Source organism: Acidobacterium sp. S8 (assembly GCF_009765985.1).
GTDB lineage: Bacteria > Acidobacteriota > Terriglobia > Terriglobales > Acidobacteriaceae > Alloacidobacterium.
This window is the reverse complement of sequence record NZ_LMUM01000031.1, coordinates 1-55,941: the sequence shown is the minus strand read 5'-3', so window position 1 is coordinate 55,941 and position 55,941 is coordinate 1. Positions and strand designations below refer to the sequence as shown.

Sequence of the window (55,941 nt, the reverse complement as noted above, 5' to 3'; positions counted from 1 at the left end):
AACCAGAGCAACAACAAAAGCAAAAGCCCTGTGAAGGAAAAACAAAGAACTAACCCTTAACACCAGTGACCTGCTCATAGAAACGCGCTTCTCGTCACTTGGCCGAATAGTCGGCTTGTCGGACAAGTGACTGTGGGCCAGCATCTTATAGGATCACTTCTCCGGATAGCCGGTTTTACGGCCAACTGGAGAAGACGTAGACCGATCTGAATAGTTCGATGAGCGCATTGCCCTGTTGGCAACAGTTGATGTGTGTGGGACTGGACTTCAGGAGGTTTCGGTAGAGAGCACTGGGACTTTCCTTCTCCCAAAATCTCGACCGTCACCGGTCTGTTGCGTCATCAGTAGGTCTACGGCCTTGGAAAAACGGTTGACACCGGGTACGCCACGGGCATACATCCAACGACTCCTAAGTAGACAGATCTGTTATTGCTTTGAGGCACGGGATCGGCCGGATCGCTCAGAGACCGCCCTCTTCGGCAATCGTGGAACAACCTGGACGCCTGCCCAAAGCGTTGCGAGCGTTTGCTCGACCACGAGAGTCTGGTCGGGCCGGTCAGGCACAACCCCTTGGATGACCATGAGCGTGGCGAGGCCGAAGATCGTGTACCACCAGGTGTGGGCTACCACGATGTCATTCCTGCTTGGCAGTCCTTCGGCCTTGGCAACTTCGAAGAAGAGCTGTACGAAACGTTCGAACAAAGGCCTGCCAATGTCGTCGATATATTGTCCAGCGCGGATACCGTTACGGTTCTCCGGCCCGAAGAAGACGTTGCGGAACTGCTGTGGATGGGCAGTGCAGAACTGAATCAAGCCACGTGAAGTCGCAAAAAGGCGCTCTTTGGGTACAGGATGTTTAGCGGCAATCGCGTCGAAGTTCTGAATCAGCAGGCCGATCGTCTCGCGGCTCAGTTCGGCGAGAATATGCCATTTGTCGGGAAAATGCTGATAGATCACGGCGTGCGTATAGCCGATCTCTTTAGCGATCTCGCGAAGCGTCACGGCTTCGTAGCCGCGATCGGCAAACATTTTGCTGGCAGCCGCAAGGATTTCGCGCCGCAACCTCTCCTTGCGCTCTACCCGGCGACTTGGTGATGCGGATGTCACTTCAAAAGATTAGTCGTTTTTAACGATTTTTGCAACCGCTTGTTGATTTATGACCAGTGGTTTCAACACGTCACCTCTAATGGCACAGTTTGGTTATTATTCACGATATGAAACCACTGATTAATTTGTAACCAATGGTTACGACAAGTCTCTAATTGTCAGGTCGCGCATTTGGATGGGCGGCCAAAATACGAGGCAAAAGGAGAAACGAGCATGTATTTAGTCATGGGAATTACTGGAAATGTTGGGGGCGCCACCGCGCGGCATCTGCTGAAGCAAGGCAAACGAGTGCGAGCACTTGTGCGCAATCGCGAGAAAGCGGCGAAGTGGGCAGACCAAGGAGTGGAGTTGATGGATGGAGACTGGAACGATGCAACAGCCATAGCGGCGGCGCTCAAAGGTGTTGAGGGCGCGTTTGTTATGTTGCCGGCTGTATGGGCACCCTCGCCTGACTACAGAGAAGCGAAGGGTGTGATTGCGAACTATGTCGAGGCGTTGAGCAGGGTGGCGCCCCCGCGGGTAGTAGCGCTCTCGTCGATGGGCGCGAATAGGACAAGTGGCGTGGGAAATGTCACGGCCTTATCACTCTTGGAGCAAGGTCTTCGGAGCCTGCCGTCTCCGGTCGCATTTGTGCGCGCAGGCGGCTTTTTCGAAAACTTTCTTTTCGGCTTACAGGCCGCCCAGGGCGGAACGTTACCGGTCTTCTACAATCCTACAAACCGGAAATCGACAATGGTCGCGTCAGAAGACATCGGCGCAGAGGTGGCAACGCTTCTGACCGGGCCGGCGTGGTCAAGGCATCGCGTCATCGAGTTGGGTTCGATGGTAAGCGCAGATGAAGTGGCCGGACAGTTGGGTGAAGTCCTGAAACTCGACGTAAAAGCCTTTGCGGTCCCGCGCGCAGGGTGGGCGGAAGCATTCCAGCAGTTCGGCATCCCGAAGGGCCACACCGGATCTGCTGAAGAAATGTTTGAGGGCATTAGCGCGGGGTGGATGGACCTGGGAATCGCGGGTACGGAGCACATAGCGGGTACGACGTCTGCACGCGATGTGTTTGCGGCTGCACAAAACGCCGTCAGGGCGTAAGTCCGTGCATCTCTTGAGTTCACCTTTGAACTCAAGAGATGCACCGCGCACTTGGAGTTGCAGCAAATTTAAGGAGATGAAAACCATGTCTAAGGAGATGAAAATCATGAGTAGATCGTGGTGGATGCTCATCGTGACGATTGTGATCGGCCTTACCGCCTTTGTTGGTGGGCCACACATTTGGCCGATGGCACCTGACGTTCCCATGCCACCGGCGAACCTTTTGCCCGGATACATTGTGCTCTCGGCCATTGAGGCGCTCGCCTTTGGTTTTGCTGTGGCGTTCGCCTTATTCGGATGGCCAGCGATCCGCGGCTTGGGCCTCGGTGCGGCTTGGCTAAACAAATGGTTGTTCGTCACTCTCTGCTGGTTCATGGGCAACTGGTGGATGCACGACAGCCTGCACATGCACAATGGTATGAACATGCATCACTTGCTCTTCATTGAAGTAGGCTTCCATATAACGATGCTGATTTGCGGAGTGACAATGGCCCTGAGCTTTGTGCGTCTAGCTCCGCACTCGCGGCGGCAAAATGGACGCGAGCGAGCAGAAGCCCGTGCAGACGGCGGAGTAGAGGCAGATTGGCTCTGTTGACGCCTTGATGCGGTTAAGCCCGAATGAGCAGAAATCAGCTTAATCTGAAGTTGTTCTGCGGCCTCCCGCTGCTTCGCGCTGGCTAAACGCTCCTCTGTGGTAGTTGCTATCCAATGTTCAAACCCAAACGATTAACTAAAGAAGGAGGGAATTGGCGCTAGATTGCGGTAGCTTCATACTGCAATTGCAGTACTGGACGGATTTAAAATGCAACGATTTTGGGTACAGATTCGGGTACAGACATCAGTTTGGTCAAATTACGCTCAATTACGCTAAATGGCTGTTCAACAAAGACTTAGGGTCAAGCCAACTTACGCTTAATTTCCCTTATTTATCATAGATTTACGGTGTTCTTCAGAGACTTAAAATTCGCATCGAGCAATCGAGTGGGGGTTCGAGTCCCCCTCCGGCACCACTCCTTACACCTTAACTTACTTATATGAAATAACTTACGACGACCAAGACTCTGTCGCATAGCGACCTTGCTCTCGACGGTCGTGTTTCAGGTACAAAAATGGGTACAGTGAACATCCTCTCTACTTTGAGAGGTTTACAAAGAATCGCTGCCTCTCTTCGGTAGCATGGCTTCGTCTTGTTTCTCTTAATTACGTTAGATTACGATGTGCGCGACGGATAAACGGCCCGCTCGCCCTCAAGTCGGTGGGAATTGCGTCCAATCAATTCATCATTCCAATAAGGGCCACCTCAGCTTTGAAAGCTACAGTTTCTTGGTTCGGAGCCGCAGGGCATTAGCGATTACTGAGACGGAACTGAAGCTCATGGCGGCCGCCGCAATCATGGGGTTGAGCAGCCACCCAAATGCGGGATACAAAACACCGGCAGCAAGAGGCACGCCCAGAACGTTGTAGAAGAAGGCGAAGAACAGGTTCTCGCGGATGTTGCCCATAGTGCGCTTGCTCAACTGTCGTGCCTTCACTATCCCGCGCAGGTCGCCTCTGACCAGTGTGATACCTCCGGTCTCCATCGCCACATCGGTTCCGGTTCCCATGGCTATGCCGACCTGCGCCTGTGCCAGCGCTGGCGCGTCATTCACCCCATCCCCGGCCATCGCCACTACTGCCCCTTGCGATTGAAGTTTCTTTACGACCTCGGCTTTCTTCTCTGGTAGCACGTCAGCTTCAAAATCAATGCCCAGCTTTCGAGCTACCGCGTCGGCGGTCGTGTGATTGTCACCGGTAACCATCACAACCTTGATGCCTGCCTGCTTTAACTGCTGAATCGCCTGAAGCGCGAATGCTTTGATCGGATCGGCTACCCCAATAAGGCCGGCAAAGCGCCCATCGGAGGCCACGAACATGATCGTCTGGCCTTCCTTGCGAAGGCCCTCCGCCCGCTCCAGCAAGGGTTCAACGGACACGCCAAGGTCCTTCATCAGCGCAGCATTTCCCGTCCCAATCCGCTTGCCCTGCATGGTTCCGGTGACGCCTTTTCCCGTAATCGATTGGAATTCCGCGACCGTGACTAGCTCGATCTGCTTCTCCCTGGCTCCAGCCAGGATGGCTGCCGCCAGTGGATGCTCACTCGCTTTTTCAAGGCTAGCGACAGACTGGAGAAGGTTAGTTTCATCGAAACCTTCCGCCGGGATAACCGCAGTGAGGCTCGGCTTGCCTTCGGTAAGCGTTCCCGTCTTGTCCACGACAAGGGTGTCCACCTTTTCAAAGATCTCCAGAGCCTCAGCGTTTCGGATGAGGATTCCTTCACCTGCCCCACGACCGGTGCCCACCATGATGGACATCGGAGTGGCCAATCCCAGAGCGCACGGGCAGGCGATGATGAGTACCGCCACCGCATTCACCAGTGCGTGGGCATAGTGAGGCTGGGGGCCAAAGATTGCCCAGACAGCAAACGTGATCACAGACGCGGCCAGAACCGCAGGGACGAAGTACGTTGCAACCCTGTCCGTGAGCCGCTGAATCGGCGCGCGCGTCCTTTGCGCTTCGCTCACCATCTTCACGATCTGTGCGAGAAGAGTGTCGGCTCCCACCCTTTCCGCCTTCATTACGAAACTTCCGGTTCCATTGATGGTGCCGCCGACTACTTTTGCATCGACAGTCTTCTCGACTGGAATCGGTTCGCCGCTGACCATCGACTCGTCTACAGAGCTGCGGCCTTCGATCACCGACCCATCCGTGGGGACCTTCTCCCCGGGACGGACACGCAGGTGATCCCCCACCTGAATCTCGCTCAAAACGACATCGGCTTCTTTCCCGTCCTGTGAGATACGGCGTGCTGTCTTTGGGGCAAGCCCGAGGAGCGCTCTGATTGCGCTGCTCGTCTGGCTGCGGGCTTTCAACTCCAAGACCTGCCCCAGCAGTACCAGCGCGGTGATCGCCGCCGCCGCCTCAAAGTACAAGGCAAGATTGCCGGACATATCTCGGAAGGTCCGCGGAAAAATGCCTGGCGCGAAAACGGCGGCAATACTATAGAGATATGCGGCACCGGCACCCATTGCAATTAGGGTGAACATATTTGGGCTGCGATGAACGACTGAGGCCCAGCCGCGCTCGAAAAAAGGCCAGCCGGCCCATAGAACGACAGGTGTCGCAAGCGCGAACTCGACCCATCCGAGCCAACGCCCGGGCAGGAGACGTTCGAGCGGATGACCGGGCAGCATGGCAGAAACCATGACGGCGAGCAGGGGAGCTGTGAGAACAACGGCAACCCAGAAGCGTCTCGTCATGTTGGTTAGCTCAGGGTTCGCCGAGTCGACCGACACGTTGCGCGGCTCAAGCGCCATTCCGCAAATGGGACAACTGCCCCGCTGATCGCGTACGATCTCCGGATGCATAGGGCATGTGTATTCGGTACGGCCGGCAGTAGAAGCTGGATCGACGGGCTCAAGGGCCATGCCGCACTTCGGACTGGGTCCCGGCTTTTCCGCCCGCACCTCCGGGTGCATTGGGCAGGCGAATTTACCCGGTGGAATGGAGCGAGGGGCAACTTTTTCGGACATGAGAATCTCCTCGGCGCGCCACGGAAGCGGTTTGAGCCCTATTTTTGTTGGTCAGGCTAGGAAAAACTGTGCTCTTTTGTACATGTCTTTCTACCTGCCATGCTCAACGATGTCGAAGATCTTCTCAATCTCTTGACGCAGCCGTTTGGAACATCCACGATGGAAAGAGCTGGTCGACCGCGATCATTTTCAGCGCATCGAAATTGGATAGGAGAATTAGAATGCCTCAGAGCAGACATGAACGAGCTGCAGAACTCCATAATCTTGCTGCGCACGCTCACAGCGCCGCAGCCACAGCTCATGGCAAAGGAGACCATCTCACTGCTCACGAACTCTCCAAACAGGCCCTTGAGCACTCCAGGAATGCACATAAGCACAGCGAAGAGCTAATCGCCGAGACCGCGCGCTCCGAGAAGAAGTGATCTCGTGCTCGGACCTCAATAGGACGCCGATCTGAGGGAGATAATTATCTCTGCAGGTTGGACAATCGCAGCAGGCAACGATCACATACTCCTTCCCGGCTTGATCGTGCCCATTTTTCGGAATCCAGATAGGCGCCGGCGTATTCGGATGCTGGATAGCCGCGTGCTCCATCTGAGCCATGGCTCTCACCGTCTCCAACATAGTGCCCGGATTGCTTTCCTTTTCGTAGAAGACATCCGCTGCAACACCGAGTGGCACACTGTCGCCTGAGAACGCTCCGCTCATCGAGATCACCTGAATTGCGGGGAAGCGACGGCGGATTACGGAGAGGAATTCAAAGCCAGATATACCCGGCATGTTGAGGTCGGAGATAAGGATGTCGGGAACATCATTCCGCAGCTCAGCGAGGGCGGAGAAACCATCTTCGGCCGACCAGACACTATGTCCAAATGCGTAAAGATCAGAGACAACGAGGCTCGAAGCGACGCCTAGTCATCCCCGATAAGGAGCTTTACTTTTGCATTGGGCATCATGTGCCTTTCCCAGGCATCAAAGCACCCCCTGAAGCAAGTATCCCATCCCACCAACGTCGATTCTGTTCACTTTTGCTTGTACTAAGCCCGTCCCGCAGCCCTTGGTTGAGCTTCCGGCAAGCCTACGATCGGCGGCTTTTCTGCATTCTGCTCGGGCAATTGATCGTGCAGGATCACATTGAGCAGTGACTTATGCACATGGATGCGACCGTTGTATTCGATAAAACCCATTTTGCGAAACCGGTTCATGAAAAAGCTGACTCGGGAGCGCGTGGTGCCGATCATCTCCGCCAGCGTCTCCTGCGTGATCTGCGGAATCATCGTTTCCGGTTCACCTGGTTTGCCAAACTCCGCCATCAAAAGGAGGATTCTCGCCAAACGCTTCTCGCTGGAATTGAAGAGTTGATCGACCAGATCAGCCTGGGTGCGCATACTCCGGGCTAGCAGGAACTTCAAAAAAAGATCGGAGAACGCGTGTTCCTCGTGCATTACACGGATCATCTCCGCTCGCTCGATCTTAAGACCTGTACATGCAGTGATTGCAGTAGCCGTCGCCATACGAAGTCCGACGGCTCCTGCAATGGATTCCTCACCGACGAAGTCTCCGGACGAGAGAAGCGTGATCGTAGCTTCTTTCCCTCTTTCCGAAACCACCGTGATTTTTGCACGGCCCTTCTGCAGATAGAAAACGGAGTCGGCGGGATTACCCTGCGAAAAGAAGACTTGCTTTGGCTTCAATTTAACGATCCTACGTCCCAGCCCTGTCTTCGCCAAGAAGTCAGCGGGGTCGAAGATACTGTTGTCGGTATTCATTTGAGTGCCTCTCTTCCGCATACGTTTACGGGTAACGATTGATCGTTCTGTATGAAGGCCCAGACCCGGTACACAAATGCATTGTGGCCCATATCTCAAAATTCGTGAGCCGGTTCCGAAACGAGAGGGAAATACGTCATCTCTAAGCGCATTTATACTCTTGCCTCAGGCATTATCGCCCTCGGGGGAACACTGTGTATGTTCTATTTTGCTCATTCCGGGACATCGCGTAGAAACCTGCTTCATCCTCCAGACACGAAGGATGGGGTGGCAGATTGTCAGCCCCAGTTTGCCCGATTCACGCTGCCTTGAGCGCTGCACTCTTGGACGCGATGCACTCCAGCAGGTCTTTCCACGACTTGAAGAACGACGCAGCCCCCTCGTCCTGGAGGTGCGAGCCCAAGAGCGTCGGTGTCGATTCCCGCCTTGGTGAATTTCTCCAGCGGATTCTCAATATGAGCAAGCAGGATTTCGCCGATAGCCCGTGATCGGCGAGGGCTTTCAACGTGGCCTCAGGCATGGTGTTCACGGTGAAGGGCGCGGCAAGGGCCGGATGTACAGCGTGTCGGGGGGCTTTGGGGTCCTTGGTCCCGGCGCTGGCAAAAATCAGGCGCTGGGCGCGTGCGACGGCGTTGAAGATGCGCTGCCAGCGAGCCGAGTCGAGCACCGAGCGATAACTCTCATAGACCTTTCCAGCGATGGCGATGCCAAGCTGGTTCCGCAGTTCTTCGGGAGCCGACGTCGGGATTCAGTCCGGCTGCGATCCAGAGTTGTATGTGCGAGCAAGACTGTCGGCAGAGAGATCTCAGACTCGCGCTCGCGATAACAGAGTTGGCGGCGCAACAAGGCGGCGAAATACGGAACAGTGAACGAACCGTCGAATCAGACTCAACCAACTTGCAAGGGTCGTTTCATGTCGGCTGCATTTCTACTCGTCCCTCATTGATGCCAGCGCGGACAATGGCAAGCAATTCGTCGGCTTTCAGGCTGGCCCCACCGACCAGAGCACCGTCCACGCCATTACGGCTAAGAAATGCGGCGGCGTTGTCCGGCTCGACGCTACCGCCGTACTGTATCGTGACTGCTTCAGCCGCCTCCTTGCCAAATAGCTTCGAGAATCTTCCTCGAAGGATGGCATGCGCATCCTCAGCCTGCTGCGGGGTGGCATGGTGGTCAGCATTGCCGATCGCCCACACCGGCTCGTAGGCGATGCTGATGCGAGGCAAGTCAGCGACCGGCACGTCGGCTAATCCCGAGTTGAGTTGCCGGTCGAGCATCGCTTCCGTCTGGTTGGCCTTACGTTGCTCCAGAGTCTCGCCGACGCACAAAATCACGTCGAGGCCGGAAGCCAGGGCAAACCGAACCTTTTGATTGATGAACGCATCCGATTCTCCCATCTTGTGCCGACGCTCGCTGTGTCCCAGGATGACGTACTTGCAGCCCACGTCGAGCAGCATCGTCGGGCTGACTTCGCCGGTGAATGCACCTTTCTTTTCGGGGTACATGTTCTGCGCCCCGAGCGTAATGCGGCTGCGCTTGAGGATCGCCCCGACTAGGGCCAGATAGGGGAAAGGCGGACAGAGAATGACGGATACCCCGTCCTCATTACCGACACCATCTACGACTCCCTGAGCCAACTGCGTGGCCTCCGCGGCGGTCGTATGCATCTTCCAGTTGCCGACAACAACCTTCCGGCGCTGGCCCGGTTTCATCGTGCACTCCCTGCGAGCTCTAACGATGAAACTACGAGCGGCGCATTTTCACTGTGATCCGCCTCAACTGTGGCGTTGTATTCGCCAAGGCGCGCAGCCCGGTTGCACCTGGCTCGATGGTAAAGGGCTTGCTGTGCCGCCTGCAGGTTGCTTTGGTCGCCATGCCATATCTCTAAGGCAGGTTCCTGGATGGCGCGCCCAAACGAAAACGCCAATGCCCAAGGCAGCCGCGACTTGACCCTGACGTTCATGGCATTCAGACGTGCAGAAGCAAGTTCGCCGGTTTGGCCGCCCGACAAGAATGCAATCCCTGGCACAGCAGCGGGCACGCCTCGCAGTAGATACCTCACCGTAGCGTCGGCTACTTCATCCACTGTCTCCTGCTTTGGGCATGTCGATCCTGGAAGCACCATGTTGGGCTTCAGGATCAATCCTTCCAGCTTTACGCGTTGCGAGTAGAGTTCTTTGAATACGGCTCTCAGCACTTTTTCCGTGACCTCGCCACATGTTTCGAGGGTGTGAGCGCCGTCCATGAGCACTTCTGGCTCGACTACGGGGACCAACCCGGCTTCCTGGCACAACGCCGCATAGCGGGCTAACGCGTGCGCGTTGGCCTCGATGCATCCTTCGCTCGGAATGCCGTCGCCGATGGCAAGCACCGCCCGCCACTTGGCGAAGAGTGCGCCCATCTGCGCATACTCCGCCAGACGTGCGCGCAGTCCATCTAGACCCTCGGTGATCTTCTCGCCAGGGAAGCCGGCCATCTCCTTCGCTCCGGTGTCGATCTTGATGCCGGGAATGATTCCCACGTCGACGAGCGCTTTCGCAAACGGGGTGCCATCGTCCTTCTGCTGCCGAATGGTTTCGTCATAGAGGATTGCGCCACTGATCGACTCGCCAAGGCCGGGAGTGCTTACGATCAGCTCGCGATATTTGCGGCGTGTCTCCGCAGTCTGCGGAATCCCCCACTTCGCAAATCGTTTGTTACAGGTTCCAGTGCTTTCATCGATCGCGATCAGTCCCTTGTCGTCGGCGACCATCCTCTTGGCGGTAGCTTCAAGAGAGTGTGTATTCACTTGGTGGCGTTCCATTTCCAGTTCCGTATCTCCGGCATGTCCTGGCCGTGAGCGTCGATGTAGTGTTTGTGTTCGATGAGCTTGTCCCGCATCTGCTGCTTCAGATACGCGCCCTTGGAGCCCAGATCCGGCACCCGGTCCACCACGTCCATAACCAGGTGGAAGCGGTCCAGGTCGTTCTGAACCCTCATGTCAAAGGGGGTCGTGATCGTGCCCTCTTCCTTATAACCCCGCACGTGCAGGTTGCGGTTGGTGCGGGCATAGGTCAGCCGATGGATCAGCCATGGATATCCATGAAATCCAAAGATGATGTGTTTGTCTTTTGTGAAAAGAGAGTCGTAATCCTTCTCGGTCAGTCCGTGCGGGTGTTCCGTGCTGGGTTGGAGCTTCATCAGATCGACGACATTGACCACACGGATCTTCAGCTCAGGCAGATGTGCGCGAAGGATGGAGACGGCGGCAAGAATCTCCAGGGTAGGCGTGTCTCCGCAACAGGCCATCACCACATCCGGATCACTGTCCTGATCGTTGCTGGCCCATTGCCAGATGCCGACGCCTTCCGTGCAATGCACGACCGCCTCATCCATCGTCAACCATTGGGGAAGCGCGTGCTTTCCTGCAACCACCACGTTGACGTAATTCCGGCTGCGTAGGCAGTGATCGAAGACGGACAACAGGCAGTTGGCGTCGGCGGGAAGGTAACAGCGCACGATATCGGCCTTCTTGTTGATGACGTGGTCGAGGAAGCCGGGATCCTGGTGCGTGAATCCGTTGTGGTCCTGCTGCCAGACATGGGAGGCGAGCAGATAGTTGAGCGATGAAATATCGCGCCGCCAAGGCAGTTCCCGGCATACCTTGAGCCACTTTGCATGCTGGCTGAACATCGAGTCGATAATGCGAATGAAGGCTTCATAGCTATTGAACAGCCCGTGGCGTCCGGTCAGCAGATATCCTTCCAGCCAACCCTCGCACTGGTTCTCGCTCAGCATGGAGTCGAGAACGCGGCCCGCAGGCGCGAGGAACTCGTCGTTGCAGGATTCGCGCGCGTCCCACTGACGATTGGTGACCTCGAAGACTGCTTGCAGGAGGTTCGAGACTGTTTCATCCGGACCGAAGACGCGGAAGTTATGCTTGTCCTGATTCAACTTAACAACATCGCGCAAGAACGAACCCAGCACGAGCGTGTCTTCAATCTGCACTGCACCTGGTGAAGTTACCTTGACCGCGTGGTCGTGGAAGTCCGGCATGTGCAGATCGTGAAGAAGAATGCCGCCGTTAGCGTGTGGATTAGCGCCCATCCGCCGAGTGCCAATTGGCGCCAGGTCGGCCAGTTCCTGGATGAGTCGTCCTTTTTCATCGAAGAGCTCTTCAGGCTTGTAGCTCTTCATCCAGTCCTCGAGGAGCTTGACGTGATCGGGATGCTGGGGATCGACCAGCAGCGGAACCTGGTGGGCTCGGAATGTCCCCTCGATCTGCAGGCCGTCGACAACCTTTGGTCCCGTCCAGCCTTTGGGCGATTTGAGGACGATCACGGGCCAGCGTGGGCGAGTCATGTCGTTGTTGCTGCGGGCCTCACTTTGGAAACGTTGGATGTCTTCGATGACCCTGTCGAGGGTGGCGGCCATAAGTTCGTGCATCTTCTCCGGCTCATCTCCCTCCACAAAGTAAGGCGTCCAGCCGCAGCCCCTTAGGAATTGATCCAGTTCCTCATGCTCGATGCGTGAGAGGACGGTTGGATTGCTGATCTTATAACCGTTCAGGTGCAGGATCGGCAGCACAGCTCCATCGGTCTTTGGATCGAGGAACTTGTTGGACTGCCACGAAGTCGCCAGGGACGCCGTTTCTGCCTCGCCGTCACCGATGACGCAGGCAACAATCAGGTCGGGATTGTCGAACGCTGCACCAAATGCGTGGCTCAACGAGTAACCCAGCTCACCGCCCTCGTGAATCGATCCAGGCGTCGTCGGCGCAACATGGCTGGATATCCCGCCAGGAAAGGAAAACTGCTTGAAGAGCTCTTTGAGCCCGGCTTCGTCTTGGGTGACGTTCGGATAAACTTCGCTCCAAGTGCCTTCGAGGTAGACGTTGCCCACAATCGCCGGGCCGCCATGGCCGGGGCCCGCGATGTAGAACATATTCAGGTCGTACTTCTTGATGGCCCGGTTCAGGTGAACATAGATGAAGTTCTGACCCGGCGTCGTGCCCCAGTGGGAGACCACCAGCGGCTTCACATGTCCGAGCTTCAACGGCTCCTTCAGCAGAGGATTTTCGTAGAGATAGATCTGGCCCACCGACACATAATTGGCAGCGCGCCAATAGGCATTCATTTTGCGAAGCGACTCCGGATCGAGCGTGCGGCTCTCCTTCATGGAATCTTCTTCGCCTAACGCTTCGGGTGTCTCGTGGGGCAGTTCCTCGGTGGTGAGCATGTCAGTCGGCATCATTTAATTCTCCTTTGTTTCTATGTGCGTGAAACAGTACGGTTGAATTTGTGTATCGCTAGCGTTCTGGATGCGTCTGCAACCCGAAGAGGCAGCTTGGCATATGTGAGCTCGGAATCGACATGAAGAATGCTTCGAATATCGAGGCGTTCCTCAATCTGAACGAGCATCGGCCTGTTGTCGATGAAGATGGCCTGCGCCGCCGATGTCTGGGCAATGTCGAGAGCAAGCCGAAAGATATCGAGGTCAGGCTTGCGCATGTGAACCAAACAGGAAGAGCTGAATTCACCTCGCGCGATTCATCGCTAACCACAACGATTTGAGGGCGTACCGAACCTAACGCGCAAGGCGAATTTCAGTACTTAACGGCTCAATCCTAAACAGCAAAAGATTTGAGTTCTGTGCACAATTGACCAGCTTTGTCGTCCTATCTGGCCGATGGTAGCGTCCGGGAATGCAGTATCCCTGACAGGCCAGCTTCGGTCGTTCCAACTACAGTTCGGCATCTTGCAGCCATTGCAGACTTCCAACTGACTCGCTCGGCTCATTGTGAGCAATAATGCACAGCATCTCTCACCCTGACGAAGGGATACTCCATACAACGTCCGTGGAGGAAAGGTTATCGGCGCGGGCCTACTTCTAAGGAACATGTTCAACCGGTGCGAACAGTTTAGTAGCAGCCCGAGACCCACACCTGGGTCGCAAAACAGAGCTTCGACCAGGATCAAACCTCCCCACGACAAGGGTGTGAGCGCCTCCATCAACGGACTCGAAGTCACTGAGTCAAGCAGACCAGGAGAGATTCATTATGAGCCCAGATCTCGAAACCCCTCAATCCAAGCATGAGTCTAAGCAGGATTCTCAGCCTGTGGCGAAGATCCTGTCGAAGCCTCCGGCAAAGAACGGGACGAAGTCCGATTCAGAAACTCAGGCTAAAGAAGATTTGGAGCCTGACGCAAAGTCCACGTCCAAGGACGACCTCAAGTCCATTCCAATGCCGGATCTGCAGAAGAAGCTGGAGTCAACACCGGACGGCCTCACCCAGGCCGAGGCTCAGAAGAGGCTGACACAATATGGGCCCAATGAAATTGCGGAAAAGAAAACCAATGAGTTTCTGAAGTTTCTCTCCTATTGCTGGGGCCCGATTCCGTGGATGATCGAAGCGGCAGTGATCCTCTCGGGAGTTGTGCGGCACTGGCTGGATTTTTTTATCATTCTTCTTCTGCTTTGTTCGAACGCGGTGGTCGCATTCTGGGAAGAACACCAGGCGGGCAACGCCATCGCAGCGCTGAAGGCCAAGCTGGCGATCAATGCCCGCGCCAAACGAGATGGAAAGTGGACTACTCCGAAGGCAAGTGAACTGGTGCCCGGCGACGTGATACGTCTGCGGCTGGGAGACATTGTCCCGGCGGATTCGCGCCTCCTGGCGGGCGATCCAGTGGAGGTTGACCAATCGGCATTGACGGGAGAATCTTTGCCCGTCACGTGCAAACCTGGCGGCGCGGTGTTTTCGGGATCTATCCTCCGTCAAGGCGAGATCGACGCGATGGTATACGCCACCGGTGCGAACACTTACTTTGGCAAGACCGCACAACTGGTGCAGGAAGCCCACACCGTCAGCCATTTTCAACGTGCCGTGCTGAAGATTGGCGACTACCTGATCATCCTCGCGGTGGCGCTGGTCGCGTTGATCCTCGTTGTAGCACTCTTCCGTGGCGATAAAGTCCTCACTACTTTGGAATTCTGCCTGGTGCTTCTGGTGGCCGCGATCCCTGTGGCCATGCCTACAGTATTGTCGGTAACCATGGCCGTGGGTGCGCGGCTGCTGGCGAAAAAAGAAGCGATTGTGACCCGGTTATCAGCCATTGAAGAACTGGCGGGAGTGGATGTGCTCTGCTCGGACAAGACCGGCACCCTGACCCAGAACAAGTTGACGCTGGGCGATCCGTTCAGCGTAAACAGCATTCCTGGCGACCAGCTGATTCTCTGGGCGGCACTCGCCTCTCGTGCGGAAGACAAAGACACCATCGACCTGGCCGTGATAGGCGGTATGAAAGACGATAAAGCGTTGAAAGGCTATCAGGTGCTGCATTTCCAGCCGTTCGACCCGGTGCATAAGCGCACCGAAGCCACCGTCAAGGGCGGGGACGGAAAACAATTCTTTGTGACGAAGGGGGCGCCGCAGGTCATTCTGGAAATGTCGACGAACAAGGATGAGGTGAAGTCCGCCGTCGAGAAAGCTGTTAATGAATTCGCGGGACGAGGTTTCCGTTCACTCGGCGTGGCCCGCGCCGATGAAGAAGGCAAGTGGCAGTTCGCCGGGGTGCTGCCGTTGTTCGATCCACCGCGCGAGCAGGCTAAAGCAACCATCGCCAGCGCACGGCAGATGGGCGTCAACGTCAAGATGGTTACCGGTGATCAGATCGCGATCGCTCGGGAGACTTCCCGGCAACTGGGGCTGGGCACGAACATCCTCGATGCCAGTGGATTGGGCGACACCAAACAGCAAGCGAGTACACAGACCGCTGAGTCCATCGAAAAAGCAGACGGGTTCGCCCAGGTCTTCCCGGAACATAAGTACTTCATCGTAGATGTGCTGCAGAAGCGCGACCACATCGTTGGGATGACCGGCGACGGAGTGAACGACGCACCGGCGCTCAAGAAGGCAGACTGCGGCATCGCGGTTTCCGGCGCGACGGACGCGGCGCGGGCTGCGGCCTCAATCGTGCTGCTCGCTTCCGGGCTCTCAGTGATCATCGACGCAGTCAAGGAGAGCCGGCGCATCTTTCAGCGGATGAACAGCTATGCCATGTACCGCATCGCCGAAACGCTGCGCGTGCTGCTCTTCATGACTCTCGCGATCCTGGTATTCAACTTCTATCCAGTCACAGCAGTGATGATCGTGATGCTGGCGCTGCTCAATGACGGGGCGATTCTGTCCATCGCCTATGACAACGTTCATTACAAGGACAAGCCCGAGGCTTGGAACATGCGCATGGTACTGGGGATCTCTACCGTGCTCGGCGTCATCGGCGTTATCGCCGCGTTCGGGCTCTTCTATCTTGGTGAGCGTGTCTTTCACCTCGACCGCGGGCACATCCAGACGCTGATGTACCTGAAGCTGTCGGTGGCAGGACATCTGACGATTTTCCTGACACGCACACGCGGCCCATTCTGGTCGATACGCCCGGCACGGATTCTGTGGATAGCCGTACTCGGTACGCAAACGGTGGCGACTCTGATTGCCGTGTATGGGCTGTTCATGACGCCCCTCGGCTGGAAGTGGGCAGGATTCGTCTGGGGCTACGCTCTGGTGTGGTTCCTTGTGAATGACCGAGTGAAACTGCTCGCCTATCGAATCTTTGACCCGGCGAAAGTCCCGCTATTGGCGAAGAAGACGCCAGTCGACCTTACGCCTCAGATCGCTGCACGAGCCTATGAACTCTACCAGGAGCGCGTCCAAGGCGAAAGCCAGCAGGATCACCACTGGCTGGAGGCAGAGCGCGAGACTCGCAGCGATCCGTCAGTGCCCCCGAAGGTCGCGTGAGAGCGCTTGCCGGATGCAGCCAATGACACGGAAGGAGAAAAAATGAAAATCGATGCGAAGGACTTCCGTGTTCCGTCCGGGAAAAAGGTCAAGCTCTCGAAGTGGCCGACGATTGTGAAGCCAGTGTACAAATCGAAGGAGAAGTATCAGGAACTTCTGGAAAAGCATGTTGAAGAGTTGAGTTCACTGCAGCACCTTCACTACGCTTCGAACCGCTATGCACTGCTGCTGATCTTTCAGGGTATGGACGGGGCTGGCAAGGACGGCGCGATCCGGCACGTCATGTCCGGGGTCAATCCTGAAGGCTGCGAGGTATTCAGCTTCAAGCAACCGAGCGCCGAGGAATTGGAACACGATTTTCTCTGGCGCTCGACCTGTCGGCTTCCCGAGCGGTGACGGATCGGCATCTTCAATCGTTCCTATTACGAGGAAGTGCTGGTGGTTCGCGTGCATCCGGAGATTCTCCGCAGCCAGGGACTTCCGGCGGAATTGCGCAACGAGAAAACCACCTGGCAGGAACGGTACGACTCCATCGTAGACATGGAGAGGCATCTCGATCGCAACGGCACGAAGATCGTCAAAATATTTCTTCACCTTTCGCAAGATGAGCAGCGAAAGCGATTCCTCGCCCGGATCGATGAGCCTGACAAGAACTGGAAATTCAGCCTCGCGGACATTCATGAGAGGAAATACTGGAAGCTTTACGTTGAAGCGTATGAGGCTTGCTTACAGGCGACAAGCACCCATCACACACCATGGTACGTTGTACCGGCCGACGATAAGGAGAACGCCCGCCTGATCGTTTCGGGAATCGTTCTTAACGCGCTCGAAGGCCTCAAAATGGCCTATCCAAAAACCACTGCGAAGCGCCGGGCGGAATTGCAGTTAATCCGCAAGCAGCTGGAGGAAAAATAACGTCTGACTTCCCCTCCCGGACTATCCTCAGCTTCATCAAGGGTGACCGAACCACGGTTCTAAATCTTCGTGAGAGTGTTACAGAGAGTTTCGACCTCTATAACGCGGGAGATCGGGCGGCAGGACAGACCATCAATTTCGCTACTTGCCACGAGGTTCGGCGCACGCAACTCGGAAACAACAACGTCTACGGTCGGGATGGTGAAACCAGTTGGTTCGACTGGAAGCATTGCACTGGCGACAAGGAGTTACTTCGGTTGTACAGCATATGATTCGGGTTCGTCTCGAGTTCGATCATGGAATCGAAGTTCGCCGGAAAAGCCTCGAAGACTATTTCACCAAGACTCGCATTGAATGGCATGGCGTTGAGCCTGGCAAACCCGACTGGAGCGACGACTCCCGCAGCATTGCAGAAGTCCGGCGAGCATTGATCGAAAGTACATTCAGCGTTATACCTTTGCTTCCGGCGGGTCGGCGGCTCCTCCCACCGGCAGGCAATCCGGCACGTCAAGGCGCGCGACGCCGATTCTGTTGTCGGCCATTCCATAATAAACATCGAAGCGGTTCGGTAAGCCCAGATCGTCACGGCAATCGATGCCGGTGGGAAACACAACGTTGGCGATCGTGCCGCTTCGTTCCTGCGACAGCTCCGGCTTCAACACCGGCTCCGCCGAGCGATAGAGAATCACTTGCGGATGCACCTTTGAGAGCACCATCACACCGGCCGAGTAGCAGAGTTGATGCTCTGCGCTACCCGGCTTCGCTAGGTCGCTGACACCGTGATAAACAATCAACCAGCCATGCCGGGTCAAGATGGGTGGTGTGCCACTGCCGATCTTCAGACGCTCCCAGGGCGACACCGGAGTTGCCAACCGGTGATGCGAAGTAAACTGGCCGAGCCGATCGGGTCCACCACTCTCCGATGCCATTGGGCAGTAAGAAATCCATATACTTTCCCGCTCAAGGTCCAACTTGCGCGACGTGGGGCGACACGCGGTTTCCTCCGGACGAGTACCGGGGAAACAGCGGCCGATGAAGGATTGCGAGCTCCGGTTTTCCGGATGGATTTGGAATTGCGACGGGAAAGAGGCTGGCATCTTTGTCATCTACGTCGTCCAATGAGATGTCGTGATAAGGAGCAAATGTCGCAAGCCCCAGACGCTGCCAGTGCAAGAGATCTTCCGACTCAGCTAAAGCGATACGCGGACCCTCTGGCGAATATGCAGTATAGGTCATGATGTAGCGCCTGAGCGGTTCGACAAAGGTGACACGAGGATCCTCGCACCCACCGCCGCCATCCGGCCTTCGCTCATACTCAGCTTCCGGCTCCAGTGCAATGCCAAACCTCTCGACGCTTGCCGGATCTCCGTCTGGATTAAACCGCACCCGCGCTACGCCGATGCGCGAGTAATTTCCCTTCGCGACCAGCCGCGGGAAAAGATAGAGTTGTCCGTCAGGTCCGCGAGCGGCGGCTGGATTGAGAACACCTTCGGCCTCTTGGGGATTACCCGGCTCCGGCTCCATGATCATGCCGAGTCGCTGTAACTTAAATTCGCTCATCTGATCCCAGGTGAAAGTCAGCCTGCTGATCGCCGCCTAAACAAGCGATGATTGCTTCGATCACCCGCTTCGTGTCCTCGGACCCCCGAACCGGTATAGAAATCACTCCTACCTGCTCCGCCGGGTAGTCGTTTCCTCCCGGAAACAAGGCGTCGCCAACATAGATCATCTCTTTCAGTGAAATGCCCAGAATGTCTCGCAGCTTTCGAATCCCGTAGGCCTTGTCGATCCCGGGCTTGGTGACATCGATGGAGGTTGCGCCGCCAAGCCGGACGGAGAAGCCGGGAATCAAAGGATCGAGAATTGCTTTGATCTTCTTCCGCTTCGCGAAATCCGGGTCCCACTTTATCTTTTCCGCCAATGGAGCCTGCTGACCCAATGCGGAGAGCGTAATCTGGCTTCCGCGGTCTTCAATGACTTCTCCCCAGACCTTTTCGACTTTGAAGCCCGCGACCTGGAATGCTTTATTCAGAGCATCGATAATTTTCTTCTTTTCGTCAGCCGTGAAATCCTCCGAATAGATCTTCTTCCAGTCTCCGGAGTATCGGAAGAACTTGGTCCCGCATGTCGGAAGGATGGATAGATTAGCCAGTCCTTTGTCATGAGGCAGATGAGAGAGTAGTTGTTTTTCAAACTGGGGCCAGTCGCCTCCTGAGATGACAGCCACTTTGGCGACGCTGAGAAGGTCGTGGAGAAGTGTCGACATTTCACTATCGAGAGACGATTTGCTTTTGGCGAGTGTACCGTCGAGATCGAAAACTATCAGCTTCTTCATTCCTGTCCATCTCCGAAATGTTGCCGGCTCAATTGGAAATCCCCGTCCTGCAAAGCGCGTCGTCTTAGTCGCTTGCGGAATGTGCGGGTATCGCGATCTCTAATAAATTGACTGCACTGCCAGGGCGAAATGTACATGCTCCAACAGCCGCCGGCAGGAGCCATACTTCACCTTTTCCGACTGTATAGGTATCGACGTGGTATTCGATCTGCCCTGTTCCCTCAGTGCATACCAGCACGCGCGGCACGCCTGTTGCACCGACGGTGAATGGCGATCTACCCCGCACACGCCATAACCAGAATGCGTCGCAGTCAAAGAGCGTCTCGCGTCCCACCGGCGTTGCCGACTCCGCTACAGGAGTTACCAGGCCAGCCCTACCATTTGCGAAATCGATGCAGGCAAGCGCCTGATCGACCTGGAGTGCCCGCGACTCGCCTGTCTTCGCGTCAATATGACCCCAGTCGTACAGGCGAAACGTCGTGTCACTGTTCTGCTGAACCTCGAACACAACAACGTCGTCGCCTAGAGAGTGAACCGTCCCTGCCGGGATGAATACCGCGTCTCCTGGCTTTGGGCTGATCGATACAAGCTGATTTGCCAGCGTTCCGTTCGTCACCGATTGCCGAAGGATTTCCGCAGTTGTGCGAGGCTTCAGGCCTGCATAGATTCGGCTTTCTTTTGCCGCCTCCAGCACGACCCACGCTTCGGTCTTCACGGTCTCGACCGCCGGTGATATACCTGCGTGCTTATATCCAGGGTGCACCTGGACTGAGAGCATCTGATGCGCATCGAGAAACTTCAGCAGCAAAGGGAATCGTTGGAAGCGCTGAGCCAGCCTTCCCATCAATTGCTCCTGTGACTGCTCCATCAGTTGACCGAGGGTCTGTCCCTGAAGCGGTCCATTGGCAACTTTGCTCGAGTGGTCCTGGCGGTCGCTGAGTATCCACGCTTCGCCTATGGGGTCATCGTTTGGCAGCGGCGCGGTGAGCAGAGCGGCCAAACGCCGTCCGCCCCAAAGCCGGTATTGATAGATCGGTTCGAATCGTAGCGGATACAAAATCATCTCGGTCATTGAACCTGTAGTCGCTCTTATCGTCGCCGTCTTGGTGGGAGCTGGCTCGGTTGTTGAGGCTTGCGCCGGCGCCCTCTTTCCGAGAAGTCTCTTGGAGAGCGAGAATCCGGATAGCCTTCGCTATTGACTGACGGGAACGGAGTGCGGGTGACTGCTAGGCACCAGCGACAAATCGACACTCGTCACATAAATGAACAAGGCCGCGCTGATGAAGAAGACGGCTACCCAGAAACGCCAATCACGGTGCGCGCGTTTCCAGTACGGACGATGGTCATGGTGGATGCCTTTTGGGTGCGGTCCCTGTTCGTGGTGAGTGTGAGTGCTCTTACTCATTCGCTCCCTGCATTCTCAATCCGATTCGGCAGACTTGAGCGTATTGCCAGATCATGCCGCCTCGGGGATAGGCGGGATTTGCAACGACTCGCCTACCGGAACTGGCTTAGAGCCATTGCTGGTTACGAGCTGGCTTTCCCTCTCTCTGATCGCACGCTCCTGGCCTAGTCCCATGGTCAGTGCCGTCAACCCGGCAAGCCCACCCAGTTGCATGGTTTCGACTGCGGAGCTGGGAACGATAACAATCGTGGAGTTTTGCTTTAAGCCTTCGTACAGCATGTTCATGGCTCTCAGATGTAACGCGACTGGATCGTTCGCATAGGTCTTGGCCGCTTCGCCAAATTTCTCTGCCACCTGACGTTCCGAGTCACCCAGAATCACGCGGGCTTGGCGCTCTCTCTCGGCTTGAGCCTGCATCGACATCGCATTCTCCAGGGCCGGGGGGATCAATACATCCTTGACTTCTACCGAAATGACGTTAATGCCCCACGGCTCAGTGCGCTCATCAATGATCGTCTGTAGCACACCACTGATCTTGTCCCGGCCTTCGAGCATGTCCGAAAGCATGGTCTTGCCGATCACATCACGAAGAGCCGTCTGCGAAGCCCAACTGATCGCGCTCTGGTAGTCCGCTACATCGAGCGCCGCCTTTTTGGGGTCTACGATTTTCCAAAACAGCACTGCGTCTACATCCACGGGTACCGTGTCTTTCGTCAGTGTCTTTTCCGCTTTGAACGAACTTGTGAGGACGCGAATGTCAATCCAGTAGGGAATGGTGTCGACGAGCGGAATAATCAAAAATAGTCCGGTCCCTCAAGAGCGTGGAACTTACCTAGACGCAGGACAACTGCCTTGCTCCATTGATCCGCAACCTGAATGGCCGAAGAGGCAACAAAGGCAAGAACGAATGCGCAAGCAACAATCCATATGCTTGCGAAGTTTGCTGACACTCTATACATGGCATAAGAGAGTGCTGCGCCAACGCCTAGAATTACGATGAATATCAATCCCTGAAACGATCTGTTCTTCGTCATTCACCTTGCCTCATTTCGATTTTTCTGGCTCGCCCGGTTACCCGGAATTTCTTCGCTTACGCCTTGGCGCCGGATCGGTTCGCGGCAGATCTCACATGACAACCGCTCATAGAGAAGAATGGCGGCCACGATATTTGAAGCCATACGTTGCCCTATCCGATGAGGGGCGTCTAGCCTGAGAATCGGGCCGGGTTCCCAGAGGCACCACACCATGGCATGAAAAGTATTCCACTGCGCTCGTCTTCATACTGATCAATTTTGGACACCCCGGGCTTTTGGTCGCATGGAGAGGTGTGTAGTTGAGAGACGCAAACGGAGTTATCTTGTGCAACGTTGCTCGGCTGTTAGATCGCCTGAGCTATTCTTACGATCGAGCCATATGATCTACATGCATCGGCCAATGTGAGATCTCCGGGCAGAAACGACGAAGACCGCCGCCATCCATTCGGATGCACTGGACCCGACCGACGCCAGTGTCCCGCGCCCGATTCGACGGAGAACTGATGGATACTCCAAGATTCTGAAGTGCTTTCCGGGATTTTGGTGAGTGCTTTGGATACGGGGAAAATGTACTCACCGACAATATCGAATACTGGACCCCAGGATCCTCGCATGTGGATTGAATATCCCGGGGTCTTACTACTTCGTAAAGATATTGTGGTCCCGATCGTAACGTTGTTCCGTTTTTCCAGCTTTCTCTGCAGCTTCTTCTGCGGCGCGGTTCAACCTTTTGTCCGCTGGAGTCTCGACGGATTTGGAGTTCTCGGGCATCGGTGCATCTGTTCTTTCCGCTTGAGTAGACATTGTTCATTTCTCCTATAAAAACCACTGCTTGTTTTATCCAGAAAGCTGCGTTGCGCACAGACTGAACTTGGTCTCGTTACATGCCGCTGGCTCTACCAGGATATGTATGGAGCTCTGAGATTCGCGAACTAGAGACGAGCTGGAAGGACTAGAAACAAAACCGTTGTCTTCCAGGGCTGATCTCACTACAAGTGGAGCCTACAGGCCGAACCGACGTATCTGCTGTTCAAAACTGACCAGATTGTTCGCCATATTTCTTCGATAGTGATGATCAGCCTGCGATGGTCGACATTATTCGACTTGTCAGAACACAGGCTTGTAGAGTGCGCGAACCGTGGATGCCGACAGAATTCCACCTCCTTTCTGGCATTTCCGACAAAAAACTCAGGGAATGATAGGTGGCGGCTTTCGGAGAGATATTGACAAGCTTCGCGCCTGCTTTGCACATCTCGCTGGATGACATCGTGCCTATGTGCCAGGCACGGCTTATCATAAGGTCCCTTGAACAATATATCGGTGCAGGTTACCTATGATGCCTTTCCGCAGAATCCTCTTTCCGGTCGATTTTTCTCCGGCAACCACGGCCATGGTTCCCTATGTAAGTGAGATGGCCCAGCGGTTCGGCGCCACCATAACTGTGTTGAATGCCTTCAATTTTGTACCCGGGTATATTTTGGCTCCTCGCTTCGATGACATGGGCGACTTTCAAAGTGTCGCGATACCTTACACCCCGGCACTCCATGAACTGCGCCAACAACGCGAAGCGCATCTACAGGAGTTTTCACGCACGCACTTCAAAGGTGTGGTCCAAACGACAAGAATTGAAGATGGCGAACCAGCCACAGTGATTGAATGGGTTGCGCAACATGAGAATACGGATCTGATCGTAATGCCCACAAGAGGTCTTGGAAGATTCCGTCGTCTTTTACTGGGATCGGTTACAACAAAGGTGCTTCACGATCTCGCCTGTCCTGTCCTGACCAGCGTACATGCGTCTGATTCTGCATTGGCCCGGCCCAGTGAATACCGTTCGATCATCTGTGCCATCGATCTCAACTCTGAGGCAGAAGCTCTTCTCAAGGTGGCTGCCTTTCTCGCCCAATCCTATGGAGCAAAACTGTGCTTGTTACACATCGAACCATCCAGCAACAAACATGACAGACAGCATTCGGCCCAATCAGTCAGCGACACCTATGATCAGGCGGTACGGTCTGGTGGCGGAGAAATGGTTGAGGACACCAGTGTGCGGGTCCTGGAGGGCGCCACACCAGAAGGCATACGGCGCGTGGCGATCGAAGAAGCGGCAGACTTGATTGTTGTGGGCCGTGGACGTGAAAGAGGCAACTTCTCTCGCGCCTGGTCTGATCTTTGTGCAATCATTCGCGAGTCACCTTGCCCCGTTCTCAGTGTGTGATGTATCCGCGGAATGTCCCTGATCGTAACCCCGAAGTTCGGCGTCGGCCTTTCTCGGCTGCGTTATCGAGGATTGGTCAACGAGCTGCCTGGCGGCATCGGCACCAGAGGCCACGCTTTCTTCGAATCTTTTGTAAGTTTTTCCGATCACACCCGTGAATCTCGGAGTAGGCAGCGGCAATACCGTCAGATCGGTCTTGCTTGATGCAGTAGGCTGCTGCTTATTCGACGACTGTTGGGCAAATCGAGACAGAACTATGAGCCATTGAGAACAGATTCTGTGCACGGTACGTGACATATTCATTGGATGAAGACGAAGAAAAGAAGTCGCTCGGAGCTGGCGAGGAAGATCATTTCCAATGTGAAAAAGGAGATGCAGAAACCGCGATTGACGGAGTCAGTCCGCAACGACCTGAGAGGCCAAGCTGCGCGGGCAGTCAAAGAGCATCCCGCTCGTTCCGAGAAAGTATAACGTCGTCTCGTTCCGTCGGTTCGACCGAGATGGCAACGATCCGTATGTGTTTATTTAGTGATGCCGCGTCCATTAACCAAGCGACCCTCACTGAGACCTCGACATCCAGCTCCGTGAGTTAGGTTATGCTTCTTCTTCACCTCTACCGGAAATCTGGTACCCCTTGAGATGTTGGCGCTCCAGTACCTGGGTTTCGCTGGAGGTCTGTCCGGTCACCGGATCTGTCGGCTGGACGATGGCATAGGGAATCAGACCGTGGCAATAGACACAACCTGTTTCGTAGATAGTATGGATGCCATTACCGAAGACCTGTGGGAAGGTCCTCAGGCACTCGGGACAGGCGATCATGACATATTCCTCTCCGGAAGGGTCATGCCCGTTCCGTGGAATCCAGATGGGCGCCAGCGTATTGGGCCGTTCGAAAGACGGCGGACGCTCCATCTCGGACATGGTTTTTACAATCTGCAACAAGGAACGCGCATCGGTACCTTTTTCGTAAAAAGCGTCGGCAGCTACACCGGGCGGTACGCCATCGCCGGAAAACGCGCCGCTCATGGCGACTACCTGGATCGCGGGAAACCGTCGTCGCACCACTGAGAGCAATTCGAAGCCCGACATCCCAGGCATATTGAGGTCCGATAGAAGGATCTCGGGAGTTTCCTGCCGGATCTCATTCAGTGCAGAGAATCCGTCTACCGCAGATCGCACACTATTTCCAGAGGCGATGAAGATTTGCGACAGTGACATTCGAATCGACGGCTCGTCATCAACGATGAGGAGCTTTACTTTTGTGTTGGGCATCATATGTCATTCTCCGTGCATCGTATCGCTAGCTCGGAGTTGCAGTATTCCACCCCGCGAATCTTCATACTGCTCAATTTTGCTCACATTGCCCGCCTGTTGATTGGCTGCTGTCAATTCAGCCCGATAGTTCTCGCGGAATGAGTACCCACCGGGACTTCGCAAACCGTATTCAGTCGTGCAGAATGACATTGAGCAGCGACTTGTGAACCTTGATGCCGCCGTTGTACTCAATAAATCCCATGCTGCGAAAGCGGTTCATGAAAAAGCTGACGCGGGATCGAGTAGTTCCGATCATCTCCGCCAGCGTTTCCTGCGTGATCTTCGGTATGAGTGTTTCTGGTTCTCCGGGCTTACCAAACTCGGCCATCAACAGAAGAATTCTTGCCAGACGCTTTTCACTGGAGTTGAAAAGCTGATCGACAAGATCAGCCTGGGTTCGCATGCTGCGTGCGAGCAGAAACTTTAAGAATAAGTCGGAGAATGCATGCTCTTCGTGCAGCGCGCGTAGCATCTCTTCCCGCTCTATCTTGAGAGCTGTACAGGCGGTAATCGCGGTGGCCGTCGCCAGCCGAAGACCGATCACTCCGGCAATCGACTCCTCGCCAACGAAGTCACCGACGGAGAGCAGCGCGATCGTCGCCTCTTTACCATTTTTCGAAACAACTGTAAGTTGTGCGCGGCCCTTTTGAAGATAGAAGACGGAGTCAGATGGATTGCCCTGCGAAAAGAAGGCCTGCTTTGGTTTTAGTTGAATAATCCTTCGTCCTAGCCCAGCTTTCGCCAGAAAGCCGAAGACATCGAAGGCTGTGTTTAGCTTTGTCATCTGAAATGGCCCTCCCGAATGCGGTCTTGGCGAGGAGAATCCAGAATTGCTACGCGACCGCAACCGATCTGAGTAAATCGGGGAATCTTCAAAAGAGATTATAAATTCAGTGATGGAGGTCCTTGCACGGGCGTTTCGATCCTTGGGCTAACATTCTGATTGCTCGCACGTTACTTTCCACATCCTGATGTCGATTCGCGTCGCATAGCACTGGGATCGACTCCGTTATTTCGCGGGAGTGAAAGCGTGATCGAATCATACTTCTGCATCAGATCCAGTTTCTTCCGAGCAAACCACACTTTAATTGTTTGCGTAAGTCGCATATAGGCAAGCAGCGTCATTATCAGGATCGGCCAGTACAAGTGAGGCAAATGGACGAGACCCAAAGAAGAAGCCAGCGGGGAATACGGCAGTTTGCTCCTTGGGAGCAGCGGCTTCGAGATCACGGTCGCCATCGAAAGCGTCGCCACATAAGTTCTCGATTCGGCCTTGGACGCATCGGCATTTAGTCGGATCGCGACTATTATCCGCGACATCTTGCTCTTTAACTGAAGGGAGCTTGAGGAACAGTTGCCATATCCTTTTCTAGTACCCGGATTTCTTTTCTTTCAGCCTTAGTTGCCGACGTTGTGGTTTTTTTCTCCTGGCAGGGGACAGGAACACATAACACTGGGCAGTGGACTCCGGATATCACCTGGAGGACAGTGCTGGTCTGCATATCTTCCTCCGACAGCGTCGTCGCAGGGCTGCCCAGAACCACAAGATCGACTTGATGTTTGAGGACAAAGTCCACAATGACCGGCCCAGCTTCGCCAGTAGTCACTACGTGTTCGACGGGAACCGTGTGCGACTCGTTCATGGGCGCGAGAAAGCGCAGCCGTTCCAGGTGATGGCGACGCTCAGCGTCACTCTGGGCCGCCGCAGAATGTAGAACTGTCAGCTGCACATGTGCGATGCGGTGTGCCGCGGTCAACGCAGAAAGGGAGCAAGCGGAGAAATCCGTCGCCAATAGAACGGTTCTCCATTTTCCCGCCCAGGGCATCAGAGGTTCGACGTCGGGAGTGACCGTTAGGACGGGACAATTAGCCTTCGTCAGGAGTTGACGTGCGACCGCTCCGAGAGCCGCGCGGCCAACTTCCGTCTTGCCTCGCGTTCCGAGAACCAGAAGATCCCCGCCATCGTCACGGATCGTCTGCAAAATAAGGTCACAGATGTCGCCTGTTTCGACGACGGAGTGAACAGGGATCCCGTCCGCTCGCAGTTGCTCTTCAACCCGATTCAGCTCTTTGAGAGCCGCTTGATCGGCGGAGAGAGAGCTGGGCACTCCCGTGGGAAACGCATAGCCGATGGGATCGATCACGTGCACGAGCACTAGTTTGGCGCCATGGCAGAGCGCTATGGCCTGGGCATAACGAAGCGCGGACGAGGATTGCTCAGAGAAATCTGTCGCCACAACGATCGTTTCAAATGGGAACTGCTTGGAGTAAGTCATGAGATCTCCTTAGCGGACTACGCTTGGCCACTTCCACTCTCGTATCTGCACCCGATCTCGTCACTCGGCCGTAAAGCCGGCATCTTGGTCATCCATGATAAGTAAAGTCAAGCGAAGCCGAGAGTCTTCGTGCCGCGCCTGAAGCCACAGGCATGCTCGTCGTCCCTGTTTGGTTATCAAGTTGATTCCTTCGGCCTGGGTGATGAAACCTTCCGCCATGCGTCCGAGACAGGAGATCAAAATTAGCGCGACGCCTGTGCCTCCCCAACCAATGTAGCCGCGTCCGTTCTTGAAATGCCATCCAGCGATTCCAGGGCAGGCGATGCCGAAAACAGGAGCTATCACGCTGCATCCCCAGTTGACGATGTTCTGGACAAGGCCTTGAGCAGGCTGCGGCTTGCTGGGAGAGCTTGCGGAAATAGCAAACCCTGCACCTGCGTGTAGATGATTTGACACACAAGTGCAGGGTCTGCGAGCAATGCGTACTACAAAACTACGGAGCGACCGGCCTGCCGCTTAGTCTTGGAGTGATCACTGGTTTGGCGGCTCCGATCAGTTGAACGATAGAGAAGCTGCCGTTGGCAGTATTGGCTACCCATAGGTTGCCGCTACGATCGACGAAGATGCCGAGGTCCGGACTCTTGATAAGTCCGCCCGCGGTGAATCCACCCGAGGGGCTTATCGGATTTCCATTGTTATCAAGTTCGGCGAGGCCGCCCTTGAGATTGTTTATCCATACGTTGTTCCCGCTATCGACGGTGATGCCTGCGGGTTGGCTGGTGGATGTGATTCCGCCACCGGTGATCGGCCCGAGGAGAATGGTTGGCGTGGCCGTGTTACTGATCTTCGACACACTCCCGGAAACGGGATTGTTGTCCGCTACCCAGACCTCCCCATTTGAATTGAGGGCCATACCATATAACGTGTTTCCGACATCGGAAGCTCTGTCCCCCGTTACCTTGGTCGAGCCGTCATCTACCAACCTCGATACAGCACCACCCGCAGAGTTGGTGAGCCATATGATGTTAGGAGTTACGGTGGTGTCAGCGAGGACGATAAACGGTTCGTCCATTGCGAACCCATTCGGCAGGCCAAAGTCGAGTGTGCCATTGAGGTTATCCACCGTGATGTCGTTGGTGCCGCTTCCTCCACCCGCATCCGCAATCCAAAGATGGCTGAAAGAATCAAGGACAATCGACGCCGGGCGTATTCCCGCAGCGACGGCCGGGACGAGAACCGTACCGGTGCCGCTTATCTGTTCAACTGTTCCTCCATCGAGGTTCGCGATCCAGATGTTTCCCGAACTGTCGACAGTGAAGCCTTTCGGACCGTCGATTCCGGCAGGCTTGTAGCCACCGGACGGCGACAACGCTGCTCCTGTCGGGCTCAACCTCATCATGCTGCTGCCACCGTAGTTTGAAAACACCACGTTTCCATTCAAGTCGATTCGAATGTATTCAGGAATGTTGATACCCGTCGGAACGAATCTCACTCCCAGCATCCAGTCGGTTGGGGCAGCATCCAAGGTAGGCGTGAAAGGCGCCGAAACATCCGAAGGCAAAAGATTGAGCACCCCGTAGATCGACGGTACGTTCTCGGCTGGATGAGCCGCGATGTCATACGCAGCCTGCAACGTGGTCGCTGGAGTGTCGCCGCCTGTCGGAGTAGCTGCACTGAACAAGGTGTCGCAAACGCTAAAAGGAGATACTGCGTTCACACAAGCCACAAGAACGTCAGCCAGGGTATTCAAGGTGGCGGGTGAATTTTGGTTGGTGCTGAGTACTGCCGACGGGCTGCCTGAGGCCACTTTTATAAGATTCGTCCTGAGAATCAGGCTGGCATTGGCAAGGCCAATGTAGTGGTCCGTGCCTGGAGAGCCCGATGCGCTAATCTGCGAAGGATCGGCAGGGTGCATGAACTTGTTAAATGCGTACGCGGCAGCAACGGTGGACAGTTCGTTGATGTTAACGTTGTCGGGTAAAGCGTTGCAGGGACCGAGCGAGGCGAGAAGTTCGATGTTGGAGTTGACGCCGTTGCCGGCATCTCCGCCGCTAGCGGTGATATAGAGCTCAGACGTCGAGGCGCAATTGAAGGAATCGATGCTGAAGTTCCCTTTTGAATCCGACGTCGTGGTAGCGAGTACGCTCGCGTTCCCGCCGGAAGTGGTACCTGCCTCATAAAGCGTAAGCGACGAACCGCTAATCGGTTTTCGGCCGCCCATGACGGTGGCGTGAAGCGACATACCCGTAAGAGCAGCCGGGTGGTCGACTGAAAGAGGGCCGCTACCGCACCCGATGCCTGAGCATGCTGCCGCTCCTATGAAGCCGTACAGCAGAAGTTTTGCCTTCGAAAAGCCTGATGTTGTAATTCGCATTTCGCAACCTCTACGGAGTGAGAGTGAGAACAGCGGAGACAACTCTGACTCACGTGGGGTGAGCCAGTATAGTTTCGCGCGATACCATGCATCTCTGGGAAAGAGAAGAGAACATTTGCCGCACTCAGGCAATCAACGGGGGAAAATTAACCCTGATAGAGTGACGGCCTTAGTTAATCTGTCTCATGTGGAAAGTCGCGTGCCGGGCCCTGAAGGACGATTACAAAAAGCAAGGCAAGGAATTGCGGGTCCCGATAGCCAAACCAGATACCATCCTGAAAGAGCTTCAACCGAAGCGGATGGGAAGGCCCCATAGTAGCGGTAGACACTACTACATCTTGAAAATGAAAAGCTGAACAGCAAGCAACAGGAATTAGATCCTATTGCTTTCCCAAAATATATTGACAAAAACATGTAATTGTCGAGATGTAATTTCCTTGAGGCCCGTGATATTTTGTTGACGGAATGAAATTACTTTTAAATGCAATGAGATGAACTTTTCTTGCATTTGAGACGGCTATGGGGTAGCTTTAACACTGAAACAGTCTAGGCAAACAGGGCTAATGTACGATAGTTAGCTACATATGACGTAATCAGATTCCCCCCCGGGTCTTAACGACTACTTGGAGACGTCTATGCAACGGAAGAACATCCCCATGCTTCTTTTGACCGCGGTTGCCTTGTTTGCGCTTACTACCAAGGCAGCTTTTGGCCTTGTCGGCGGCTGCGTCGATTCACCCGAAGACCCAACCGCAGTGCTGGCCATTTTGGGTTGCAGCGCTGCCGCGATCCCAATTTTGCGATCGAGAATACGAGCCCGCAAACGCACCCGGTAAGCCATCCTGGAACCCAGCGAGTGCTCCAGTCAAACTTTCGTTTGGCTTGAGTGGGGGTAGTGGCCGGAAGATCCCATGCATGGTTGTATTGGTCCTGATCGGAGTTGGCGCGGCGGCGACTCCGATGGTGTGGTCAACGGTAATTTCCTGCTTGAGCGCAAGTTGGCAGTGCCCCAGAGTGCAGAACGCTCCTATGAATACCTGTTACCTGCGTAGCTCGGCAATTACCATGTTGTGAACCGATGGATTAACCCGCAGGGCTCAGTGGTAGAGCAGGGCGCGATTTATCAGGATGCGAGCGGCAGGCAGACAGCGCAGTTCGACATCATGATCAACGCCGGAGCTCATAATGGCTTGGCATGCTATCTAACGCGGGGTATGGTGCTTGAGAGCCGACGTGCCGAACGGGTGCAGGCAGCTGATTCATCCGCAATCTTCGATGTGGGTTTTATCGGCGACCAGTCGCTCAGTGGTGCAGGCCATTCGACTCTCTTCATTGCATCGACAGTATGCGGGGCGGGCGGCTGCGGCGAAGCTCCTCTTTTAATAAAAGATGCGCCACAGATTGTCTGGTCACGAGCAGCGAAAGCGCAACGCGAACCCGCCTATCAGTCTCGACCGATCCCGCTGTCGATTACTTTTCAGTCAGTCGGTGGCACCGGAAATGCCGGGGATCAGGAACAAGCCGTACTGCAATTTCGCGATCTGATTTCGAAGTTCAAGCTTGTTCCTCTACGTGAGCTTTCCGCAGCGAATTGACAGATCCGGCTCGCCTCACCACCCGATCGGATCCCAGAAAAAATGCGAAGTGTCCAGATTGGAATTTACCTCAATCCCTCCTTCCTTACCGTACCGGAGTCCAACGCGCCTCTTCCTGCGCGGACAACGTCAGCGTGGAACGCGCCCCCACAACTTCGCTGAGAGATTTACTGCTCAGTTGGTAATGCGTGGCGGCAAAGGCAAGCGCCGACAAATCCACCTTGTATCGCCGTGGCCGGTCAGACAGATTCTTCAGTACAAATCCGTCCTGGCTATAGCTGTAGCGCAATGCATACTCGGGAATTCCAAACTCCACGCTGCCATAGCTCGTCAGATGCGGCGCGACGGATACGTCCGCGTCGGCGGGAACAGCTAAACCCAGCAGCTTCTCAATCAGTACAGCCGCGAAGACATTGGGATATTCGTAATACTTCTCGGCTCCATGCGCATCTTTGCCATCGATGTAATACACATGGTCCATGTCGTACCGCTCGCTCATAAAGTAACTATTTTTCGCGCCCTCGGCCGCGACCTTCTTCAACTGATCCAGCAGTACCCCGTTCTGCTGCTGTGCCTCGCGAAAAGCTGCGTCCCAGTACCAGTACCTGCCTGCTGCGCAAAGATCATACGGACCGCCTGAGCCAATCTCGGCCTTATCGTAGTCGGCGATCTTCGCCGCCACGAAGGTGGGAAATCGCTCAAACTCTTCGGCATTCATGTCGATCAAACGGCGCACCTGACCAGCTTGCTCCGCCGTGGCATATCCGAAGACCACGGGCAGCTCATTGGCAAGAAGGTGAATGTGATCATGTGCCTTTCCGTCACGGTCCACCCAATCGATGAATCTCTCGTTCTTCGCATCCCAATACCCCATCGGAAGAGGTGTAACCAGCACATCGGCCATTTTCTTGGCAGCTTCGCCAAACCGCGCCGCCTCATAACGCCGTTCCAGTAACCTCTCCATCCCTGCCAGCAACACAAACGCGCGTGCAGCGAACGCCTGGGCTTGCGTCACGCGTCCATCCTTGATTACCTGATCTTCGTAATAAACATCCGACCACACGCGTCCATACTGATCGGTGTTCGATAGAATCCAGCCGGCCGCATGTTCCAGGTTCCCGATGTTCGCCCGCAGCCACGCTGCATCTTTTCTGGCCTCGTAGTAGCGCCAAGCCTCTTCAATCACCTCAATGTTTCCGGTCACTGGAAACATGGCCGCGTTCTGGCGGTTATCCAGGCTGTTTCTGCGTACGTGGTATTCGCGTCGTCCATCCGGCTGCACTGAAGTGGGCATGCGGTAGAGAGCTTCCGGATCATCATTTATCAGCTTGAACTGGAGCTCGATCATCCGCCTCACAACATCCAGATCGGCCTCCGAGCCCATCGCCAGGCGTCCTTTGATTTGAAATTCATGATCGACAGCAGGATAAGAGCCCGCATACGAGCTCACATTTAACGTGCTTAGCACATATCCGCTGTGATACGGAAAATCCGCGGCCATGGTCTTCTCCACAACCGATGGCAGAATGGTGCCCCAATAGAACGCAGCCAGAGCTTCTTCCAACTCAGCGCCGCCCGCCATCTCAAGAGAAAATCGATGACCGAAGGGGTCGCTGTGCGGCCGAGCCTCCGCCATCGAGAGAGTCACACTCTTCGCGTGCAGAGTAACCGTGAGTCCCGTTTCGGTCTTCTTGGCACTTAGGTCGCCGCTATTCAGCTTGATATGCCATGAGTGATCCTTCGACATCGCATCGAGCGGCAGAATCCACAGCGCTCTGTTCGCATCCACCAGCACGCCCGTTGCGGTTATAGGAAGAACCCACCACTGGTTCTCTTCGTACTGGACCCCCAACCCCTGGCAACGCGTAAATACCATCTCAACCGGAGTGTGAGCGTCCTTTTGCGTAACCAGAAGATCTTCTCCAACGTGAGTCACGTTGGCGTTTTCGATTGACTGCAGAATCCCAGCGGCACTCCTCGGCTGCGTTCCATCGATGCCTGCTCCGCCTCCGAGTGCAGATACGTGCGTTGAGACTCCGAGGAACAGCAAGATCGCGATCATTATTTTCATATAGTGTTTGAATCATGTTCTGCGAATCAGTGCAAGTCACACGGTCAGATCTCTCACGGCCCAACGGGCCCAGCTGACCCCGAATTCACCTTTTCGATATCATTCGCGAATCCCGCCGTTACTCTCACTCGATTGCTGAACAACTCGTTCGCCGATATCAGACCCGCCGATTCAGCAGGATTTGTTGCCGCCTCATAGACCGGAGCGATCGCAGCAGCATCGCTCTTCCAATGGCTAATCCGATTCGAAGCGGCATCGTATGACTCGCAGAAGAGTGAACCTGCCTCACGTTTGTTGTGAATGGGCCCACGCCTTGAATACGAACCGGCGCAAGAGGAACGTGGGCGTAGCAGTTCCAGATTAAAGCTAGCCCTCCGATTCTTTGGTGAGAAGCCGTTCACAGAATCCAGATGATGGCTGAAATGGTCGGCGTATGCTGGTGTGAGCCCAGGATTGCGCACGTCGGAAGGAGACAAGGTGAATTCATTTCCAGGAGTGTTCATGATCGGACGACGGGTGCCGGCTGTGGCGGCGCTAATCGTATTTTGCAGCATGTGCGTGCCCCACGCAGCCATGACGCAGGAACAGCCTGCACATGAATGGGGTTACAGTGGAAGTGAAGGCCCTGCGCACTGGGGCGAACTGAGTCCCACGTTCGCCGCATGCAAAACCGGACACCTCCAGTCGCCAGTCAATATTGTCGGCGCTCAGAGTGCTAATCTGCCACCAATTCAGTTCGAATACAAATCCAGCCCGCTCCACATCGTCAATAATGGGCACACGATTGAAATTATCTACGCTCCCGGCAGTTTCATGAGAGTCGGAGACAAGCGTTACGAATTAAAACAATTCCATTTCCACCATCCCAGCGAGGAGACAATCAAGAACAAGCGGTTTCCCATAGAGGTCCACCTGGTGCATGCAGATGCCGACGGAAATTTGGCCGTGGTATCCGTGCTAATGAACGAGGGTTCTGCAAATCCGCTTGTTGAAACGCTGTGGGGTATTGCGCCGAAGACGGCCGGCCCGGAGAAGGCGGACGATAATCTGCAAATCAATGCCGCGGACTTGCTGCCTGCTAACCGTAGCTATTTCACTTTCGCCGGTTCGTTGACGACTCCGCCGTGCACCGAAGGCGTGAGTTGGTTCGTACTCAAGACGCCTGTAACGATTTCGAAGAAACAAGTGGCGACGTTTGCCGAGATCTATCCATACGATGAACGGCCAACTCAGTCCCTGAACGGCCGCACGGTGCTCGTAAGTAAGTGATTGCCGACCACCCAATCACACGACTACTTGGACGAGCAATGACGTAATCGGGCCTTCGCTCGTCCGAGAATATGGCTGACTCAGACAGCGAGAAGCAGTTGCACGCCAGCCTTTGCGAGCGCTATTCTCGCCTCCGGCATTGGGAGATCGTGTGGATCGCCCTTCGCGTGGACATTTGCGATGGCCACGTGGCTCTGCCGCAGAGATGTGTGGACTCCATTGCGCCCGGCCGATTTGAACGAACGCTGAATCCCACAGAAACTTTGGTCTCGACATTCGTAGCCCTAGCTTTTGAGAAATTGATTTCTGACGCCAGATCGGCGCAACCTATTGTCTCGGTTTAATTTCCGTGCACTGCGTTACTCCGCCCTGCCTTTAGAAATTCCCACCGCGTTTTGAGGAAAAAACACCTGTAACTCAAATCGGCTAATGACAGATATTTAAAGTAACTGGTACAAGATTGCCAGCCCTTCCCCGAGGCGATTATGGACCAATCGGCAATACTGACGGGCTCGTACAACGACGGCTTGGTCTTGGTCTCATTCCTCATAGCTATACTCGCCGCGTACGCGGCGCTTGAACTGGCTGGCCGGGTCACGGCGACACGCGGCTTCGTACGGTTTGTTTGGCTCTGCGGCGGGGCACTTGCGCTCGGCGTTGGCATCTGGTGCATGCATTACATGGGAATGGAAGCCTTTCGTCTTCCTGTGAAGGTTCTTTACGATTGGCCGACCGTGTTATTGTCCATGGTCGCCGCGGTGGTGGCCTCTGCTATTGCCCTTTTCGTCGTCAGCCGTGAGACGATGAGCCTTTTCCGAGCCGGAGTCTCCAGTCTGTTCATGGGGTCGGGCATCTGCGCCATGCACTACATCGGTATGGAAGCCATGAGGCTTCCCGCCATGCATCACTACAACGTTGGCATAGTAATACTCTCCTTTGTGCTGGCAGTAGTCTTCTCTTTCGTGGCGTTATTGCTTACATTTTTCTCCCGGAACCAGTCGGCGACCTTTAGCTGGCGCGAGACATTATCCGCAGTTGTCATGGGGTTGGGTATACCCGTGATGCATTACGTCGGAATGGCCGCCGTAACCTTTGTGTCGATACCGATGGATCAGAGCAGTCTTGCGCACGCCATCAGCATTTCCTATCTCGGGCTGGCCGGAATTGGCGGCGTTATCGCATTCGTTCTTATATTCGTTTGTTTCTCTGCCATTATGGATCGCAGGCTCTCCCTCCATTCGATGGAGTTGGCGCTCGCGGAGCAGCGCTATCATGCTGAACTCGAACGCGAACGTGCGCACACCGCAGAGCTCAGTAACAAAGCCAAGAGCGAATTTCTGGCCAACATGAGCCACGAAATCCGTACCCCGCTCAATGGCATTGTCGGCATGACTGACCTGGCCCTCGAAACCGAGCTCACGCGCGAGCAGCGCGATTACCTTCGGGCCGTGAAGCTCTCAGCCGACGCGCTGCTCAACGTCATCAATGACATTCTTGATTTTTCAAAGATCGAAGCCGGCAAGGTCGATCTGGAACATGTGGACTTCGATCTCCGTTCGTGTATCGAAGATGCGCTTAAGACCGTTGCTTTCCGCGCAGATGAAAAGGGACTCGAATTGCTCTGCGAGATTGCGTCTGAGGTCCCTACGTTCGTAACGGGCGACCCTGGGCGTCTGCGCCAGATCATTCTGAACCTGATCGGCAACGCTGTGAAATTCACGGAACAGGGCGAAGTCGTCCTCAAGGTTGAAGTTGACCTCCTCGAAGAGAAGTTCTCCACTCTTCACTTCATAGTCAGTGACACGGGTATCGGTATTCCATCAGACAAGTTGGAGGCTATCTTCGAGTCCTTCAGCCAAGCAGACACTTCAACGACGCGCATATTTGGCGGAACAGGACTGGGGCTGACGATTTCGCGCTGTCTCGTTCAGATTATGGGGGGCCGCATATGGGTGGAGAGCATTTTTGGCAAGTGGTCCTGCTTCCATTTCACCGTGCGCTTCGCAGAATCAACTGCTCCAGACCCACTGCGATCAATCCCCATCGCACCTTCCGTTCTGGTGGGCGCCAGAGCGCTTATTGTCGATGACAACCGCACGAACCGTCGTATTCTGGAGGGCGTTCTTAATCACTGGGGCATGGTTACTATTGTTGCTTGTGATGGTGAGCAGGCTCTGTCGTTTTATCAGGCCGCCATCGATGATGGGCAACCGTTCAATCTCATCTTGGCTGACATGCACATGCCAAAAATGGACGGGTTCTCTCGTAGAGCGCCTCAAAGAGAAATCCGCCGCGAGCAGTTCCACGATTATGATGCTTACCTCGAGCAGCCAGCGCGGCGATGCACAACGATGCCAGGCGCTTGGCATTGCAGCGTACCTCCCTAAGCCAGCTCGCCAGTCCGAGCTCCGCGAGGCTATCATTCGAGTTCTCTCCGCGCGCCCGTTGGGATCGACCGGTATGATCACTCGCGCCGCGCTCCGCGAGCAAGCCAATGGCAGCAGGATCCTCACGATTCTTTTGGCTGAAGATAACCTGGTTAACCAAGAGCTCGCCTCGCGATTGCTGGAGAAGCGCAACCACAATGTTACGGTTGTTTCCAATGGCAGGGAAGCCCTTGGCGCTCTGGAAAAGAACAACTATGACCTGGTGCTCCTGGACATGCAGATGCCCGAGATGGACGGTTTTGAAGCCGTCAGGATTCTTCGCGAAAAGGAGAAGTCCACAGGCAAACATCAACCCGTCATCGCTATGACAGCCCTTGCCATGGCTGGCGATCGAGAGCGTTGCATGGCCGCTGGAATGGATGGATACCTATCCAAACCTATCCGGCCGCAGGAACTCGACGAGACTCTCGATGAATTTCTCGAGCCAAAAGAGGAACTTTCGACGGGGAGCTATCCTCCTTCAATCCCAAATAACTCCATAGAAGTAATCCCGCTTCTGGATCTCATCGATGATGACCGCGTACTTCTAGCCGAATTGGTCGAGATCTTTCGAAAGCAATATCCGGATAAACTGCAAGCTGCACAAAGGGCGATAGACCTACAGAAGCCGGCTGACCTTGAGCGTGTGGGACATGCACTCAATGGTGCGCTGGGAAACTTTTCGGCTACGGATGCATCAGCCCTTGCCGCGAAACTGGAAGAGATCGGCCGATCCGCCGATCTAAGCGCAGCGCAGACGGTACTCGATCGCCTCGTTCTTGAACTTGGCAGGGTAATGCGCGCTCTTGATGCGCTCTGTCTGGTGGTTACGCAATGAAAATTCTGGTTGCAGATGATGATTCGATTCTCCGCATCCTCATGCAGCGAACCCTGCAGAAATTTGGCTATGAAGTCGTTCTTGCGGAAAATGGGCGGACAGCCGCCGAAATCCTCATGCGAAGCGATGGTCCGCGACTTGCGCTTGTTGACTGGATGATGCCTGAGCTCGATGGGGCTGGACTGTGCCGGAAACTGCGCAGCTCTCATCGAGAAGATGATGGATATATCTACATCGTTCTCACCACAACGAAGCGGAGCACCGCGGATATTGTTGCCGGTCTGGAAGCCGGAGCGGACGATTATATTACCAAGCCGTGTCAACCAGGAGAATTGAAGGCCCGTCTCCATACCGGCTGTCGCATTCTGTCGCTGGAAGAGAAGTTGGTCCAGGCGCGGGAACAGATGCGCTATAGGGCTACGCACGACGCCCTTACCTCCATCTGGAATCGTGCCTCCATTCTCTCTTTGCTGCAAAGTGAACTCGAGCGTTCAGTCCGCGAAAGCAAATCGACTTCGGTCCTTCTCTGTGATGTCGACCACTTCAAACAAGTCAACGACAATCACGGTCACCTCATCGGAGATATCGTTTTGCAGGAGGTAGCCAAAAGGCTCACATCTATTGTCCGCTCATACGACGCCGTAGGTCGTTACGGCGGTGAAGAGTTCCTGGTCTTCCTCAGCCACTGCGACGAGTCCAATCTCAAAGCGCGCTCCGAAGAGATTCGTGCCGGGGTTGCGGATACTCCCATTGTGGCGGGTAGCGAGGAATTATCAATCTCCGTTAGTGTTGGTGCTGTTGCTTGCCAAAGATGGGACCCTCGGCTTTCGATTGAGCGCATTCTCGCCCGGGCAGATATCGCGCTCTATAGAGCCAAAGCTGACGGACGCAACCGGACGGCAATTGCTGACATGTTGACTCCAGCATGACTTGCCGAGATTACCTTCGACAGGTCACCTCCATGCCCGGTCTTTACGCGAATTCAGGGTTCTGGGCTAGCGAAGATGGGAAGGGTTTTTAGCCCGCACACTCGGGCTCGATATCCAAAGACCTGGTGAGACACCACAACTGAACCGAAAGAGCGGTATAATCCGCGCAAATGACGGCTCGGACGTTTTCCTCCGCTGACCTGCAAAACGCCATTGAGCGCGGCGAGGTCGTTCCCTACTTTCAGCCGATCGTTGAGTTGCGCTCCGGGGAGTTGTGGGGATTCGAGATGCTGGCTCGTTGGCTGCATCCCCAGTTGGGAATGATTCCTCCTAATCAGTTCATCCCTCTCGTTGAATCGTCGGGATTGATGGACGCTGTGTGTGACTCCGTGACGAAGCAGGCTTGCGAAGCTCTGATGCCGGACTTTCCCGCACATCTTTCTTTGTCGGTCAATGTGGCTCCCACGCAGATGCGCGATCGCTCCTTGGCGGGGCGGATTCTCTCCTGGATGGAGTCTGCTGGATTTCCACCCACTCAGCTCATCGTCGAAATCACGGAGACCGTGCTGTTCCGAGACTTTAAAGTAGCCGAGGCTGTCGCAAACGATCTCAAGGAGCAGGGAGTCAGGTTAGCACTCGATGACTTTGGTACCGGCTATTCCAGTCTGTCTTATCTCAATTCACTGCCGCTGGACGAGATCAAGATCGACCGCAGTTTCATCCATTCCATAAATGAGCGTCGGGAGAGCCGGAAGATTGCTGCGGCGGTAGCGGGCCTGGGCCATAGTCTCGGATTGATGGTGGTTGCGGAAGGGGTCGAAGAGAATATCCAGGCGGACGCCTGCTTTTACCTCGGCTGTGAATTGGCACAGGGTTATCTGTACAGCCGTCCTGTTCCAGCAGCAGATGTTGCCGCGATGATCGCGAAACCTGCTCTGTCTTCCCCTCCCAAGTCTCCGCTGCTATCGAAGGATATGGCTGCCCACCTGGAAGTTTCACCTGCACTGCGTATGGCCCACCTAATGGCAATCTACGATAGTGCTCCGATGGGCCTCTGCTTTCTTGACAAAGACCTTCGTTTTGTAAGCATCAATGAACGGTTCGGTGAGATGGCGCCTGCCCTGGAACCCCGGCTTGGCCGGACTATCGAAGATGTACAGCCCCTCATCTATTCGAAGATAGGATCATATCTGCGCCTTGCTCAAACAGGAGAGCGCATTTACAACGTCGAGGTCCTGAATCCGATATTTCCCAATCGGACAATGTCGATGTGCTGTGAGCCGGTCCGGGATGAAGCGCATGAGATCGTTGGGGTTTGTGTAACTCTCAAGGACACTACGAAATATAAAAAGCTCGAGGAAGCCCTGCTTGAACACAAGGAGCACTACCAGCTCCCCCTGGACCTGAATTCCACGTACCCCTTTACAGCTGACCCAGAGGGGAAAATCAGTTGGGCGCAAGCGCGAGGGTCCGACACACTTCGAATGCACGAGGCACGCGGAATGGGCTGGCTCAGAGCCGTGCATCCGGCGGACGTTTCTTGGGTGGCAGAGAGCTGGGCGGTCAATGTTCGGGCGGGAACTCAATACGAAATGGAATTTCGCATGCGGTCGGTGGACAGGAGGGGATGGCGCTGGATGCGCGCACGGACGTCACCCCAGCGCGGAGAACACGGTGAAATTCTTGGGTGGTACGGCTTGCTCGAGGACATCAATGACCGCAAGCCCGCCTCGGCTCCCCCTGATTAGGCGGAGCTGGCAAACCTTCCACCAAGCAACCGCAAACTGGTTTGTGATGCCGGACAGTTGTTTGCGGCAGGTCCGATCTTGTCTATTTTAGAGTTGCTCGCCGCCAGAAAAGCGATTCTTTTAGCATGTGACAATTCTCTCTTTCCGAGTTAGAGTCCGTTCCAGCAAAAGGGCGCTTTCGGGTATCTTCATTCCTGTCCGATCAGGCGATCACATCTTCGCGGATGATAAGTTGCTTAACTGCTCAACATTGGGACCCGATAATTATCTGCACAGCTGACTGCGGACTCTCTGCAAGCTATGTGACTAATTTTTTCACCAAGCGCGTCCACGAGGGAAGTATGCCTCAATTCAATTGAAGGTGCGGCCGCGATGCAGAAGCCATTTGGGATTTTGGCAGTCCGCATCGGACGAATCTTCTGGACTGAAGAACGGCATATGTGAAGCAGGATGTTTCTCGCTAATGGTTGTTTAAGGATTGAGAAAGACTCATCAGGTTTCTTGGATTCACACGAATAATCCCGCCGCGTGGGCTGTCGATATCGGAGATGAGAAGAAAAGAGATCGACACAGTAAGCGGCAGAATGAACAGTGTAATTGCAGCTTTGACGTTGCGTATGCTATAGCCCATCATAGCGCTGGCACTCATGGCAATGGCTCCCAGCAAACCCCATGCCGCATAGGGTATGCGGTTCCACCAAGCCGCCTGTGTGTATCCCTGCGAGTTCAAGACATCGTTCATGCCCGAGACTACGAGTGCAATGACGGGTGTTGGCTGTGCAGTAGCTGGAGCTTGTACCGCGGCCCACAATTGATCCTGAAGTTGAGCCGTATCCGCGTTGATTTTCTGAAGTTGGCTTGCCCGCCGTGTTTTATAAAACAAGATGCGCTGATCAAGATAGCCGATTAACAGATGTTGCACTTTTACCGCATCGGAGGCGGGTAGCAGATTTGCCCGCAGATATTCGGTTCCGATGGCGTTGGCTTCTTCTTCTTCATAGTTCTTGCGTTGATCGTATCGGGTAGTTGCCATAGAAAAAGTAAAACCGATGATGAGTCCCAGAAGTGTCAGGGTAGAGGCGAGGACAACTTCGAAGTCTGGACGGGACTGGTCACTGAGCTGTCCTTTTTTCGCCCGCATGAAAATTCCTACTTTTGTGGCAAGCCACAGCGCGATGAGAGATATCACGAGAACGAGTAAGGGAAAATTCAAGGGATTTATCACTAGCGTTCTATCCTTTCATCCAGTGGTGGTCAGTGTATCCCACTTTATGCGTCTGCTATCGTACGGTGAAACTCGATCAACTTAGAGCGCGTTTGCTGGATGGTGGGCTCTCAGCTCGGTATCGCTGAAGAACGCAGGATTGCGGCAGGGAAGTAGAAGCAATCCTATTGATTACCCATTGCCAGCAGCGCCGTGGCTGCGACTAAACACGCCAGTCCGCATCCCAACAGCAGTTTTGCAAAGCGCGACGCGCCCTTCCACTCGCCCGTCAGAATACCCGACAGCGTTGCCGTCATAATCATGAAGATCTGCATCAATCCCCATCCGATCGAGGTGCCAAGGTTTCCAAGATAAGAAGTGCTCATACCATATAGAGCGAATGCGCCCATCCATAACCCGCCCATCAGCGTCGACCAGTACACATCGGGAGAAGCTGGTTTAAACAACAGCCAGCTTCGCTTTTTTTGAAGCAGATAAAGACTGTAGCCGATATTGGGGAGAAAGCCACCCGCCAGTCCAATCGGCCACACCGCATAGGCCGCCCGCACCTCAGAATTGCCCAGGTGCACGGCTTGTCGCGCGATCTCCTGGCCAAAGGCGAAGGAGTAGTTGAGCATCGGCGCCATCACGCCGCACAACACGGCCAACAGGACCGCTGAAAAGTAGCTGCTCCTGGGATTTGATTGCAGAGCAGGCTGGGACGAAGGGTCCCGGACGCGCTCCCGCCGGTTGCCTGCCCACGCCGATAACCCAATGCCCACGACCATGAAGGCGACGCCGCCCAGTATATCCGCCAGCGCGTCTCGGCCAACCTGCGAGCGATGCTGCACGAACAATGGCACGAGCGTGCCCAGCAGTGCGCCGAGCCCGATGATGATCGCGTAAGCCAGCCCAAGTCCCAGGCGCTGAACGGAAATCCCGAAGAGCACCTGCGCAACACCCCATCCTGCTCCGAATGCAACCGGCACGACGATCTGAGCAAACGAAAGTGCCGCATAAGTGTCGAGAAGATGACTTACCAGGCAAGCCGCCAGCAGCCACGGGAGAATGATCAGGGACACAATGCTGAAGACCAGCCAGTTGTTCTCCCATTGCCAGCTTCGATTGAATTTCATCGGTAGCAGGCAATTACCGGACATGATGCCTGCAAGCAGCGTCAAGCCGAGTCCAATTACCAGGGACTGCGGCATCTAAACGCTTCCCTCGATAGTCAAGACCATGTCAGACGAGGCTCCCGGAGTCTGTGGGGCCTCATAGAATCCACCCTTCACCTGAGCAGGGAAGACGAAGTGTTCTTTGAGGTGGGGGATGTGTTCCAGGAAGAAGACTTCGTGATCGAGTGCGATCCGGTTAAACAAGACAAGGTGCTGGTGAATCTGGCCCATGTCGCCCACGTGAGGCACGATAGGCAAGCCGAATTTCTTCGCCATCAGGCTGACCGTAAGAAATTCGTTTATTCCCGCGAGTCTTGTACAGTCGGCCTGCACGAAATGGAGGGCCCCATAGTGCAGAAAATTCTTGAAGAGCACCCGGTTCGGAATGTGTTCTCCAGCCGCAATCTTTACTGGGGCAATCGTCTTTGCCAGAACCGCGTGCCCATAAACATCGTCCGGATGTGTTGGTTCTTCGATCCACAGCGGACGGAACGCGGAGAGTTCGCTGCACATGCGAAGCGCAGTAGACAGATTCCAGCTCTGGTTGGCATCGAACATCAAGATCCCGGAATTGCCGACGACATCGCGTAGCATCGCCGCTCGACGCAAGTCGCGTGATTCGTCGGAAGATCCTACCTTGAGCTTAAAAGCGTGAAAACCCTGATCGATTGCCCGAGCCGTAAGCTCGCGTACCTTCTCATCGTCGTAAGCCATCCAACCTACCGAAGTGTCATAGCCCGGATAGCCTGTCTTCAGAATTGGCTCACGCGAAGCTCTCGATGCCATATTGTCACGAAGTAACGCCAGCGCGTCGTCTTCGTTCAGAACATCCTCCACATAACTAAGGTCCAGAGTACTGACTACATCTTCCGGCGAGAGGTCGAGGAGCAACATCCACAGTGGCACTCTGCGGTTCTTGGCCCAGAGATCGAAACATGCGTTGGTGATCGACGCCAGAGCCAGATGAACCACGCCCTTGTGCGGCCCCAGCCAACGCAGCGAAGGATCGTTGGCCAGACTGCGTGACACAGCTCCAAAATCCGCCATGAGGGTCTCAATCTCCATTCCCCCCAACGGTTTCGCCAGTTGTTCGATGGCGTCGCACACGAGCCGGTTTCCATCTCCGAGCGTGAGCGCTATGCCAGACCCGCGGAGGCCATTGTCCCCTTGTAACAACGTCACGGCCATCGAGTATTCCGACTTGGTGTGAACCGAATCTGTACCCGCTCCGGGAGGCAGCGAAAAGTGAGCGTCAACACTCAAAATTCTCTTTATCGTGCAACTGGGCACTCTATTTGTCTCCAATCATCATCGGTCCGAAGGACTGCGTCGCTCCCAATTGTCATAGGCCGTCTTCGAGAAGCGCTCCATCGCTCGCCTGACATACTCATCGGCAATCTCGCCTTCGCCCTCCCGAATCAGATCGATGATCCGTTGATGAGCCTCGAGATCTTTGCTCCAGACTGCTGCCTCCTGCCCGCTGGAAGTAACTCGCATACGCACAAAGGCAAAGAAAGGCAGCAGAATTCGACGGGACTGCTCCAGCAGAAACGAATTGCCCGACAACTCGCACAAAACCAGGTGGAATTGCAGATCGCAGTCCAACAACGCCTCCCGGTGGCCGGCCGCAGCCGCCGTGCGCATCCCGTCTACCGCAAATTGCAGAGGACTTAGATCGGGCCTTCGAGTTGCGGCCAGCCTGGCGGCCAAGCCCTCAATGGCTCCGCGTAACTGATACAGTTGCGCCACATCCTGTTCGCTGAAGTGGCTGACCTTGGCGCTGCGACCGCTCTGTTTGGTAACAAAACCTTCCATCGCGAGAATGTTGATGGCCTCACGGATGGAGCCTTGCGCTACGCCGAACTCAGCCGCCCATTTGCCCTCGACGATGCGTTCCCGTGGCCGCAGCACGCCGTTCACAATCGCGGTACGGAGTCTGTCCGCGACGTCATGTTTGAGGAGTGTTTCCGCTTGATGATTAGCAGTTGTACTCATATAAGCACTCAAGAATCGTGGTCATCTTAAATTGTCGACAGAGAAAGTGACAAGCTCATAGTTTAAGCGCTCAACCATTAACAGTGAGAGTAATCGATGTGATCCTGGTGGAAGCCGATAGTCGTGTATAAAGTTAGCTGCTGAGCTTTGGCTCTATCCTTCACATTCAAAGGACTTCGTATGCAACGATTCGGAATGACGATTCGGCTCGCGCCGGGCAGTGCGGAAAGATACAAGGAGTACCATCGCGCCGTCTGGCCAGAGGTATTGAGCAAGCTGACGGATTGCAATATCAAAAACTACTCTATCTATTTCAAGGACGATATTCTCTTCGGCTACTACGAATACCATGGCTCCGACATCAAAGCAGACCGGGCTAAAATGGCCGCCGACCCCAAAACGCAGGAATGGTGGGCCATCATGGATCCAATGCAGGCTCCGCTGGAAACGCGGCAAGAAGGAGAGTGGTGGGCCGAAATGGAGGAAGTCTTTCATCTCGATTAGCAATCAGAGATTTGAGCACCTAAAATGCTCACTGAATTCCCTCAGGAGGCTGTACTACAGAAGCGGAATACCGAATAAAAGTCATCCGAAGCATCTTTTGTATTTGCCAGCGATGCTGCTGAAGCGATATTGTTTCCACTCAAATGAGTGCTTATATTCCCGGACGTCGCGAATTTCTTCGTCTTGCCGCTGCCACCTCCTGTCTTTCTTTTCTGCCCGGTTTCAGCTGGGCTCAGTCACCGGCGTGCGATCGGACGAGCTGGTACCGGAACGCCAAATTCGGCATGTTCATTCATTGGGGACCTTACTCGCAGGCCAGTGTTGAAGCATCCTGGCCAATCATGAGGCCAAAACCAGGAGGGATCACGGAAGCCGATTACGTTGCGCTGGCGAAGACTTTCAACCCTGTGAAATATGACCCTCATGCCTTTGTAGATCTCGCGCGCTCGGCAGGCCAGGAATATATGGTGTTCACCACCAAACACCACGACGGCTTCTGCATGTTTGATTCGGACTATACCGACTATAAGATCACCAAAAGTCCATACGGCAAGGACATTGTGGCGATGCTCGCGAAGGCATGTGGAGAGGATAATATGCCCCTCGGCTTCTATTATTCGCCCCCGGACATGCACCATCCTGATTTCCGCGATACCACGAAACTTGCGAGGGACAACTGGAACGGAGAGCCGCAGCGGCCTGAATGGCCAGGCTACCTGCGATACATGCAGCTGCAATTGACCGAGTTGCTGACGCGCTACGGTCCTGCTGCCATTATCTGGTTCGATGGTCTATCCCATCAGGAAAAATATGATGGCGTACGGGTTTTGGAGATGATCCGCGAGCTGCAGCCAGAGACACTCGTTAACGACCGCATCGGGGTCGACGCCGACTATGAGACGCCCGAGCAATTTATTCCCACAGCCATTCCGACCAAGGGCGTCGTCCTGACCGGAATCGATCCTAAAGTGTCTGCGAAACTCAGCAATACAGTTCCGCGGCCAGAGGATTTCCGCCTCTGGGAAACCTGCATGACCATTAACAATACCTGGGCCTACAATAGTAACGATCACGATTACAAATCGGAACAAACCCTCATCCGGTCTCTGGTTGAGGTAGCGAGTCGCGGCGGTAACTTCCTTCTCAATGTAGGACCGCAGCCTGATGGCCAGATCCAGCCCGAGTTCCAGCAACGGCTGCGTGCCATCGGAGACTGGCTGACTCTCAATGGCGATTCGATTTATGGAACCACCTACGGTCCCGTACAGGGCCTACCGACCCTGAGGACAACTGCGAAAGGGAAGAACATCTACGCCCATATCTTTGACTGGCCTGCCAGGACTTGTGAGATTGCAGGGATCGATGCCAGGGTCTTGTCGGCGAGGCTACTCGCTAATGGAAAGCCATTGACCTTCCACCAGGCCGAAGGCAAATTGAAAATTGATGTCTCTCCGCAGGCTCCCGATCCTAATGTCAGCGTCATCGCCATCAAAACGTATTAGCGATAGAGGTGATTTCGAATTCGAAGGACACAAATCAGCGCCGTTCACCTTTGCACGAGGTTATAGGAGTTAAGCCGGTCGAGACTTCACCAAGGTGAAGCGTTTCTTCAGGCGAATGAATGGCTTTTCCAGAAAGTGATAGGAAGCCGTTGCGCACAATATCGTGATGCCTAGTCCAAGGAGAGCTGCAATGCCAATCACTATGGCAACATGCGACGTGGAGAGGCTCCCATGACCGGTCAGAGAAAATAATATCTTCATTACGAGAGACAAACAAAGAACGTGGAAGACGTATAAGCCATAAGAAATTTTTCCGAGATAGAGAGTGACTTTTGGGAAGAGCGACGAAGGCGCTCCTGCGAAAGCAGTAAAGATCAGAAATGTTCCTAACAAAACAAAGAAGTAGCCGGCGACCAAGCTAACTACGCCGGGACTCTCCGTTCGAACAACATGACAAACTGCTGAAGCAAATAACCAACATGCAAATCCGCCTAAGAGTATGGACAGCCGTTTCGATACTTTCCAGCGTCGATTTTCCGGCTTACTGAAGATTGCAGTGAGAGCGCCACATGAGAAAAAAAGGCATTGCACCAAGCTATTCGGCCAGATATTGCTGTTGATCGTTTGGGGCCGATGACCGGAATAAATCAGAATGCATATCGGCACAATCATAAAAAGGGAAGAGATCGCGATAATCATCTTCTTACCGAAGGCCGCGAAAGCTGGCCATATGAGATAAAACTGCTCTTCGACAGAGATACTCCAAAGGGGCTCGATCGGAGTGCCTGCGAAGCCATGCAATACGATGGTCCAGTTTGCGACGAAAACAAGACTAGTAATTACGCGCCATTCCGTTGAGCGGACGGAAGGAATCCAAACCGAGAGTAGCGTCACAACGCCGAGGAAGAAGAAGTAAAGAGGCCAGATGCGGAGAGTACGACGGATGTAGAAATCCCTGATAGCCACAGTGCCTGTGGATTTCTGTTCGATCAGCAGCAGCCTGGTAATCAGGAAGGAACTCAAAAAGAAAAACAAACATACTCCGAAATCACAACTCTGAGCCAGGCTTTGTATCATCTCCCATGTTGGATTTAGGTGGTAAGAAACATGGGAAATAGTTGTAGCAGAAGAAATCTCACCAGGCATGGGAGCGCTGGGAACAGCCTGGTGCTTCTTTACCAAACCGTATGCGGAGAAGACGTGACGGCAAAAAACGAGCAAAAAAGCAAGGAAGCGCAGCGCGTCCAGTTCTGGCTGGTAAAAGCGCTTTCCTAAAGAGTCGTTTGAGATTGGTTCCGAAGTAGATGTCTGCATTACCTGAGTCGCACACATTAGGACAGAACCTCACTTTCCAGGTTGTAACTACGACAGAGGCTGATTTTGCCGCTGCCTAAAAAGTCGTTGGCGCTGCGATGAACACTGGTCGAAGCCACGATCACTGTCTGATGGGGACAAGACTCGTTACGATCTTTTTTCCAAAATCTTTGAGCTGTCTTCCTCGGGATGGATTTTCGATCGCGATTTTGTTTATACCGAACCACGATAGTACTTCTAGTTGACAGACATCCATCCCTTTAGCACCTGTGAAGCTTGGGCCGCTTTTGCCGCCGAAGTGATGCAGGTATTGCTCGTGCTTCTCAAAGCCGAGTACAGAATATCCATCACGCAGAACGTTTGCCTGCAATTGGGTCACGCTCCACCACCACTGAAATCTTTCATCAAGCTGGTAGTTCCTATACAAAGGCGCATCGATCAATAAACAATAACCATCCACCCGCCTTGGGGGACTCGCAACGATTCCATAGGCACTAATGCCTTGACGATGAGAAGCCAGCAGTGTTGAAAGCCACTCCGGAGATCGAACCTCCACATCGCTGTTTAAGAGCAGGAAGTGTGTTGCGTTCTCAGATGCGAGTGATGCTGCGATGTTGTTTCCCTTGGCAAAAAGCGAGTTGTAATCGAGGAGCTGAAGCTTATGAATCAAGCCTCGCTCGCGCAGCTCTATAACAAGATTCCGTGTGCGCTCTTCCGAAGCATTATCGACGACAACAAGCTCATATTCGACGTTTTTTGTGTGCTCTGCAACCGATACAATAGTCTTCTCAACATATTCGGGCGCATTATGAGTTAACACCAGCATACTCACGATCGCTTTCATGCTCGCTCCTTAATTTAGCTCTGATTAATTAGCTGGTATGTCAGCTGCGTAGCTCAATTACTGAAATTGTGTCAGCCGCCGCTACCTTAAGCGCATGCGATTGTATCGATAGTGCAGTCGGTCGCAGTTGCCATTGACTGTCATATTTGTAGAGTGTTGCCGTCAGGATATTGGGAGGCAATTTAATCGTTGTGTTTAAAGCGGGCGGATATAGCTCCTGGTCTGTGGACCGCAACTGTCCTTGATTGGTCCGTGTTGCTACATCGCTGATTTCGTGCCAGAGCAATAGATAAAATACTCCGTTTCCCTTTTGAAGAAGCAAGTCGTGAACATACTGCGTATGAGTAAAGGCTCCGTTTTCATCTACCGAAAGGCCGTATGCTAAAGATCCTGCAGACGACGGTGCGCTGGTTGATGAATCTCTCAACAATGCGATAAGAGACTGTAGAGCCAGATAGCCTGGTTTCGGGGTCAGATCATTACGTAATAGACCATAGTTCGCCTCCGTGCTTAATGGATGGGCCGCCTCGTCAACCAGCTCATACCAGAATGAGCGATCGAATCCATGACGAAAATATTCAGCAAACAGGCGAGGTACATATTTCCCTTGGACATCCTCAGGGATCGAAAGCGTTGCGCTACCTGTGTAATAGCCTGTTTCAGTCGCAATAATCGGGTCGTGCAGACCATCCGGCGACCTGACATAGGCCGCCATTCTTTCGATCCACCACGGGTATTCATCGATGTTGATGTCAGGATCGGTAGTCCAACGAAAATAATCGGGCACGCCATCGTAAGCAACCACCGGCGTTCCATGGTTGTTGCCTCCATACGGATATGGATGAAGCGCCCCGTAGTCGACTGTGCCATAAAATTCCGATTGCGGGAATAACACCGACGTAGCGCCACTTAATGAAGGCGCAAGGCACTTCACAGATGAAAGCGTCGGATCATGCCGAAGCACATTACAGGTATCACCCGTATAAGATATTGCGTATTTAACCCAATAATTCGGGCTATCCGGCGCGTTCGTTACGGGATCATTCAAGGCCGCGTGCCACTTAATACCTGGGTAAGACGCGTTGATTTCGTTTAAACCCTCTACCGAATCGACAATGCCCGGACCGAGCCCTTTTAGATAATCTGCTAACAATATGCAAGTTTTATAGCCGTTCTTGTTGCACCAATAGTCTGGTGTCGGAATGATGGCAACTTTAGGATCAGTCACAAAGGTCACATGAATGCCTGCTGAGGCCATTGTTCTGTAGTCGCCGTCATGATAGGTCCCTCCGTCACGTATGTGACGAATACCTGAATTGATTAGAAGTTGTATCAATTGTGCAGTCTGCTTGCGATATGGTGTGCTCGAGTAACCCGCGCCGAAATGCGATCCGACTCCGATGCTGTCAATAAATTGTGCAGTACTGGCAGCCTGCACGGTTTTTATCCCGCCCGTGGGTTGGCTCACAGGATTCTGTTGGTAGGTGTAGCGCAAATACAGATGCTGAGCGTCAATGCTGCAAGAAACAAGCAGCAAAACTAAAGACGCCAACAGTACACGAAGAGCGACTACGGTTATTTGACGGGACGGAAAGTGCACGTTAAGCGATGGCCGCATTGTTTACTCTTGGTTTATGGAAGTCAAGACCATCAATGCCACTTAGCCATGAATCATAGTAGGTGGATAGCTTTCCGTAATTATTATCGAACGCTATAACTTGCCGATCTAGTAAGAGAGCGAGAATCATGCCATGCAGTCGGTTCGTAAAGACGGCGTCGTAAGAGGAAAAGGTGTTTATACCATCCTGAATGAGGTTGTCCCGATGCCAATACCACAGCGGATGACAATCGATCGGAGGGCCGTAGCGGCCGATGCCCTTGACAAAGTTGACGACGCCGTAATGCGCTATCCTGCGCCCACGTCCAAAAAAGTTCTGATCCCAGTCGCGTGTATCACCTTGGATTGGCGCTAGATGCGAAGGCATATCGCTTGATTCGACATCCTGTCGCACCAGGCGTAGAACGCCGGATGGCGCGGTTGTTGTATCCGGCCGCAAGGTGCCAGCGAGCGCATGAGCCGTGTCCGGCATAGGCGACACAGAGCGCAGGCCTAGTCTCTTTAACTGTTCAAGAGATCGGTGATCGCGTGCAAACACATGAAAATTTCCATGTCTGTTCATTCGCTGAATGGCGGCAACTGCCTTCTCTTCGGAGCTAAAATGAACCGTCTGAGGCAGGAACACGATGCGATTGTTGGGATACTGATCCATGATTCGCTCCCGAAACGACTGGAAATTGAACCATAGATCGCCGAAGTTTCCGCCCCCGTGTAAGAGAAGCACGTCTTTGTTGGTAATCCCTGGAATACGCTTCGGGAAATCGTAGTAGTTATAACGCCGCCAGATATTGACCTTCTGCTCTAGAAAGAATTGTTCGCAACCCGTGTTGATGAGCAGATCTCCGACATTTGTATGAAGAGGATAATCAACATAAATGCATCGTTGATCCTTATCGAAATGATGGAGCATCTCAGTAAGCTCATCTTTGATTGTAAAAAGTGTCGGCTTCATTATTTAACGCACCTATCTCTCTGTCGGCGGTTGTACTGTCTCAGTTGCATCGTTCGATGATGGGGCGGAAGCTGTGATAAGCGTCACATGATAACAGCTGTCAATCGTTGTACTGTATGTTCCCGATCTGAAAATGTGAACTGGGAGTTGGCGGTCTGCGGTCTTTTCCTTGACGACTGTCGGGTTATCTTTCTTAGGCGCCAGGCTTTTCGTCACTACGGGTTTTGTCGGACGTGTATATGCAAAGGTGGCGACGGCCGTGAATTGCGCGGGCTGGCCGGCATCCTGATTTTCAAATTCCACCAGGCAGGTATTCGATGCAGGACGCGACCACCGGTATTGCACCTTGTTAACACCCGTTACTGTCTCCCACGGACTTGGTTCTCCTCCAACGTGGGGTAAGGCTAAAAATAGAAACAGAGCTATCATGTCCTACGACCTCAATTAGCTGGCTACTTATAGGGTGAGAATATATTCCGGATCGCACTTTCCGGTGATGAGATGCCAGAAGCCGATCATATTGCCTTTAATGAGACCTATTCGATCGTGTTCGCTATCGCCAGTTATGACGCCGATGATATTGCCGGCGATACAGCGAAGCCAATAATTCACGAGAATAAACTGGAATGAGAACATGTTCGCCTTCCTTCTCAGATATACAGGATTCACTACCGTCGAAAAGCCTAGACGAACTCCAGATATTCTTCCCGATCTCCATCCCAGATGCACAGCAACAGCATTGTTGCATTCAACGGGAGCGCAGCGTCCGACCGTGCATCGATGAGAAAAGTCCCGATCTTCGAGCCACGCGTAAAGCGGGAGGTGCTCGTCAAATCTAAACGCCCCTATTCCGCTATGTCGGACAATCATATTGCAACCGTAGCCGGAGCTGATTGACTTGTATGATAGCGGCGCGTCATGTTTGTGAGTTAAGTCGTATGCCTCGCATTTGTCGATAGCCTGTTCACGGCTAATTCGCGTGTCGCGACCGCCGTCGTGCAACATCCTGCCTGATGCGACAATGATTCCAGGCTTCTCCCGGAAAAGACGGGCCATTGCTTCCAGATAGGATCTTGACAATTCAATATCGTCATCGAGAAAGGCAACTAGCCCTGTGCCCGGAGCAACTGCTTCCAGGCCTTTGTTCCGTTGCTTACAGAGGCCGGTCAAGGTCTGGACATACTGGACGCCTTCCAGCGCCAGAGTTTCAGGGAGAATGTGATCCTGCCCTGGACTCGCAATAATAATTTGCCAGGGCGGCAGATTCTGCTTGAGTATTGACGTTATCGTCTCATGCAGAATAATTGGCCGGTTCAAGGTGCAAATAATAACCGAAATGTTCATCGCAACTCTCCAGAAAGCGTACATGTAGATGTGCACTCATCATTGCGAGTAAGAGACATTGGCGTGTGGGAAATGTCTCCGGTCTCTTCGAGTACTTGCTTGCGCCCAAGGGATGCATCGATTAGTTCCCGATAGATGTCGGTAATTTGCGATGCCATCCGCTCGACTCCAAAACGCTCAAGACCTACCTTGGCTCGCGACTTTAGCCTGGCATGCTCTGCGGGTGTCTCCAAAAGCCCGATGATTGCGTTTGCGAGTGCCGGTATATCTTGCGGAGGCACGAGCAGCCCTGCTTTGCCACCATCGAGCGCTTCTGGAATGCCATCCACATTCGTTGCGATAATTGCGCAGTCACATTGCCGAGCCTCAGTCAGAACGAGTCCGAATGAGTCGCGGCGAGAGGCGAGGACAAATGTGTGTGCCGCCTTCATATAAGGAAATGGATTCGCCTGAAATCCTTCGAAGTGGATATTCGACGCGAAACGGGAAGCGGCAGCTTGGGTCTCAAACTCCAAGCGATTGGGTCCGTTGCCAACAAGATAAAGGTGAGGTCCAGGGATTCGTTCCGATACCTGTTCAAAAGCGCTTATCAGTTCGGCAATCCCTTTTCTGTGATTCATGCCGCCAACCGTGACGATCGCCGGTTGTGAGAGATTCTTTGGTTCTGCGGTTGCTAAATCTAATAAACGTAAGCTTCCCAACGTTCCGTTATGAACCACACGCAGCTTTCTGCGAGGTACACCGCGTGCCGCCATGTCAGACATCACAGCATTGCTGACGGCTACCACGCGATCTGCCAGCCGCATCAAGTTAGAACTGCGTTGATGAACGTTGTGGACATGCGCGACCAAGCCAAAGCGGGTGGTTATGCGAACAGCCCTTGCCAGCACCATGCCGGTCATCATGTGGCAGTGAACGATATCAGGTTGAAATTGTTTTATGATTTGCCGCAACGCAATAGTAGCCCGCGGTAGGTTGACCACTCGTCGTCCCTGGTCAAGAGGAAAGTGCCGTATCCCGTTCTGTTTCAGTAGAGATACAAATCCACCAGGGTTAGAACACACGGCGACGTCCAATGACTGGAGAATCTGTCCGGAGATAATGTCCAGCGCAGCGTTCACAATTCCACAGCCCACATCTGTGACGCTATTGAGAAGGTGGAGAACTCGGATGGGACGTTCACTCATGCGCGCACCGCCACTTCCGTAGACCTAATTTGTGGTTGCGAAGCATGCTCGAACGTAAAGTTCGGGGTCAAACGGCTTCTATATTCTGCAATGTCGCTATTCGTAATCCTGTCGAGGTTGATTTGCGATCCGCCGCTGAGGACTTGTTGGTATATAGTTTCCAGCCGACTTACTACGATAGGCCATGTGTAATGTGTCTCGACCTGTGCGCGGTTATATTCCCCCATCCGACGGCAGAGTTCCGGATCCGACAGCAGCTCCTCTAGAGCGTGCGTCAGGGCAATAGGGTCTTTCACGGGAACTCGACGGCCACCCCGGTCAGAAACCATATAACTAAGTCCTCCGGCATCGGTCACGATAAGTGGTTTGCCGCATGCCATGGCTTCAAGTGCTGTCATACCGAAGGGTTCCCCATAAGACGGTAGGCAATAGACTGAGCATTGCCGAAGTAAATCTGGTATTCCTGCGCGGTCTATATGGCCCAGGAATTGTACCCGGGCGCGGAAATGTGAAGCCGCTGCCCGCGCCTTCACTGCGTCTATCGCCGGGCCGTCGCCGGCGATAGTGAGTCGGACTAAAGGCATACGCTTTGATAACTCTTCGAATGCATCAAGCAGAGTGAAAATTCCTTTACGCATTAATAGATTGGCCAGAAATAATATGGTGGGATTCTCTCCGGAGGACTTCGGTCCAGGCGAGAATTCGCGATCGTCAATTCCCGGCGGCAGGATGAATAACCGATCGATCATGCGCTCAGGCTGGGCTACGTTGTTTAGAGCCGCCTGGGTGGACAGTAAAATTGCCTTCGCATTTCGATGCTGCGTTCTTACGCAAATATCTTTAAGCAATTGCGTACCGCGGAAAAGGAAGTCATTCGGCGAAGGCCGTTTGTGATCTGAATCGATGGGCCAGCGAGAAGAATGAGGGCCCAGGACGACCGGAATGCCCGAATAGGCAAAAGCAAGGCTACGAAGTGTGAAAACCGGATTGAGTTCGTGAATGAGATCCACGCTCATCGTGTTGCGGGTGCGATTCAACATGCGGCGGGTCCAGCGCATGTATGACAAAGCTCCAGGTCGCGGCTGATCTTTTCGCGTATTCATTTGATCGACAGTTACGCGATCAGGAATGGGATTCCGAAGATCTGCATAGGGTGTAACAACATGAACGCGGTGGCCGCGTTCCGCAAGGCCGGCAATGATATGGTATGCAACCAGGCCATCTCCGCTCGGCAGCCAATCGGTAAGG

General features: G+C 54.1%; 48 protein-coding genes and 2 pseudogenes. 18 read left to right on the top strand and 32 right to left on the bottom strand.

Features of this window, described 5'->3' with window-relative positions:
* Positions 1 to 426: 426 nt before the first annotated feature.
* Positions 427 to 1,062 (bottom strand): TetR/AcrR family transcriptional regulator, encoded by a 636-nt coding sequence (locus tag GSQ86_RS14310; RefSeq protein ID WP_158750626.1) that lies wholly within the window; start codon positions 1,060 to 1,062, stop codon positions 427 to 429.
* Positions 1,063 to 1,320: 258 nt separating this feature from the next.
* Between GSQ86_RS14310 and GSQ86_RS14305 the strand changes: the two genes are divergently transcribed.
* Positions 1,321 to 2,193: an NmrA family NAD(P)-binding protein gene (locus GSQ86_RS14305; protein WP_158750625.1), complete on the top strand. Its 873-nt coding sequence runs from the start codon at positions 1,321 to 1,323 to the stop codon at positions 2,191 to 2,193.
* A gap of 106 nt (positions 2,194 to 2,299) precedes the next feature.
* The gene (locus GSQ86_RS14300) at positions 2,300 to 2,788 is read left to right on the top strand and encodes a hypothetical protein (RefSeq protein WP_158750624.1); all 489 of its coding nucleotides are present in this window, start codon (positions 2,300 to 2,302) and stop codon (positions 2,786 to 2,788) included.
* Between the two features lie 718 nt (positions 2,789 to 3,506).
* Here GSQ86_RS14300 and GSQ86_RS14295 read toward each other — a convergent pair.
* The gene (locus tag GSQ86_RS14295) at positions 3,507 to 5,762 is read right to left on the bottom strand and encodes a copper-translocating P-type ATPase (protein ID WP_158750623.1); all 2,256 of its coding nucleotides are present in this window, start codon (positions 5,760 to 5,762) and stop codon (positions 3,507 to 3,509) included.
* A 221-nt stretch (positions 5,763 to 5,983) separates the two neighbouring features.
* On the opposite strand from GSQ86_RS14295, the gene GSQ86_RS14290 reads away from it, so the two are divergent.
* Positions 5,984 to 6,184, top strand: coding sequence for a hypothetical protein (locus GSQ86_RS14290; RefSeq protein WP_158750622.1), 201 nt, complete (start codon positions 5,984 to 5,986; stop codon positions 6,182 to 6,184).
* 280 nt (positions 6,185 to 6,464) lie between these two features.
* Here GSQ86_RS14290 and GSQ86_RS23965 read toward each other — a convergent pair.
* From GSQ86_RS23965 to GSQ86_RS14260, 6 genes and pseudogenes are all read right to left on the bottom strand, one after another.
* Positions 6,465 to 6,620, bottom strand: a pseudogene (locus GSQ86_RS23965) (response regulator transcription factor); the annotation flags it as partial.
* A 179-nt stretch (positions 6,621 to 6,799) separates the two neighbouring features.
* Positions 6,800 to 7,531 (bottom strand): Crp/Fnr family transcriptional regulator, encoded by a 732-nt coding sequence (locus GSQ86_RS14280; protein ID WP_254062388.1) that lies wholly within the window; start codon positions 7,529 to 7,531, stop codon positions 6,800 to 6,802.
* A 298-nt stretch (positions 7,532 to 7,829) separates the two neighbouring features.
* The gene (locus GSQ86_RS14275; protein ID WP_256366843.1) at positions 7,830 to 8,255 is read right to left on the bottom strand and encodes a transaldolase family protein; all 426 of its coding nucleotides are present in this window, start codon (positions 8,253 to 8,255) and stop codon (positions 7,830 to 7,832) included.
* 187 nt (positions 8,256 to 8,442) lie between these two features.
* Positions 8,443 to 9,243: a triose-phosphate isomerase gene (tpiA, locus tag GSQ86_RS14270; protein ID WP_158750620.1), complete on the bottom strand. Its 801-nt coding sequence runs from the start codon at positions 9,241 to 9,243 to the stop codon at positions 8,443 to 8,445.
* Positions 9,240 to 10,334, bottom strand: coding sequence for a class I fructose-bisphosphate aldolase (locus GSQ86_RS14265; protein WP_174239973.1), 1,095 nt, complete (start codon positions 10,332 to 10,334; stop codon positions 9,240 to 9,242). The genes tpiA and GSQ86_RS14265 overlap by 4 nt, the downstream gene beginning before the upstream one ends.
* A complete protein-coding gene (locus GSQ86_RS14260; protein WP_158750646.1) occupies positions 10,316 to 12,760 on the bottom strand; it encodes a phosphoketolase in 2,445 nt (814 codons plus the stop codon). The genes GSQ86_RS14265 and GSQ86_RS14260 overlap by 19 nt, the downstream gene beginning before the upstream one ends.
* A gap of 122 nt (positions 12,761 to 12,882) precedes the next feature.
* Here GSQ86_RS14260 and GSQ86_RS14255 point away from each other — a divergent pair, with 122 nt between their 5' ends.
* From GSQ86_RS14255 to GSQ86_RS23685, 4 genes and pseudogenes are all read left to right on the top strand, one after another.
* Positions 12,883 to 13,083, top strand: coding sequence for a hypothetical protein (locus GSQ86_RS14255; protein ID WP_158750619.1), 201 nt, complete (start codon positions 12,883 to 12,885; stop codon positions 13,081 to 13,083).
* Between the two features lie 485 nt (positions 13,084 to 13,568).
* Positions 13,569 to 16,307 (top strand): plasma-membrane proton-efflux P-type ATPase, encoded by a 2,739-nt coding sequence (locus tag GSQ86_RS14250; protein WP_158750618.1) that lies wholly within the window; start codon positions 13,569 to 13,571, stop codon positions 16,305 to 16,307.
* A 42-nt stretch (positions 16,308 to 16,349) separates the two neighbouring features.
* Positions 16,350 to 17,222, top strand: a pseudogene (locus GSQ86_RS23545) (ADP-polyphosphate phosphotransferase).
* Positions 17,223 to 17,518: 296 nt separating this feature from the next.
* Positions 17,519 to 17,653: a hypothetical protein gene (locus GSQ86_RS23685; RefSeq protein ID WP_256366842.1), complete on the top strand. Its 135-nt coding sequence runs from the start codon at positions 17,519 to 17,521 to the stop codon at positions 17,651 to 17,653.
* Between the two features lie 18 nt (positions 17,654 to 17,671).
* Here GSQ86_RS23685 and GSQ86_RS23125 read toward each other — a convergent pair whose 3' ends face one another.
* The 7 genes from GSQ86_RS23125 to GSQ86_RS23115 form a co-directional block, all read right to left on the bottom strand.
* Positions 17,672 to 18,151 (bottom strand): hypothetical protein, encoded by a 480-nt coding sequence (locus GSQ86_RS23125; RefSeq protein ID WP_216841167.1) that lies wholly within the window; start codon positions 18,149 to 18,151, stop codon positions 17,672 to 17,674.
* 31 nt (positions 18,152 to 18,182) lie between these two features.
* Positions 18,183 to 18,782, bottom strand: coding sequence for a hypothetical protein (locus GSQ86_RS23120; protein WP_216841166.1), 600 nt, complete (start codon positions 18,780 to 18,782; stop codon positions 18,183 to 18,185).
* On the bottom strand, positions 18,769 to 19,557 hold the full coding sequence (locus GSQ86_RS14235) for an HAD-IIB family hydrolase (RefSeq protein WP_158750617.1): 789 nt from the start codon (positions 19,555 to 19,557) through the stop codon (positions 18,769 to 18,771). The genes GSQ86_RS23120 and GSQ86_RS14235 overlap by 14 nt, the downstream gene beginning before the upstream one ends.
* Positions 19,558 to 19,621: 64 nt before the next feature.
* Positions 19,622 to 20,629, bottom strand: coding sequence for a type I phosphomannose isomerase catalytic subunit (locus GSQ86_RS14230; RefSeq protein WP_158750616.1), 1,008 nt, complete (start codon positions 20,627 to 20,629; stop codon positions 19,622 to 19,624).
* 120 nt (positions 20,630 to 20,749) lie between these two features.
* Complete coding sequence (locus GSQ86_RS14225; protein ID WP_158750615.1) at positions 20,750 to 20,962, bottom strand: hypothetical protein; 213 nt, start codon at positions 20,960 to 20,962, stop codon at positions 20,750 to 20,752.
* A gap of 51 nt (positions 20,963 to 21,013) precedes the next feature.
* Entirely contained in the window at positions 21,014 to 21,760 is a 747-nt protein-coding gene (locus tag GSQ86_RS14220; protein WP_216841165.1) for a slipin family protein, read from the bottom strand.
* Entirely contained in the window at positions 21,757 to 21,996 is a 240-nt protein-coding gene (locus tag GSQ86_RS23115) for a hypothetical protein (RefSeq protein ID WP_216841164.1), read from the bottom strand. Before GSQ86_RS23115 ends, GSQ86_RS14220 begins: the two co-directional genes overlap by 4 nt.
* Before the next feature lie 1,333 nt (positions 21,997 to 23,329).
* Between GSQ86_RS23115 and GSQ86_RS14215 the strand changes: the two genes are divergently transcribed.
* The gene (locus tag GSQ86_RS14215) at positions 23,330 to 24,214 is read left to right on the top strand and encodes a universal stress protein (protein WP_158750614.1); all 885 of its coding nucleotides are present in this window, start codon (positions 23,330 to 23,332) and stop codon (positions 24,212 to 24,214) included.
* 594 nt (positions 24,215 to 24,808) lie between these two features.
* On the opposite strand, the gene GSQ86_RS14210 is transcribed toward GSQ86_RS14215, so the two are convergent.
* The 5 genes from GSQ86_RS14210 to GSQ86_RS14195 form a co-directional block, all read right to left on the bottom strand.
* Positions 24,809 to 25,489 (bottom strand): response regulator transcription factor, encoded by a 681-nt coding sequence (locus GSQ86_RS14210; protein ID WP_158750613.1) that lies wholly within the window; start codon positions 25,487 to 25,489, stop codon positions 24,809 to 24,811.
* A gap of 169 nt (positions 25,490 to 25,658) precedes the next feature.
* On the bottom strand, positions 25,659 to 26,312 hold the full coding sequence (locus tag GSQ86_RS14205) for a Crp/Fnr family transcriptional regulator (RefSeq protein WP_158750612.1): 654 nt from the start codon (positions 26,310 to 26,312) through the stop codon (positions 25,659 to 25,661).
* Between the two features lie 544 nt (positions 26,313 to 26,856).
* Entirely contained in the window at positions 26,857 to 27,804 is a 948-nt protein-coding gene (locus tag GSQ86_RS14200) for a universal stress protein (protein WP_158750611.1), read from the bottom strand.
* A gap of 60 nt (positions 27,805 to 27,864) precedes the next feature.
* Positions 27,865 to 28,260 carry a hypothetical protein gene (locus GSQ86_RS23110; RefSeq protein WP_216841163.1) on the bottom strand — a complete coding sequence of 132 codons (396 nt, stop codon included), beginning with the start codon at positions 28,258 to 28,260 and terminating at the stop codon, positions 27,865 to 27,867.
* A gap of 37 nt (positions 28,261 to 28,297) precedes the next feature.
* Complete coding sequence (locus GSQ86_RS14195; protein WP_158750610.1) at positions 28,298 to 30,178, bottom strand: hypothetical protein; 1,881 nt, start codon at positions 30,176 to 30,178, stop codon at positions 28,298 to 28,300.
* A gap of 635 nt (positions 30,179 to 30,813) precedes the next feature.
* Between GSQ86_RS14195 and GSQ86_RS14190 the strand changes: the two genes are divergently transcribed.
* The 3 genes from GSQ86_RS14190 to GSQ86_RS14180 all read left to right on the top strand — a co-directional run bounded on the left by GSQ86_RS14190 (position 30,814) and on the right by GSQ86_RS14180 (position 31,773).
* The gene (locus GSQ86_RS14190; RefSeq protein ID WP_158750609.1) at positions 30,814 to 31,014 is read left to right on the top strand and encodes a PExPT-CTERM protein; all 201 of its coding nucleotides are present in this window, start codon (positions 30,814 to 30,816) and stop codon (positions 31,012 to 31,014) included.
* Between the two features lie 75 nt (positions 31,015 to 31,089).
* Positions 31,090 to 31,230, top strand: a complete 141-nt coding sequence (locus GSQ86_RS14185; RefSeq protein WP_158750608.1) for a hypothetical protein — start codon at positions 31,090 to 31,092, stop codon at positions 31,228 to 31,230.
* A gap of 18 nt (positions 31,231 to 31,248) precedes the next feature.
* The gene (locus GSQ86_RS14180; protein WP_158750607.1) at positions 31,249 to 31,773 is read left to right on the top strand and encodes a hypothetical protein; all 525 of its coding nucleotides are present in this window, start codon (positions 31,249 to 31,251) and stop codon (positions 31,771 to 31,773) included.
* 85 nt (positions 31,774 to 31,858) lie between these two features.
* Here GSQ86_RS14180 and GSQ86_RS14175 read toward each other — a convergent pair whose 3' ends face one another.
* On the bottom strand, positions 31,859 to 33,835 hold the full coding sequence (locus tag GSQ86_RS14175; RefSeq protein WP_158750606.1) for a hypothetical protein: 1,977 nt from the start codon (positions 33,833 to 33,835) through the stop codon (positions 31,859 to 31,861).
* A 486-nt stretch (positions 33,836 to 34,321) separates the two neighbouring features.
* Between GSQ86_RS14175 and GSQ86_RS14170 the strand changes: the two genes are divergently transcribed.
* The 5 genes from GSQ86_RS14170 (at position 34,322) to GSQ86_RS14145 (ending at position 41,054) form a co-directional block, all read left to right on the top strand.
* Positions 34,322 to 35,113: a carbonic anhydrase gene (locus GSQ86_RS14170; protein WP_216841162.1), complete on the top strand. Its 792-nt coding sequence runs from the start codon at positions 34,322 to 34,324 to the stop codon at positions 35,111 to 35,113.
* A 485-nt stretch (positions 35,114 to 35,598) separates the two neighbouring features.
* Positions 35,599 to 37,500 (top strand): MHYT domain-containing protein, encoded by a 1,902-nt coding sequence (locus GSQ86_RS22860; protein ID WP_174239972.1) that lies wholly within the window; start codon positions 35,599 to 35,601, stop codon positions 37,498 to 37,500.
* 73 nt (positions 37,501 to 37,573) lie between these two features.
* Positions 37,574 to 38,377: a response regulator gene (locus tag GSQ86_RS22855; protein ID WP_174239971.1), complete on the top strand. Its 804-nt coding sequence runs from the start codon at positions 37,574 to 37,576 to the stop codon at positions 38,375 to 38,377.
* A complete protein-coding gene (locus GSQ86_RS14150; protein WP_158750605.1) occupies positions 38,374 to 39,306 on the top strand; it encodes a diguanylate cyclase in 933 nt (310 codons plus the stop codon). The genes GSQ86_RS22855 and GSQ86_RS14150 overlap by 4 nt, the downstream gene beginning before the upstream one ends.
* Positions 39,307 to 39,476: 170 nt before the next feature.
* Entirely contained in the window at positions 39,477 to 41,054 is a 1,578-nt protein-coding gene (locus tag GSQ86_RS14145; RefSeq protein ID WP_158750604.1) for an EAL domain-containing protein, read from the top strand.
* A gap of 460 nt (positions 41,055 to 41,514) precedes the next feature.
* Here the strand turns inward: GSQ86_RS14145 and GSQ86_RS14140 are convergent, their stop codons facing one another.
* The 4 genes from GSQ86_RS14140 to GSQ86_RS14125 form a co-directional block, all read right to left on the bottom strand.
* Positions 41,515 to 42,195 (bottom strand): hypothetical protein, encoded by a 681-nt coding sequence (locus GSQ86_RS14140; protein ID WP_254062386.1) that lies wholly within the window; start codon positions 42,193 to 42,195, stop codon positions 41,515 to 41,517.
* A gap of 248 nt (positions 42,196 to 42,443) precedes the next feature.
* Positions 42,444 to 43,469, bottom strand: coding sequence for an L-rhamnose/proton symporter RhaT (locus tag GSQ86_RS14135; RefSeq protein WP_158750602.1), 1,026 nt, complete (start codon positions 43,467 to 43,469; stop codon positions 42,444 to 42,446).
* Positions 43,470 to 44,696, bottom strand: a complete 1,227-nt coding sequence (locus tag GSQ86_RS14130; protein WP_254062385.1) for an enolase C-terminal domain-like protein — start codon at positions 44,694 to 44,696, stop codon at positions 43,470 to 43,472.
* Positions 44,697 to 44,741: 45 nt separating this feature from the next.
* Positions 44,742 to 45,428: a GntR family transcriptional regulator gene (locus GSQ86_RS14125; protein WP_158750601.1), complete on the bottom strand. Its 687-nt coding sequence runs from the start codon at positions 45,426 to 45,428 to the stop codon at positions 44,742 to 44,744.
* Positions 45,429 to 45,608: 180 nt separating this feature from the next.
* Between GSQ86_RS14125 and GSQ86_RS14120 the strand changes: the two genes are divergently transcribed.
* Positions 45,609 to 45,932 carry an L-rhamnose mutarotase gene (locus GSQ86_RS14120; protein ID WP_158750600.1) on the top strand — a complete coding sequence of 108 codons (324 nt, stop codon included), beginning with the start codon at positions 45,609 to 45,611 and terminating at the stop codon, positions 45,930 to 45,932.
* A 143-nt stretch (positions 45,933 to 46,075) separates the two neighbouring features.
* The gene (locus GSQ86_RS14115; protein WP_158750599.1) at positions 46,076 to 47,434 is read left to right on the top strand and encodes an alpha-L-fucosidase; all 1,359 of its coding nucleotides are present in this window, start codon (positions 46,076 to 46,078) and stop codon (positions 47,432 to 47,434) included.
* A 69-nt stretch (positions 47,435 to 47,503) separates the two neighbouring features.
* Here the strand turns inward: GSQ86_RS14115 and GSQ86_RS14110 are convergent, their stop codons facing one another.
* From GSQ86_RS14110 to GSQ86_RS14080, 7 genes are all read right to left on the bottom strand, one after another.
* Entirely contained in the window at positions 47,504 to 48,748 is a 1,245-nt protein-coding gene (locus GSQ86_RS14110; protein ID WP_158750598.1) for an acyltransferase, read from the bottom strand.
* 121 nt (positions 48,749 to 48,869) lie between these two features.
* A complete protein-coding gene (locus GSQ86_RS14105) occupies positions 48,870 to 49,592 on the bottom strand; it encodes a glycosyltransferase (RefSeq protein ID WP_158750597.1) in 723 nt (240 codons plus the stop codon).
* Positions 49,593 to 49,632: 40 nt separating this feature from the next.
* Positions 49,633 to 51,060 (bottom strand): hypothetical protein, encoded by a 1,428-nt coding sequence (locus tag GSQ86_RS14100; protein ID WP_216841159.1) that lies wholly within the window; start codon positions 51,058 to 51,060, stop codon positions 49,633 to 49,635.
* A 133-nt stretch (positions 51,061 to 51,193) separates the two neighbouring features.
* A complete protein-coding gene (locus GSQ86_RS14095) occupies positions 51,194 to 52,162 on the bottom strand; it encodes a polysaccharide pyruvyl transferase family protein (RefSeq protein ID WP_158750595.1) in 969 nt (322 codons plus the stop codon).
* Between the two features lie 456 nt (positions 52,163 to 52,618).
* On the bottom strand, positions 52,619 to 53,506 hold the full coding sequence (locus GSQ86_RS14090) for a glycosyltransferase family 2 protein (RefSeq protein ID WP_158750594.1): 888 nt from the start codon (positions 53,504 to 53,506) through the stop codon (positions 52,619 to 52,621).
* A complete protein-coding gene (locus GSQ86_RS14085; RefSeq protein ID WP_216841158.1) occupies positions 53,503 to 54,693 on the bottom strand; it encodes a glycosyltransferase in 1,191 nt (396 codons plus the stop codon). Before GSQ86_RS14085 ends, GSQ86_RS14090 begins: the two co-directional genes overlap by 4 nt.
* Positions 54,690 to 55,941 (bottom strand): glycosyltransferase family 4 protein (locus GSQ86_RS14080; protein WP_158750593.1); only part of this gene is annotated, 1,252 nt, incomplete at its 5' end. The genes GSQ86_RS14080 and GSQ86_RS14085, both read right to left, overlap by 4 nt.

What these genes read in the sequence shown, in the direction of transcription:
- GSQ86_RS14305 (WP_158750625.1), top strand. Translation starts at nt 1,321, where the DNA reads ATGTATTTAGTCATGGGAATTACTGGAAATGTTGGGGGCGCCACCGCG.
- GSQ86_RS14300 (WP_158750624.1), top strand. Translation starts at nt 2,300, where the DNA reads ATGAGTAGATCGTGGTGGATGCTCATCGTGACGATTGTGATCGGCCTT.
- GSQ86_RS14295 (WP_158750623.1), bottom strand. Translation starts at nt 5,762, where the DNA reads ATGTCCGAAAAAGTTGCCCCTCGCTCCATTCCACCGGGTAAATTCGCC.
- GSQ86_RS14290 (WP_158750622.1), top strand. Translation starts at nt 5,984, where the DNA reads ATGCCTCAGAGCAGACATGAACGAGCTGCAGAACTCCATAATCTTGCT.
- GSQ86_RS14280 (WP_254062388.1), bottom strand. Translation starts at nt 7,531, where the DNA reads ATGAATACCGACAACAGTATCTTCGACCCCGCTGACTTCTTGGCGAAG.
- tpiA (WP_158750620.1), bottom strand. Translation starts at nt 9,243, where the DNA reads ATGAAACCGGGCCAGCGCCGGAAGGTTGTTGTCGGCAACTGGAAGATG.
- GSQ86_RS14265 (WP_174239973.1), bottom strand. Translation starts at nt 10,334, where the DNA reads ATGGAACGCCACCAAGTGAATACACACTCTCTTGAAGCTACCGCCAAG.
- GSQ86_RS14260 (WP_158750646.1), bottom strand. Translation starts at nt 12,760, where the DNA reads ATGCCGACTGACATGCTCACCACCGAGGAACTGCCCCACGAGACACCC.
- GSQ86_RS14255 (WP_158750619.1), top strand. Translation starts at nt 12,883, where the DNA reads ATGAAGAATGCTTCGAATATCGAGGCGTTCCTCAATCTGAACGAGCAT.
- GSQ86_RS14250 (WP_158750618.1), top strand. Translation starts at nt 13,569, where the DNA reads ATGAGCCCAGATCTCGAAACCCCTCAATCCAAGCATGAGTCTAAGCAG.
- GSQ86_RS23685 (WP_256366842.1), top strand. Translation starts at nt 17,519, where the DNA reads ATGGAATCGAAGTTCGCCGGAAAAGCCTCGAAGACTATTTCACCAAGA.
- GSQ86_RS23125 (WP_216841167.1), bottom strand. Translation starts at nt 18,151, where the DNA reads ATGGCATCGGAGAGTGGTGGACCCGATCGGCTCGGCCAGTTTACTTCG.
- GSQ86_RS23120 (WP_216841166.1), bottom strand. Translation starts at nt 18,782, where the DNA reads ATGAGCGAATTTAAGTTACAGCGACTCGGCATGATCATGGAGCCGGAG.
- GSQ86_RS14235 (WP_158750617.1), bottom strand. Translation starts at nt 19,557, where the DNA reads ATGAAGAAGCTGATAGTTTTCGATCTCGACGGTACACTCGCCAAAAGC.
- GSQ86_RS14230 (WP_158750616.1), bottom strand. Translation starts at nt 20,629, where the DNA reads ATGACCGAGATGATTTTGTATCCGCTACGATTCGAACCGATCTATCAA.
- GSQ86_RS14225 (WP_158750615.1), bottom strand. Translation starts at nt 20,962, where the DNA reads ATGAGTAAGAGCACTCACACTCACCACGAACAGGGACCGCACCCAAAA.
- GSQ86_RS23115 (WP_216841164.1), bottom strand. Translation starts at nt 21,996, where the DNA reads ATGACGAAGAACAGATCGTTTCAGGGATTGATATTCATCGTAATTCTA.
- GSQ86_RS14215 (WP_158750614.1), top strand. Translation starts at nt 23,330, where the DNA reads ATGATGCCTTTCCGCAGAATCCTCTTTCCGGTCGATTTTTCTCCGGCA.
- GSQ86_RS14210 (WP_158750613.1), bottom strand. Translation starts at nt 25,489, where the DNA reads ATGATGCCCAACACAAAAGTAAAGCTCCTCATCGTTGATGACGAGCCG.
- GSQ86_RS14205 (WP_158750612.1), bottom strand. Translation starts at nt 26,312, where the DNA reads ATGACAAAGCTAAACACAGCCTTCGATGTCTTCGGCTTTCTGGCGAAA.
- GSQ86_RS14200 (WP_158750611.1), bottom strand. Translation starts at nt 27,804, where the DNA reads ATGACTTACTCCAAGCAGTTCCCATTTGAAACGATCGTTGTGGCGACA.
- GSQ86_RS14195 (WP_158750610.1), bottom strand. Translation starts at nt 30,178, where the DNA reads ATGCGAATTACAACATCAGGCTTTTCGAAGGCAAAACTTCTGCTGTAC.
- GSQ86_RS14190 (WP_158750609.1), top strand. Translation starts at nt 30,814, where the DNA reads ATGCAACGGAAGAACATCCCCATGCTTCTTTTGACCGCGGTTGCCTTG.
- GSQ86_RS14185 (WP_158750608.1), top strand. Translation starts at nt 31,090, where the DNA reads ATGCATGGTTGTATTGGTCCTGATCGGAGTTGGCGCGGCGGCGACTCC.
- GSQ86_RS14175 (WP_158750606.1), bottom strand. Translation starts at nt 33,835, where the DNA reads ATGATCGCGATCTTGCTGTTCCTCGGAGTCTCAACGCACGTATCTGCA.
- GSQ86_RS22860 (WP_174239972.1), top strand. Translation starts at nt 35,599, where the DNA reads ATGGACCAATCGGCAATACTGACGGGCTCGTACAACGACGGCTTGGTC.
- GSQ86_RS22855 (WP_174239971.1), top strand. Translation starts at nt 37,574, where the DNA reads ATGATCACTCGCGCCGCGCTCCGCGAGCAAGCCAATGGCAGCAGGATC.
- GSQ86_RS14150 (WP_158750605.1), top strand. Translation starts at nt 38,374, where the DNA reads ATGAAAATTCTGGTTGCAGATGATGATTCGATTCTCCGCATCCTCATG.
- GSQ86_RS14145 (WP_158750604.1), top strand. Translation starts at nt 39,477, where the DNA reads ATGACGGCTCGGACGTTTTCCTCCGCTGACCTGCAAAACGCCATTGAG.
- GSQ86_RS14140 (WP_254062386.1), bottom strand. Translation starts at nt 42,195, where the DNA reads ATGCGGGCGAAAAAAGGACAGCTCAGTGACCAGTCCCGTCCAGACTTC.
- GSQ86_RS14135 (WP_158750602.1), bottom strand. Translation starts at nt 43,469, where the DNA reads ATGCCGCAGTCCCTGGTAATTGGACTCGGCTTGACGCTGCTTGCAGGC.
- GSQ86_RS14125 (WP_158750601.1), bottom strand. Translation starts at nt 45,428, where the DNA reads ATGAGTACAACTGCTAATCATCAAGCGGAAACACTCCTCAAACATGAC.
- GSQ86_RS14120 (WP_158750600.1), top strand. Translation starts at nt 45,609, where the DNA reads ATGCAACGATTCGGAATGACGATTCGGCTCGCGCCGGGCAGTGCGGAA.
- GSQ86_RS14115 (WP_158750599.1), top strand. Translation starts at nt 46,076, where the DNA reads ATGAGTGCTTATATTCCCGGACGTCGCGAATTTCTTCGTCTTGCCGCT.
- GSQ86_RS14110 (WP_158750598.1), bottom strand. Translation starts at nt 48,748, where the DNA reads ATGCAGACATCTACTTCGGAACCAATCTCAAACGACTCTTTAGGAAAG.
- GSQ86_RS14105 (WP_158750597.1), bottom strand. Translation starts at nt 49,592, where the DNA reads ATGAAAGCGATCGTGAGTATGCTGGTGTTAACTCATAATGCGCCCGAA.
- GSQ86_RS14095 (WP_158750595.1), bottom strand. Translation starts at nt 52,162, where the DNA reads ATGAAGCCGACACTTTTTACAATCAAAGATGAGCTTACTGAGATGCTC.
- GSQ86_RS14090 (WP_158750594.1), bottom strand. Translation starts at nt 53,506, where the DNA reads ATGAACATTTCGGTTATTATTTGCACCTTGAACCGGCCAATTATTCTG.
- GSQ86_RS14085 (WP_216841158.1), bottom strand. Translation starts at nt 54,693, where the DNA reads ATGAGTGAACGTCCCATCCGAGTTCTCCACCTTCTCAATAGCGTCACA.